Genomic DNA, 56,094 nt, shown 5'->3' on the forward strand with positions numbered 1-56,094 from the left:
TTGATTTTAACGAAAACGCCGGAACCCGACGATGAAGGGGCAGAAGCCAATATCCCATTGGCAAACGACCAATTGGAGCGCTTCTTAAACGGGCTGATTACTTTCAACCGCGGACCGAAACCCGGCGACTCCGGCCCGCCCGAAGTAAGCGGTGAGCACGTTAACAACCTGGTCTTGAAAAAGCTTCGCATCGCGCTGGAATTGACGAGCGAAGACTTGCTCGATTTATGGAAGCTGGCCGGGATCAACGTGTCCAAAGGCGAACTCGGCGCCTTTCTCCGGAAAGAAGGCCATAAAAACTACAAGGAACTGGGCGACCAGCTCATGCGCAATCTCCTCAAAGGCATCACGCTCAATTATCGTCCATAACGAAAAGCCGCAGCACCCGATTTGGGATGCTGCGGCTTTTTTGCTTGGCGCTTATTCGCCGCCGCTCGTATAGCGATTGTCGCCCATCGTGTAGTTGGCACTATCGCCGGGCTTGGCGTCGGGATGGGTCAGCTTGTCATAATAGGCAGAAGCTCTGCGCCGGCGGTCGACGATAAAGCCAAGGCCCACCACAATAGCGATCGGAACCAGAAAATATAACATGCAATTCCTCCTTTTTAGTAGGTGTTCGCAAATGAAACAAGTAAAAATAATTAAATAAGTATGCGAGCAGATATCTTCATTGATGACTCCATCACCAAGCAGCCGCCTCCCGCTTAGGGCATGCCTCCCGCAATGAGTCAAGAAAAACACTTGTCTCATTGCTCCGGCTCGCCCTTGTGCGCGGTTCGGCTAATAGATCTCGTTTATGCTTTTGAGTGATGAAGCATCTTTTTCTCATGTAAATCCGCTGGTGGATGATGCTTATTTAGGCATGAGAGTGAGATAGATTGTTCATTGGTGATTTCATCATGAAGCAGGCGCCTCCCGCTTTGGGCTGGCCTCCCGCAATGAGCCAAGAAGAACACTTGTCTCATTGCTTCGGCTCGCCCGTGAGCGCGGTTCGGCTTTTACATTTTATTGGATTTTTTTAGTGATGAAGCATCTCTTTTTCTTATGTTCATCCGCTGGTGGATGTTGCTTATTTAGATATAGCAATTATAAAGATGTTATAACTTTCACCTTTCATCTTGGAAGGATATATAAAATTATTGACGCAAATTCCAATGGAAGAAAACATGTCTTCCTCACTAAAACTAGAGATGGAGCGGAAAGGGGCCGACGCCTGAGGGACCGCGCGGGCTGGCGAGACAAATGTACCGCGCTCTTTGCGGTACATTGGCTCAACACCCGCCCCTCGGCAAGCGTGCCCCTTGGAGCGTAATCTCCACCACACACATCTCCACAAAATTAAAAGTCTTGATTTAATCCATAAGAAAAAAAGCGCACCACAAAGGGAGCGCTTTTTTTATATCACGTAATGGATGCTTCATAGATTTCTTTGATGGACTTCTCGAGCATCGTGTTGAACTCTTCATCCGACTGGTCAGCGCTCAAACCTTCTGACAGGGCGCGTGAGAAGCTGGCAATCAAGCCTTTGTTTTCAGCAAGCTTCTGGTTCGCCTGCTCGCGCGGATATCCGCCGGACAATGCCACAACCCGTACGACACGAGGGTGGTCGATCAATTCTTTATAGAAATTCGCCAGCGTCGGGATCGTCAATTTCAACATGACGTACTCGTCGTCGCTAAGCTTATCAAGATGGCTGAGGATTTCATCATTCAGCATGGCCTCGATGCGTTCTTTGTCTGCGCTGTTGATGTCGACTTCTGGCTCGATGATCGGCACAAGTCCTGCGGCGATGACTTCTTTCGCCACTTCGAATTGCTGGTCGACGACTTGCTTGATGCCTTCCGCATTCGGTTCTTTGATGACGGAGCGCATCTTCGTGCCGAAGACATTGCGTTCAACCGCACGTTTCAACAGCTCGTTCAAATTCGGGTTCGGCTTCATCAATTGAACGCCGTTCTGTTCGTCTGCCAAGCCTTTATCGATTTTAAGGAAGGGAACGACACCTTTCGCGTCCCATAGATAATTACTTGTGTATTTGCCGTATACTTCGCGGTCCATCGTCTGTTCAAATAGGATGGCGCCTAGCACATAATCCGATGAAAATGATGGGGCCGTCATGACGCGCGTTCTCATTTCGTGGATCAGGTCGTACATTTCATCTTCGTTGGAGTAAGCATCTTCATTAACACCATAAAGTTTTAACGCTTTTGGCGTGCTGCCACCGCTTTGGTCGAGTGCAGCGATAAAGCCCTTGCCGTTTTTCATTACTTCAAATTGTTTTGTGTTCATCGTCTCAGCTCCTTAGATTAAGAAATTTTGACTGCATTAATCCTGTTCCCTGCTAAGTGTACCAATAATCGGGTTTTTCATCAAAAAAAGATTTCAGAATTGTCGTGCATGTTAATCTTCAATAGAAACGCCTGGATTTTTGGTTGTTTCAAAGTCGAAGCGGACGCCTGTCATCTGCTCGGCCACGTCCCATAGTTTTTTGGCAAGTGCTTCGTCAACGGCCGTCGGGTGAGGCGTATCCAGTGCGGGATAGCCTTTTCTTCGGCCTTTGCCGGCAGGGCCGATGTATTCACCGCCTGTGAGATCCGGTTCTGTTGCGGCGTGGACGGTAGCGAGCGCTCCCATGTCCGGCGGCTGGAGAAAGCGGTTGGCGAAATCCCTCAGCAACACCGGTGCATCGTATTTGCCGATCTTGAAGATATTAGTGGCAGAAACGCCGGGATGGCAGGCGACGCTGATCGTCTGGATGTGGTGCTTTTTCAGCCGCCGGTCGAGTTCCATCGCAAACAGCATATTGGCGAGCTTGCTTTGGTTGTAGAATTTTTTCGGACGATAGCCTTTCGAGCCGTCAAGATTATCGAAATCGATCGCGCCGCGGTTATGGGCGAGGCTGCCGATCGTGATGACGCGCGAGCCTGAAGTTTTCGCGAGCAGCGGCAGAAGGTGGGCGGTCAACGCAAAATGGCCGAGGTAATTGCTGCCGAACTGCAATTCAAAGCCGTCTTTCGTTTTTCCGTAAGGCGGCATCATGATCCCTGCATTATTGACCAGTAAATCGAGTGAACGGAAATGCTTTTTGTAGCTGTCCGCAAAATGGCGGACGCTGGCGAGATCGGCCAAGTCGAGCTTCAAAACGGCAACCGTCGCTTCCGGATGGTAATCGAGGATCTCCCGTTTGGCGTTTTCGCCTTTGACCAAATCGCGGACTGCCAGCAGAATCGAGAAGCCCCGGCCGGCAAGCATATTGGCGGCTTCCCATCCGATGCCGCTATTGCCGCCAGTGATAATAGCGATTTTATGATGAACATCTTCCAAAAAATCATCTCCCCTTCATTAAAATAAATGCTGCGTCAAGCTTCTTTTTCTATCTAGTTTACCCCATTTGAAAATTGAAACCGCATTCATTTAAGAAAAACCGAAAATCTTGTGAAAAGATCATCAAATTGTCTAAATTTTTACACAACAAAGCCCGCTGATGTGTTAGAGTAATTCAATAATCAAAATGAAGAGGGTGAATCAGATGGCAAAAAACATCACAGAGCTGGAAAGGGAAGTCGTTGCTAAAGAGGTGACCGTGGCCGATATTATGGTCGCCAATCAGGCGCTGAAGGATGTCATCATCCGGACGCCCTTACAGCGCAACGAGATTCTTTCGGCACGCTATGGCTGCAATGTCTTTTTGAAGCGCGAAGACCAGCAAGTGGTCCGGTCGTTCAAATTGCGCGGCGCCTATAATTTCATCCGCAGCATGACCGAATCCGAACGATCCAAAGGCGTCGTCTGCGCGAGCGCCGGCAACCATGCGCAAGGCGTTGCATATTCCTGCAAGGCGCTCGGCATCGAAGGAAAGATCTTCATGCCGCTTACGACACCGAGCCAGAAAGTCTCTCAAGTGAAACGCTTTGGCGGCGAGTATGTAGAAGTCGTCTTAATCGGCGATAGCTTTGATGATGCCTTTGCGGCAGCGATGGAAGTCTGTTCGGAAGAAGGCAAGACCTTCGTCCATCCATTCAATACGGAAGCTGTGATCGCAGGGCAAGGAACAGTCGCAGTCGAAGTGCTCAATGATATGCAGGAACCGGTCGATTATATGTTCTGCGCAATCGGCGGCGGGGGATTGGCATCTGGTGTCGGAACATATTTGAAAGGTGTTTCTCCTGCAACGAAACTGATCGGCGTCGAACCGGAAGGCGCGGCGAGCATGAAAGCTTCCCTTAAGGAAGGACAAGTGACGCGTCTGGATACGATCGATACCTTTGTCGACGGGGCGGCGGTCAAGCAAGTCGGGGATTTATCGATGGCGATCTGCCAAAAAGTGCTGGATGACATCGTGCCGGTCCCAGAAGGCAAAGTATGTACGACCATCCTTGAGCTGTACAACGAAAATGCCATCGTCGCAGAGCCGGCCGGTGCCTTATCGGTAGCGGCACTCGACTTTTACCGGGAAGAGATCCGCGGGAAAAATGTCGTCTGCGTCGTCAGCGGCGGCAATAACGATATCGAACGCATGCAGGAAATCAAAGAAAAATCTTTAATCTATGAAGGCTTGAAGCATTATTTCATCGTGACCTTCCCGCAGCGTGCGGGTGCTCTCCGGAAGTTCATGGGAGACGTGCTTGGTGAACAGGATGACATCACCCACTTCGAGTACACAAAACGAAATAACCGGGAACACGGACCCGTCTTGGTGGGGATCGAATTGAAAGACCCGGCAGATTACGGGCCGCTCGTTGAACGCATGGCGCAAAATGGGTTCCCGTATAAAGACATCAATAACGATTCATTGCTTTTCAATTTGCTGATCTAATTTGATGGCTGTGCTGCCTGCTGCGTTTTTAAGCGGGCGGCGCAGTTTTTTCATTCCCCAGCAAGTAGCGGCTCATTTGATTTGCATAGACTAAAGGAAAGTATATTTTATCAATAATAAACAGAAAGATGATAATAAAATATTAATTTAAATATTCAGTAATTTAGGGTTTACAAGAAATGTGAAATATTGTAGGCTGATACTATCACGTCATCTTATACAAACTATGAATTCCCATTTCGGTTAGCGCTTTATAAGCAAGTGCATCGAGTGAAGTGGATGGCTGCTTTCGGATGCGGCAGAGAACGGGGATTGCCGGTTCTGTGCAACTGGAAACTTAAACTTTGGTTGAATGTGACAGACTATAGTGCTGTGCACAGCGCCGGAAGAATTCTCCTCTGGATAGAGGAGTCTGTTCCGGTGCTTTTTTTAGTACGGAAAAAAGGGAGAGAACGTTATGGAAGAAAGGGGAGAACTTGTTAAGCCGTTGGGGAACGCTTGGCAAGAATCACAATCATCAGTAAAAAGCAGCACCCGAATCGGCAATGGGACTGCAGGAGGGACGATCCGGTTTCTCGGCTACGATAACGACGGTACAGCCATCAATCAAGTGGATGTTTGGATGAGCCACGAAGAGCTGCCTGTTTTTATCCAGGCGCTTGTCACCCACCCAATGCCGCTGCCGATCGACTACCTGCAGACAGCTGAACCCCATGAAAACGGGTTTTGGGTACGGATCCGTTGCCATGAGTCACCGAAAGTATTCGTTTCAAGGCTGAGTTCAGCGATTGGCTGCCTGGAACAGCCAGCGTAAACAATCCAAACCAAGTGGAAGGCGGTAGTTTCAATGGATAGTCGGAGTGACCTGATTAAACTGGGCGATGAAGACATTTACCTGATCCTGTACTTGTGGAAAGTGAAAGGCTATGAAACTAAAGAGTTGGCCCAGCGCTTTCATATCAGCGCTGAGTCTTTGGAGGATTTGCTGTCGGGCCATGTGAGAAGAGATTGCTACAGGGGATTCAACCGGATTGAAAAATATTTGGTGGAAACTTACTGAGCGGTATACTTTTGATGGGAGTGTTCAATATGGGAAACCACAACGAGATGAAAAAAATCAGCGCTGCTTTTGCAGCCAGCTATGAGCGCTTTATTAAAGGGTATCAACAATATAAAATCGAGCGCACCCGGCAGCATCCTGATGGGGAGGTCGAACGCTATGACAACAGCACACGAGTTAAATAGGCTCAGCGATGAGGCCGTCTACAGCATCTTGTATTTCTATCATATTGAAGAATTTCCCGCGGAACACTTAGGCATGAAATATGGCGTCAGCAGTTTGACGATCGAAGGCATTGCTAAAGGCCGGTACCGCCCGAAATGCCACGAGAATTTCATGATCGTCGAAGGCATTTTGGAACGCCGCTTAGTGAAGCGCGCCGAAAGCCAATAAACCGAAATTGTGTATCGAAAAAGCCGGAAGCCCATTCAAATGGGTTTCCGGCTTTTATGATTGTGCTCATTCAGTTACTTTGTCCGTCAAGTATCCGTAGCCTTGCGTTTCCATCTCTTCGAGCGGCACAAAACGCAGTGCTGCACTGTTCATGCAATAGCGTAAACCGCCTGCATCTTCAGGCCCGTCTTCAAAGACATGCCCCAAATGGCTATCGCCAGCACGGCTCCTGATTTCGGTCTGCATGCCGAACAGGGAAAGATCGTCGTGCTCAGTGACGACTGCCGGGTCGATTGGCTTCGTAAAGCTCGGCCAGCCGGTCTTGGAATCGTATTTATCTTTGGAAGAAAAGAGCGGTTCGCCTGTGACAATGTCGACATAGATGCCAGGCTCGTAAAAGCCATCGTATTCATTATCGAACGCAGTCTCCGTTCCGTCTTCCTGTGTGACGCGGTATTGTTCATCCGTCAGCATCTCACGGATTTCTTCTTCATCCGGTTTCGGATAATCAGCCGGATCGATCAATTGCGGAACTTCCTGGTCTTCTAAGCTTGTGAAATCAACATGGCAATAGCCATCTGGATTTTTCTCCAAGTAGTCTTGATGGTAGTTTTCCGCGAGATAATAATTTGTCATCGGCTCGACTTCGGTAACAATCGGCTTATCGTATTTTTTCTGCTCATCGGCAATGGCTTCATCGATTGCCGCCACAGCGGATGGGTCGTCATAGAAAATTGCGGTCCGGTATTGGTTGCCGCGATCATTGCCTTGCTGGTCGACGAGTGTCGGGTCGATGATCAGGAAATAACGGTCGAGCAGCTCCTCGAGCGAAACGCGTTCCGGGTCATAGCGCAAATGGACAGTTTCGGCATAGCCAGTATCGCCTGTCAGCACTTCTTCGTAAGTCGGGTCTTCAATCGTTCCGCCTGCATAGCCGGACGTCACTTCATAGACGCCGTAGATGCGTGCCATATAGGCTTCAACGCCCCAGAAACAGCCACCGGCAAACCAAATGTCTTCCAGGTTTTCGGTATCGAATTCCAGCTCTTCGTTGGGATTATCGGGAAAGCGTGATTCCGAAGAAGAAGAGGAGGCGGTAGTAGAGTCGGTAACTGCTTCGCTTGAACAGCCCGCTAACAGCAATAATAAGAGCAGGGGTAGAAAATATTGTTTCATCAGTGGTTCCGCCTTTCTAGCGAATCGAATTCATCAATTCGAGTATTTCATCATTGGTCACGTGTCCGGTGCGTTGTTCGGTAATTCTCCCAGCGGAGTTGATCCAGGCAGAGCTAGGATAGGCCTCCATTTCAAATTGCCCGAATACCTCTCCTCCATCATCGAGAAGGACGATGAAATCGCCGTCATGGTCGATGGTCGAGAACCAGGCTTTGAACTCATTGGCATTTCGTTCCGCGTATGTTCCGGGGGAGATGATGGTGAGGATCGTGAAGTCTTTATCGCTTTCGGCCAATTCTTCCAGTTCGTTCAATCCGGAAAGGCAAATCGAGCACCAGGATGCCCAAAAGAATAGATAGACTTTTTCGCCTTCGTAGTCTGTGAGGTGGTGAACTGTGCCGTTGAGGTCAGGCAATGCAAAATCAGGTGCCGCGGGGCCGCGGTTTTCCGATAACGCTTCCGAGCAGGAAGTGAAAGTGAGCAGGAGGGCAGCTAACATAAGCAGCCGGAGTGGTAGTTTCATGGTGATCATCCTTCCAGGTGGGGGCAATGAGCAAGAATTTGGCGTTTTCTTGCTGGAATTGCTATCTATTTGAGTTATTCCCCAAATAGAGGCCTTTGAACCACGGAACTGAAAGGACACGGCATACTTATCGGCAAAGTCGGGTAAACTGACGGTAAGTAAAAGTATAGGAGCGGTTAGATGGATAGAGAAACGAAATTATCAGGCTTTGCTTTCATTGTGCTTCTTGTGGGTCTTGGGCTTTCGGCATTGTTCATCATGCTGTTTGCCGAACTGGCGGATGAAATGCTCGATCAGGAATTGGCTGTGTTCGATGCAGTCATCATTCAATTGCTGGGAACGATCAGCAGCAGCTGGATGGATACGGCGATGTTCGTCATTACTGAACTTGGGTCTGTCTGGTTTTTGGTATTGATGTCGCTTGGCGTCTTATGGGTCTTGGGTGTCAAAATGCGCGACAAATGGGGCGTCTTGTTTTATTTAGTGGCTGTCGGCGGCGGTTCACTGTTAACGGTGCTGTTGAAGCACTTCTTTAGCCGGGAGCGGCCAAGCATCAACGAAACGATCGATGCGGTCGGCTATAGTTTCCCGAGCGGCCATTCGATGGGTTCGCTGATTTTCTACGGATTTCTTATTTATTTGGTTATTCGGACCAGACAGGCACCGTGGTTGCAATGGGCATCGGTTTTCGGGCTCAGTGTGCTGATCGTGCTGATCGGCATCAGCCGGATTTACCTTGGCGCGCATTTTCCAAGTGATGTTATCGCAGGCTATATCGCTGGTACCATCTGGCTTGTGTTGAGCCTGGTGGCGCTCGAGTGGATCCAATGGCAGCAGAGAAGCCCGGTGCCGCCGGTTGCTGCTTTGCGCAAAGTCTTGGCGCCGGTTTACCGGGCCGTTATCGATAAATTATAAACAGGTGGCTGCTGGTTTTGCCGGCGGCTTTTTTACTAGCTGAGTATTATTGATGGAGCTGGTGATTCATTCATGCTAAATTCTCTTATCCCACACAGGAGGGCAGGTGAATAACAGATGAATTTCGGGATCCCAATCAGCTTAATGGCAGTGATTGCCATACTGGCAGCCCTTATTGTCATCTTAGTTTTATTCAGTAGACAGCGCAACCGATAGTGACTGAAAAATCAAACAATTTTGTGGCGTTTTTATGAATATGGGCGTATGATTAGAAAAAAGGAGGTGCCCTTGAGATGACCGACATTGTCGGGCTGTTGCCCATGCTCATTTTCGGCGGGATAGCTGTTGTCATCATCGGGATGGTATTCTCATTCAAAAATTGGACACATTAACGGAAAATGTGGAATCGGTTGACAGAAAATCCTGCACAGGGAAGACGGGTGCGGGATTTTCTCATGCCTGAAAAGGAATTTCTGAGTCCTTGCCGAATGAAAAATAAGAAGAAGGAATTCAAGCGGCAAGGCGGGGATTGAATGGATGAAATGAAAACGGGAGCATTGGCCATCGGCGGTGTGGCGGTTATGATGATCCTCCTTGGGCTTTATATGCTGCAAGGCAAAGGAACCTTTTTAATCGCGGGCTATAACACGATGGCGAAAGAAGAAAAAGCGAAATACGATGGCCCGGCGATGGCTCGTTTTATCGGGAAATTGCTATTCGTGTTGGCATTCACCATGCTGTTTTGGCTTGTCGGGATGTTGCTTGAGAAAAGTTGGATGTTTTATATCGGTGTTGCCCTATTTCTTGGATTTACCGGAGCGGCTTTGATTTATATGAATACAGGCGGGCGATTTTTGAAACCGTTGCCTGCCAGAAGGCATGAAAAAAACAAGTGAAACGAGACAACTTCTCGTTTCACTTGTTTTTTTGGCTGATGGAACGTCCGCTCCGGCCGAGCGCATAATAAATGCCGTGCTGCAGGCTCTGCAAAGTTTCGAATTTTGACAGGTCCTGCATGGTCCGTGTAATGATCATGGCAAGTTCTGGTGAGACGCCGACCAGAATTGTCTCAGTGCCGAGCAGGCGTGCGGCTGCTGCCAATTTGTCGATTAATTGCGCTGTGTGCTCCGAAATGTGGCGGTTCAATCCAGTCAGGTCGAGCAGCAAAAATTCTGCCTTATGTCTTGGCAGTTCATTTAATGTGTTGTTGATCAGGTCTTCTGTCCGGTCTTCGTCGTAGCTTCCGATCATCGGCACGACGATGATTCCTTCAAGAACCGGAATGACAGGGGAAGAAAGTTCACGCACCAGTTTACGGAGCATCTCGGTCTTTTCATCGACCATCTCTTCAAGCTGGCGAATTTGTTGGCCTTCTTGACGCCTTGCCAGTTCTCGAATATTTTGTTGAACATTGACGTCCGATGGATAATATTCCACGATGCTATAAGGCTGTTCATCGTTTTGGTAGCGAATGGTGCGGTACCAGAAATTCTGTCCGAATAATCCCGTCAAGACACCAGCATAATGAGAAGGAACAAAAATTCCTTTGGTGCCTTTGCGGTTCAATTGGTTCATTTTAAATTCCCAATCATCCTGTATATGCATCGTGAACGTGTATTGCTCGATGTCCATCTCGACAATTTCCACCTTGCCCCAGCCGGCCGGGGCATACGTATTGGAAATCCATTCAACAACATTGCTGGCATCGATATTCTTCAGTTCCCGGAAGCCTTCTCCAACAACGATTCCTTGCCTGAACCCTGTGGTCTCAAGTACCAGGTCGGTCGCTTCGGTGCCGCTGATTTCCCGGATGGTATCGAAAAAGGTTTCCATAGCAGAAGTCCAGAAAAAGACGACATCGCCGCCGTCAAATAGCACTTCCCCGGTTTCCAAATCCCATTTCAACTCGGCTGCGCCGACTGTGATTTCTTTTTTCATGGCTGTGTCCTCCACTTCATTCTATACGAGCATTGCCATATGATGGCAGTTGTTTCAGTATTCCCTCAGTACGCAGGAAATATGCATCGAACCAAAAGAGCTTTGCGGTAAAAATAAAAAAAACCTGGAATAGTTAATTCCGGGCTTTTTTATCGTCGTAAAAGGATAATGCAGAGATGCTTTGGTCTTTCATCAAATAGCCATGGCAATGCATGAGCCGTTCGCGCAAACTGTCCGAGACACGGCGTGCATCGTAGGCACATACGGAAACGACTTTACGCCGTGGGACGGAGCGGTCAATCTCTGTTTCATAGTCGATAATTTTCTGGTCGATATCTTCCTGGCTGCCCCATTCGATATGGCCCCATGTCCGGCACTGACGTCCATCCGAAGTAAAGGATCCGACGACACTCTCGAAATATTCCAAAATGGCTTCGGGGTGGAAGTTCCCTTTGCGCCAGTAGAAATCGAAGTTGTTGACATAGTGGATTAAATCCAGCTCTTCGGCAGTCAATAGCTGCTGGAGCTTTTTTTGAATCTGGGGATAAATCCGCGGGTTTTCGACGAACAGGACACGGTCGCCATTACGGACGCCGTCCAGGACATAAGAGACAGCATTTTCTATATAAACATCTGTTTGTTCAGTCAAGTATAAAATATGCGCGTAATCGGTCTGGCGCAAAGTTTCGGTGAAATCGCTCATTTTTTGGTTCATTTTTTTCCCTCCATATAACGGATAATCCAAATAGTGATGAAATTCGTCTTCAGCCATAAAAATAGCTGGAAGTGAAAAAAATGACAGCACTTGTGCACTTCCCATTAGTATATACTATAAGGCGCCTTTACGTCGCTTCTAAGCTGTCAGCCGCTTTGCATGTTTAAACACACTGTGATCACGGGAATGACTGCACACAAGGGAGGCGTATATCCATGGGTATTTTTAATGAACAAGCATTAGCAGAAAAGCATATTTTGGTCACCGGTGCGACTGGCGGCATTGGCTGGGAAACGGCCAAGACAGTGGCGCAGATGGGTGCGAAACTGACGGTCACCGGACGAGATGCAGAGAAATTGAAGCAATTGGAAACAGAATTGAAGGCCATGATGGATGACAGCCGGCTTTATGTCCACGCGGCAGATTTGACGGACTCTCATGACCGAAAACAGCTCGTCGAAACGGCTGAAGCGCGGCTCGGGTTTATTGGCGGCTTAGTCAATTCAGCCGGAGCAGCGGGTGGAAAACAAGTAGAGGAATTGGACCAGGAATTTTTGGAACATCTGATGAACATCAATTACACCTCCACTTTTTTGCTGACGCAATTGGTATACGGCCGCATGATGAAAGATGGCGGAGGCGATATCGTCAATCTCGCTTCACTTTCGGGGCTGCGCGGTACGGCTGGCAATACGGCGTATGCAGCGAGCAAGTTCGCAGTGGTCGGTTGGACGCAATCGATGGCCTTGGAAGCGATTGAGTACGGCATCCGCGTCAATGCGGTATGCCCCGGATATGTCGATACGGAAATGGCAAGGGCCAGCATCCAAAGAAAAGCGGAACACAAAGGGATTTCTATTGAACAGGCGATGGACGAAGCGCGGTCAGGGATTCCTTCAAACCGGCTGTCGACTCCTCAAGAAGTCGCCCAAACGATTGCGTTCCTATTAACGGATGCCGCACCGAACATCGTCGGTGAATCGGTGAAGATTTCCGGCGGCAGCGTCATGAGATGAAAAAGCGTTGGACTCAAGCCTAGAGTCCAACGCTTTTTCATTGTTCGATATAGTCCAGCCCATTGTCTTCGATCACGGTATCCGAAATGCGCAATTGATCGAGCGCCTCACCGATATACGGCTCGCAATCCGCATCGTCAATTTTTTCACCGCTGTCGATTGAGTAGCATTCACCTGATCCAGGGGTAGACGTCAGGTCAGGCGCGAAATACACATCGCCTTTTCGGAACGAGCCGTCGCGGAAAACGACGAGTCTTTCAGTGTCCGACAGCAATGAAGTGCCGAGCATAAATCCTTGGTCGATGCCTGCAAGTTCCAGGATGGTCGGCGCCAAATCGATTTGGCCGCCGACCGTCTCGACCGTTTCACCTTCCGGAAGATTGGGCGGCTTGATCCACAATGGGACTTCCCGGAACAATTCGAATTGTTCTGTTGTTCCATTGGCGTCAAGTTTAGTCGCCATTTCGCGCCCTTCTTCGGTCAATCCACTATCGTGGTCGCCGTAGAAAATGACCAGCGAATCGTCCCACATATCTTGCTGTTTCAATTCATCGACGAGCACTTCGACCGCACCGTCGACATAATGGACAGTATGGTAATAATTCTGTACCAGCTCATCTTCATAACCCGGCAGCGACAACTCTTTTTTATCTTCAGGGATCGTGAAAGGGATGTGGCTGCTCAAGGCGATCATGAACGCGTAATACGGTTCTTCTAATTTTTGGATGTGCTCGACTGAAGTCCGGAAGAAATCTTCATCGTTGATCGCCATGCCGATTTTTTCCGTATCAGGGTAATCCTTTTCGCTGAAGAAGCGGGAAAAGCCGATATGTTCATACACGGTATTGCGGTTCCAAAAGCTCGCTTCATAAGCATGCATAGCCGCTGTATCATAGCCGCCTTTTCGCAAAGCTTCCGGAAGCGGGGCGAACGTGCTGTCAGGGAAGCGTGTATAGACAGAGCCTGTGCGCAGCGGATGGAGCGACGTGTTGATGACGAATTCTGCATCCGATGTGCGCCCTTCGTGGGTCTGATGATGGAAAGAAGGGAAGTACAGCATTTCATCCTCAAGTTGGTTCAAGTAAGGTGTCACTTCTTCGCCGCCAATTTCCTGGCCAATGACAGAGCGCTGAAGCGATTCCAGCTGAACGAGGATAATGTTTGGCTGCTCGCCGCTGTTTTTCGTGCCGATCTCTGCGGCAGCTTCCTGGAGCAGGGCTTTGTCTTGTTGCGATGGTTCGGGCTCACGGAAAACCGAAATGACGCCTTTTCCGAAATCGTAGCCGTGGTAGCCCCAAAATCCAAGCTCATAGTATTCGCGCATATTGCTGGTGGCATCTCCCGTCAGCCAGCGTTCGCCTTTTGCAATGCTCGTGAGAAGCGGGGCGGCAAATATTAGCAGCCCGATTGCAGCAATCACGGCAGCCAGTTTGCCGTTCTTCGTCTGTCTTGGCGCTAGGCTGCGTTTTTTCAAGGCGAAAATGAAGACAAGAAACAATAGGAAGTCAGCAAAAAAGAAAAAGTCCGTCCAGCGGATCAAGCTCAAAAAACCGCCGCCTACGTCATTCATTTGCGTCATCGAGGGAATCAATTGAACGGATAACAGATCCCCGAAATAGCGGTAATACCAGACGTCCGAAATTAGCAGGGTGCTGTGGAGCGCCAAAAGCGACAGTAAAATCCAGCGCCGCTTGCGGGCATCGATCAATAAAGTCCAGCTCGAAAGAATCAATGCGCTCGAGAAGCTGATCAAAAAGAAGCCGAAGCTGAACGGCGTATCGGTGTATAAGCTGAAGAGAAATAATTTAAATGCGGAAAAGGCCAAATAGACCCAGTAATCGATTGTTTTCATCGTCGTGCTCCTTTTCTGGCGGTGAGGGCCTTTCCTATTCACTACCTGTAAACAGGTGTTCGGAAACATCGGCGGGCAAAAAGAAAAAAGGGGCTGCCCCAAGAGCCCTGTTTCATGAGCTCTTGGAACAGCCTCTTCTCCTAAATCCAGCCGCGTGCTTCCATCGCTTGTGCGATGCGTTCAACAGCGACCAAATACGCTGCTTCACGCATCGTGCAGCCTTTTTGTTCTTTCATTTCGTAAACATCATCAAAAGCCTCAGCCATTTCGGTGTGGAGCCGTTCATTCACTTCCTGTTCGGTCCAGCGCAGATGTGTCGTATTTTGCACCCATTCGAAATAGGAAACCGTGACGCCTCCCGCATTGCACAGAATATCCGGAATGACGGTGACGCCGTTCTTTTCCATCGCGGCGTTGCCGTCCGGTGTCGTGGGCCCATTCGCTGCTTCTGCCACGATTTTTGCACGGATGGTCGGGCCGGTGACTGAAGTGATCTGGTTTTCGAGCGCTGCGGGCACCAATATGTCCACATCGGCTGCGAATAAATCGTCGTTGCTGAGCGATTCGTAGCCATTGTATCCCGCAACCGTACCGGTCGTTTGGGCGTAGCCGATCAGCTCTTCGATCGGGAGCCCATCTTTATGATAAATGCCGCCGCCAGCGTCGACGATGCCGAGTACCTTCACGCCGCGCTCGTGCAAGAGTTTGGCGGTGATTGATCCGACATTTCCGAAGCCTTGAACGACTGCGGTCATGCCTTCGAGTTCAAGTCCCAGTTTCTTGGCGGCATCTTCGATGGTGAAGACAACGCCGCGTCCGGTCGCTTCGACGCGTCCTTCTGATCCTCCAAGAATCAAAGGCTTGCCGGTGATCGTGCCGGGCACGTTTTTCCCTTTCAGCCGGGAAAATTCATCAATCATCCATCCCATGATCTGAGGCGTCGTGTTGACATCCGGCGCCGGAATATCTTTTTCAGGCCCCATGATCGGTTCGAGTTCGCGGATAAAGCCGCGGGACAATTCCTCGAGTTCCCGTTCGGACAGCTCTTTTGGATTGACGACGATTCCGCCTTTGCCGCCGCCGTATGGGATTCCGAGAATGGCCGCTTTCATCGACATCCAAATCGATAAGGCTGCGACTTCGTCCTCTGTCACGCCCGGGTGGAACCGGACACCGCCTTTTGTCGGGCCGAGCACGTCCAAATGCTGCGAGCGATAGCCCTCAAATTCGCGGTACGTGCCGTCATCCATGCGTACCGGGATCGACACTTTCAAGATACGCTTCGGTTTTTTGAGGATTTCGTACACCCCTTGCGGCAAGTCGAGTTCCTGCGTCGCCACTTCAAGCATGCGCTGGACGATTTCGAGCGGGTTCGAAAGCTCGACGCCATTTTTCACTTCCTTTACCGGCATTTCCTGCTTCAAATCTTCTGCTACTTGTTCTTGGCGATGTTCCTGCTGTGTCATAATGTTCTCCTCCTTGGCTGATTTCCTTCTATACTCTATGTCTTCCTATTAAGAATGGCGCTTAAACATTAGAAGGGGAGGAGAATCACTTACTGGATATCAGTGCCGTATAAAAACCAAGGCGATGGCAATTCAAATGGATGGCCTTTCGGGAGTTTGGCCGTTTGCTTGCGGGTCAGGTCCATCCAGACAAAAGCGCCTTCCTCAGAACCACGTCGAATGTTTTCGAGCGGTGCATGTAAGGTTTCCCATAATCCTGGCTGCTCAAATAAATCGTCCCAAGGGTAAAGTGTATGCAAGTAATCGAATTTCTTCACATCGTGTTTGGTGATGACGATCCGGTCGCCGTCGGGATTTTCATAGAAGTCCCATTGTGCAAGCGCTTGGCCGGAAAACAAGTCAGGGCTTGCGGGAAATGGGTAATAGCATTCGTAAGGAAAAACCCGCCCCGAACGGATATAAACTGCTTCGAGCCAGCGCATTTTTTCCTTGTCACTGGCGATTTTTTGCCAAGGTGCCGAGCCGTTTTCGAAAGTTTCCACATTTGTTGCGATGGCGGAAAACAATTCAGCTTGTCGGGACAGCCCGATTTTTTCCAGGACGCGCTGTGCCGGGAGATTGAACTCTTGTGTATTGGCGCCGACAAAACGGATGCCCGGATGATCGAGTGCCGCATCCCGGACATGGGCCATCAGCTTGGATGATAGGCTTTGGCCGCGGAAGCGCACATCGCTCCGCATGCGCCCAAGCATGGCATAGCTCCCTGCAAAAATGGTGTAGCCGCCGATACTCGCCAGGCGGCCGTCATGGAACAAACCGAATAAACGGTTCGGCCCTGTGGAAATCCGGTCGAATACCCGGATGACATAATCATCATCGATGCCCGTATCCATGGCCTGCAAAGCCTGTAAGTCATCCTCGGTCAACTGGCGGATCGTTTCGTTCATGTATCGTCACTCCTTAAGTAGTCAATAGTTGCATAATAATTTTAGTGTATTCCGGCCATGACTACAAAGCGGAAACAGTTATCAAACTATAAATATTTTAAGGGGCATGCTCACCGGAACCGGCAAAGCCCATGTGGTGATTTGAAAGTCTGGCAGGGGAAACGAGGGATGGCGGCGAACTAATCGGAATAGTGATTTGTTTTCCGGGATGCTGGATAGCTGGGAAATTCCGGGAGCAACGAGGAGGGAAGGCATTGGAAAACTGGAAAGCTGTGGAATTGGTCAAGGATCTATTGTTTGGCTTGGGGCTTTATGCATTGATTACTGTTGTCGGGCTATTGGTGACGATGGTGACTTCTGGCAGTTCGGACACGCTGTTATTGAACGATGACGTACGAGGCGATATGGCGACAAGCACATTAATGTGGATGGTGGTCCCGGCTTTTCTGTTGTCATTGGGATTGGCAGCGCTGCGGCGCATCCGGATGAAAAATGCGGCGCTTCGCATCAGCATCGTCTGGGCATTGCTGCTATTGTTTTTGTATTTAGTAGCGGCTTTATGGAGCGGAATTTTCACGGTACTCATCGCTTCGGTATCGTTTTATCTATTCTTGGCGGCCGTCTTTTTAGGGCCGATCGTCTATTCGTTTTTGAAAAAATTGCCCGCTTGGAAATAAAAGCACGAGTTTAGTGCTGGAAATGGAAGGGAAAAGAGGACGATACGAAAAGTTCAAGAGGGGGCGAAGAAGTGGCGATCCATCCACAAATCATTTTTAACGGAAACTGCAAAGAAGTGTTGTCATATTATGAAGGCGTCTTTGGGGTATCCGATGTTTCCGTCATCCATTACGGCGACAACCCGGGATCGAAACTCGACGAGGATTTAAAGGAATTGATCTTGGAAGCAGCGATTCCGCTCTATGACAATTACTTGCTGCTGTCGGACGCGATGCCCGGCAAACCGGCGACATTCGGCAGTAATTTCCATGTGTCCATTCGTTCGGAGCAGTTGGGTGAAATGAAAGCCGATTTCAAGAAGCTAGCAGAAAGCGGTAAAGTGATCTTCGAATTCGAGGAAAGCTATTGGAGTGAAGCGTACGGCGTCGTAGAGGACAAATTTGGCGTGCAATGGCAATTCGATTACCGCAAATCTGAAGCGGGAAACACGCAACAAAATCCCGGTGAATAAACGAAACCCCATCGCTTAGGCGATGGGGTTTCTCTAGCTGAAGAGGTCTACCTTTGGAAATGGGATGACAGCATTTCGTATATGATGGCTGCTGTTCGGAACTCCACCCCCGTTGAAACAAGCCCGCCGACAAAACGGTTATAGAGCGTAATGGCAAAATAGAATCCGATGAACAACAGCGCCGACACGATCAACAAAATCACGAATGTTCTTGTCATCTGGAGTTCCTCCATTTCTAATATATGCAACGCTTTCGCGGCAATGGACCGGCAAGTACAGCGGCAGCTAGAAAAATAGCAAGTTCAGCAAAATGGTCAATGCAATCGAGAGGATAATTGAAATCAATAAACTTCCCATACAGGAAATGCGCATAAAAAAGACCGCCTTTCTTTCAGATCGCCATCAGGAAGAGGGTGGTGGATCAATGACAAGCAAATTGGATGAGCTGGTGATGCTTTTAGGTAGTTTACCCGAAAAAAGTGCGGGGCTAACCTTTCAAACCGGGGGAGGAAGAGGTATGCTATTGGCCAAGCAAAACGCGAAAAATGCCATAGCTTTGTCGAATTTTGTCTTAATTTCTTGGTTTCTTTAAAAAAACGGATGCTATTTTTAATGTTTTTTGTTACAATCGTGTTACGAATAGATGTCCGGAGGGTAACATGGCTAATTACAATCAATTTTCAGACAGTAATCCGCATAATGAATCCAATCGAATCGAAGCGGAAAAAAGCAACGAAACCGGTGCTGAACCGCCAAATTTTCGACCTAATAAAAAAGATCCAGAACGCCGCAAACTTTGGCTGAAGGCCGGTGGCGGTATTTTACTGTTGTTCATCCTATGGAATGTGTATTCCTTCGCGAGTTATGTTGCTCCGTGGAGTGATGAACGCTCTACGGAAGATGCCAAACAAGATGAAATCCAGCAATACATTTTCCAGAGCGAGAAGAGCGAAGAAATGCTCAAAGAAGTGAGCAATTCACTTATCCGCTTGTATGACCACAACTCGCTCACGGAATTGCACATCAATGAGATGGAAGAAAAGTTGGAGCAATTGTCCAAAGAACTCGATACGGACGACCCGCGTCTTGAACAATTGGAATCCTACCATTTTGCCCAAATCGAGTTGACGCGTGAAATGACGAAAACTTTGCAGAAAAACCATGTCGAAGAAGTCCATGAGAGACTGGATGAGATCCTGGACCGCCAAAAAGAGAAAGCGGACGACAAAGCCGAAATCTTGATTTCTCTTATGGAACAGGAAGACATTAGATATGAACAGAAGGCAGACGGTTCAATTGCCTACGAATAATCCATACTGGAAAAGCTCCTTCGAAACCCTGCATGGGTCAAGAAGGAGCTTTTTTCGTGCAGGACGCGTGTAGCTCTTTGTCAAATTACTGTGTGAAAGCTTGAAATAATAGATTGAGAAAAAAGCCCTGTAATTCCAAATGCTGAAAACGGGTATAGGGGGGAAACACCTATTTCTCAAGGAGGGATTTCATGGATACCCAACAATACAAAGTGAAGGCTGGTCGTAAAGTGGATTTAGCAGACTGGCCGACACATGAAGATAAAGGAAGCGAATCCGAACAAATCGAACAGCAATTGAAGGAAACGATCGAAGAACTGAAAAAATGGCATGTGCGGCTTCATGCAGAAGAAGAAAAAGGCATCGTGGTGGCTCTTCAGGCTATGGACGCGGCTGGAAAAGATGAAGCCATCACTTACCTGTTCTCGAACTTGACCGCCCAAGGGCTGAAAGTGACGACGATCGGAAAACCGACCGAAGAGGAATTGAAGCACGATTATTTATGGCGCTTGCACAAAGCTTTGCCGGAACGCGGGCAAATCGGTATTTTGAACCGTTCCCATTACGAAGAAGTGATTGCGACGCGTGTCCATAATCTGCTTGAAGAAGAGCCGCTGCCCAATCACTTGATCGACGGTGAAGTTTGGAACCGTCGCTATCGCCAGATCAATGATTTTGAACGTTATATGTTTGAAAACGGTTTTCCGTTTGTGAAGTTCTTCTTTAATATTTCCAAAGAAGAACAAACCACGCGCCTGCTTGAACGCATGAAGAACCCAGAGAAAAATTGGGAGTTTTCCTTCAGTGATGTCGAAGAACGCGAACATTGGGAAGATTACCAGGACATCTTCGGGGACATGCTGACACACACTTCAACAGACCATGCCCCGTGGTATATATTGCCGGCAGACGATGAGATGTATTCCCGGTTGATCATCGCTCGGGTAATGGTGGAAATATTGGAAGGCATCAAACCGGAATTGCCAGAAATCAGCGGCGAGCAAAAACATAAGCTCGAGCATTATATCGATAAGCTTGAACAGGAAGCGAAATGACAAAACCCGAAGCAGCCTTGGCTGCTTCGGGTTTCTTTATTGGCCATGATTTATTGAAACAATAGGTAATCATTTTCGGAAATGAATTCGTAGCTTAAATCGATGAACAAGAAGCATTCGTCCGATAGCGGATAGCTGAATGTGCGGATCATTTCCCCTGTTTCGATATCGGCATAGATGTCCGACAGCCGTCCCTTGTGGCTAGCTTTCATGAGCATCATGTTCTCCAGGAAATATGGGCGGAAAGCCCAATGGGAACCGATTTGCTGCGGTTCGCTTTGCCAGATGCCGGCCGTTTTCCGAAAGTTGGAGGAAACTTGCTCCCCGTCGCCGTTGCAGATATAGATGCGGAAACTTTCCGCTTTGAAATGCGGCAGTACTTCCTGGATGAACAGGTCGGCAAAGTCTGGGCTTTGCCATTTGCCCATCAAGCGCTTGAGTTTTTCTTCGGAACGGGCAGTATAGGCCAAGCGTTCGCCAACCATCGCTTTTTCGCGGTGGACGAATTCCTTTACTTTATCGCCCACGTGGATGGACAAGGAATCCGTCGTCAGCAGGGTCGGGTCCGGATGGGCCAGATAATAGCCCTGGTAATAATGGCCGCCATGTTTCCAAGCGAAATACAATTGATGGTTATCTTCTATATATTCGTATAACAGGCGTGCGCCGATGCGATGGGCGAGCATCGATAACGAATGGATGATGTCCTGGAATGCATCGGGCTGATGGTGGCGGCTGATGCTCATATCGATTTTCAGGATATGCGGCCGCAACTGCCGGATGCGGTCAATATTCGAACTTTTTGCGCCCACATGGTCGACTGCAATCTGGATGCCGTAGGTTTTGAAATACAACAGCAAGTGATTGAGTGTATCAAAGTCATCATTGAAATCGTGTTCGGTAATTTCAAGGACAATGCGTTCGAGCGGAAAGCCGCGTTTGCGGTACTCAAGCAAGGTCTTCAGGAAATCTTCGCCGTCTCCTGCCATCAGCTGGCGGGCGTTGCGGTTGATGAACAACAGGCAGTCGCTGTTCTGAGCCAGCAATTGATCGAGTGCCATTTCGAGCAGCCTTTGGTCCACTTCAGTTTTATACTCGTCCGGAACTTCCGGGTCGTTGAAGAATTCGCCGAGTGATTTGGTTCCGCCCGGTTCTATGTAGCGGCCGAGCAGTTCGTAACCGATGACGTCGTGTTTGACGGCGCTGATGATCGGCTGGAACACCGGCATGATTTTGTCCATATTGTCGATGATGTCTAACGGATCCATAATATCTCTCCTTGCCGTGCACTGTCTTGTTCTATTTTAATCTTAATTTTTCCAGCATTCAATTGCAGCTTTTGAAACACCATTCAAATGACGAATATTCCGTGAATGAAAAGAAACTGTAAATCCAACCAGAAGTACTTGCTTTTCTATAATGGCACCCCCTATAATGTGAGTCGCTGCCTTGCCCCATCGCCTTCAACGGAATGCGGGCATCGCTCATTACCACTAGATGAACGGAGAATACAAAATGGACAAACTTTACCGCCTCGGGGCAATTTTTATTGCTTCCATTGTTATGGCGATCGCTTTCAATATGTTTTTGCTGCCACATGAAATTTTATCAGGAGGCGTTACCGGCATCGCCATGATCTTTGGTTTGCTGACACCGATTAACTCGGGAATTTGGCTGATTTTGCTCAACTTGCCGATTTTGGTCATCGGTTGGATGAAGCTCGGCAAGACTTTTATCGGCAACAGCATTTTTTCGGTAGCTGTGACGTCGATTGCCATGCTCTACATCCCAATTGTCCAAGTGACAGAAGACGCATTGTTGTCATCGGTCTTCGGCGGCGTCATTTCAGGCGCTGCAGTCGGGATCATCATCCGCTTTTACGGTTCGACCGGCGGTTTTGATGTCATCGGCCTGTTGCTGACAATGAAACGCGACATCCCGCTTGGTTTCATGGTATTCACTTTGAACAGCGGCGTCGTGTTCATCTCGGGCTTTATCTTCAACTGGGAGCTTGCGATGTACACGATGGCATCTATTTATATCACGGGCATCGTCGTTGACCGTATCCATACGCGCCATATCAAGCTTAGCTTGATGGTCGTGACGGCAAAAGGCGATGAAGTGAAGAAGAAACTATTGACGAACCTGTACCGCGGCATTACGGTTACGGACGGGGAAGGCGCTTATACCGGCGCCAAGGTGAAAGTGCTGCATAGCGTCATCACCCGTTACGAGCTGGCATTTGTCCGTCCCTTGATCCGGGAAATCGATCCGAATGCCTTCGTCAGCATCACCGAGACGATGGAAGTGGTCGGGAACTTCCGGCGAGATGAAAACTATAAGAAAAATCCGATGTAATGGGAAAAAGCCGTCCAGAAAAAGTGCGAAGACACTTTTCGGGACGGCTTTTCCTTTGCTTGCTGAATTCCTGACATCACTGGCGACTACTGCGCTTCCTTAACAAACACGCGATACACCACTTCATCAAATAAAGCGCGGCCATGTCCTGGATAAATCTCGCGGTAGTGAAAGTTTCGGCGCGTTAAGGCATTCGCCAACAGGAAATGATCGATTTTCCTGAAAGCTTCCCCGGCCGGTTCAAGCTTTTTGGAGCTGCGCAATTGAACCGATAGCCCATCTTCGAACTCCTCAAATGCCACTTCGGGAAGCAGCGGGAACTTTCGCTCTTTGTGGATCAGATTGAACGCACGGTCGATCGTATCGTTATCGATGAAATCCGGCTGGCGGACCATCAACGAGAAAGTTGCCGGCAGCCCGTCCTGGTTTTCTGCATGGTGGAGCGTTTCCGGCGGATAAATGGAGTAATCCGCAAACCCAGGCGGACAATAGCCGTGCCCTGGCATCGCCCGAACCGCTTCCGACAGGGCAGTCAACACGCGAAGGCGTTCGTGAAAATCTTCGGACCCGATGCTTCCACGGCCGTCGATGACGAAATAGAATTGTTTCGGAATGTGTACGGCATGGGCTTCGGGGGCAGGGGCATATAATTTTCGTTCCTCCGTTTTCCAGTCCTGCATCATCAATTCACTCCTCTATTCGCGGAATTCCAGTTCTGTCATCCAAGTGGCAAGATGGGCTTTCGTATTGGCGTTCCATTCGTCGTTGATGTCTTTCAACAATAAAACTTCAAAATCCGTAAATCCATCGTGCTGGACGAAGGTCGGGGTGAAGGCTGGATTCGTGATAGCAATGCTTGAGCCTTCTGCAGTTTCCAGTTTTTCGATATTCACATGGGCAATTCCGCCAATCCGCCGTTCGACGCCTTTTTGCCCAGATAGGAAATTGCCGAGTGAGTAAAAGGCGAAGCTGCGGCGGCCATCTGCAGTGTCAATCCACGCAGGCGGCTGCAGGACGTGAGGGTGATGGCCAAGAATGATGTCTGCGCCATTTTCCGCGGCAAAGCGGGCGAGTTCCGTTTGTTCTTGTGTTGGCATCGGTTCGTATTCATTGCCGAAATGGAGGCTTAATACCGTCACATCGGAATGCTCTCGTGCATACGCCAAATCCTGTTGGATCAACTCCCGGTCGATGCGATTGACTAAATACGGCCGACCGTCGGGTGTTGGAACTCCGTTGGTGCCGTATGTATAGGATAAAAATGATAAAGTGATGCCGTTGCGCTCGATCACCGGGATGTCGGCACGCTGTTGTGCGGACAGATGAGAACCGGTTGACACCATGCCAATATTCCGCCAATGGGTGATGGCGTTCTCGATTGCCTGGACGCCGCGGTCCAAGGTATGATTATTTGCCATGGAGACAACATCGACTCCGGCATTTTTCATGGCATCCCCCAGTTCGAACGGGCTATTGAATGATGGATAGGTAGAGACACCGATTTCGCTGCCGCCGATAATGCTTTCGGAATTGGCGACGGTGATATCGGAGGATTCGAGAAAGGGCTGGATTGGCGCAAACATGGAATCAAAGTCATACGCGCTGCCTGTTCTAGCATCTTCATAAAGAGGCTCGTGGATGAGTACATCACCGATTGCCGACAAGCTCACGCGGTGGTTCCTCGCCAATCGCTCAGGCATCACCGCAAGCGGAGCAGCGCGCGCGGTGAATTCGTGCGCGGCGGAGTCAGCGGCAGATGGCTGTTCACCGCTGATAGCCAAAGTTCCAAGAGTGGCCAGGCATACGATAAACCATTTTGGTAAAGTCGCCATGAGTCAATTCCTTTCGGGCGTCCTGCCTTAACTAGCAGGCGGGGACAGCTGGTATTCGTCAGATTGATTGATTTCAGAATACTATAACCGTGAGGAAATCACTAGGCTTTTTCTGGTTGCGCTATGATAAATAGCCTGTTTTTATCTAAGGGCACACACGAAAACGAGCTGAAGGCGCAAATGATTCACATAATGATAAAGAAATAGATGATGACCATGATGATCATGATCGACAGCATCGTGGAAATCATGCTGATGCGCAGGTTCGAGGAATAGAAGGTTTCTTGGATGATCTGCTGGCGTTTTTCCCGGTAAGTGCGCGTAGCCGTGAAAATGATGACCAGGCCAAAAACACAAGCGAAGATGCCGAGAATGATCGTAAACAAATCGACAAAGGGATTGCGTACGACGCCCATCGTGAAATGCAGGCTCGTCGCAAGGAAGCCGACACCGACGATGGAGATCGCCGTGCGGATCCAAGCGAGATAAGTGCGCTCGTTGGCAAGATGCTGCTGGGTATAAGTTAGTTGGTTTGCTTCTTTCCGATAGGATTGCCGTGACAAGTTGTGGACCTCCTTCCACCGGCTGGCCGGTGCTTTCTTCTAGTTTACCCGAAACGGATGTGTTCTAATTAGAAACTGAGCAAGAAATGGATAACCGAAAACATAATCGGGGTATACATATATCATCACAAGTAAATGGGGAATATCGATGGAATTATTGCTGACTATCCTGATCCTGCTGATCGCGCTCCTCGTCTCCAATGTAGTGAGCCACTATGTGCCGCAAGTGCCGGCAGCGCTTATCCAAGTGGCGCTTGGGACGATCATCGTGCTGGTCTTCGAGGATTTTACATTTGAATTGGAAGCCGAATGGTTTCTGCTGTTGTTTATCGCACCGCTCCTGTTCAACGATGGGCGGCATTTTCCGCGTGAGGAATTATGGCGCATGCGGGGGCCGATTTTCGGCAATGCCGTCATCCTGGTGCTGCTGACGACTTTGATCGGCGGTTATTTTATCCACTGGCTCATTGAAGACATCCCGCTCGCCGCTGCGTTTGCACTCGCAGCCATCCTGTCGCCGACGGACCCTGTCGCCGTAAACGGTATCTCTCAGCGCGTCCGCATCCCGAGCAATGTCCTGAGCCTCGTGCGCGGCGAATCGCTGATCAATGATGCCTCGGGGCTCGTTGCATTCAATTACGCAGTCGCCGCAGTCGTCACCGGAACCTTCTCGCTATACTCCGCTATTTTTAATTTCTCCTATAAATTTTTGGCCGGGGCACTTCTTGGAGCCGTAATCGCTTTGCTGTTTGTCGGCATTCGCTTATTGTTCCGCAAACAAGGAATCAATGACGTCACGTTCCATTCACTTTTGCAAATCATGACGCCGTTCATCATCTTTGTCGTGGCGGAGGAATTATTAGGGGCATCCGGCGTTATCGCCGTGGTCGTTGGGGGAATTGTCCATTCGCTTGTGCAGGAAGATACCGAAGCGCTGGTCGCAGAAGAGCAGATGCTGACGGAAAATATTTGGACGATCATCACCTTCGTGCTGAACGGCATCATCTTCTTGCTGCTCGGGCTCAACATCCCGGGCGCGATGAGCGGCGCGTTGGAAAATCCGAGTATGGATGAAAGTGTCTTGCTGTCGTATGTATTGGCGATTACCGCTATGCTGCTCGGCATCCGTTTTATTTGGGCCTATTTATTCTCCCATTATGAATACCGCTTCGGCAAAATGGAAGACGCTGCAAAGCCGAGCCTCAAGCTGACTTTATTCGTCAGCCTGACGGGCGTCCGCGGAACAGTGACCATGGTCGGGATTTTGTCCTTGCCGATGATCATTGAAGGCGGCTATATTTTCCCGCAGCGTTCATTGCTGCTGTTCCTGGCAGTCGGGACGATCCTCCTGACACTGCTGCTCGCGACCGCTTGCTTGCCATTGCTCAGCAAAGGCAAATTGGCGGGAAGCGATGACGGTGATACAATCGATTTGGAAGAAGCGCGGCGGCGCATTTTGCTGGCATCGATCGCCCGCATCAAATCGGAAATGACCGAAGCGAATGAAACAGCAGCTTATGAATTGATGGATGAATACCGTTTGCGTTTCCAGCAAGTCCAGCCTGAAGGCGAAGAAGCGAAAGAGGCGAACAAGAAATACCAGCGCCGCATGAAGGAAGTGCGGCTGCGGGCTTTGAAAGCCGAGCGCCGTTTTATCGAGAGGCTGAAGAAGACAGAAGGGATGGAACGGGAGGTCTATGCGGCTTTCGAGCATTCGCTGAACCGACGTGAGGAAGCGATCGCCCATAACGCCCGTTCAACTCTATTGTATTTACAAGGCAAGCTGATCCGCGCATGGCGCAGGTTCCGCGGGGAAAACTGGCAGGATGAGGAAATTCGCCTGGTTGAATACCAGGTCGGCCGCGAGGTGCAATTGAAGGCACTTGAAGCCGCCCTGGAGAACTTGGAAGCCTATCATCAAAAAGCTTCCCGCAAAGATATCGTCGAAGCGGTTTTGACCGAGTACCGGAAAATGATCAGCCGTTTGAGAAAGCCCGAAACTTTGTACGATGAACGTTACGAGATGCAAAAAGAAGAATTGCGCATCAACGTCATGGATATGGGGCGTGCCAAAATCTACGAAATGTACGATGCCGCAGAAATCACACGGCAACAGGCGAAAGAATTAAGGAAATACATCAATTACATCGAAAGCGTCACCTTGTACGATCCGACGGAATAAAAGCAGAAGCTCAGGCTTCTGCTTTTTAGTATATTGAATAAGTTCGCAATCCACTATAAGCCAACGAAGAAACTGGCTTTTCGACATTATATAATCAGTGGTTTGCCTGAGTGTTTGGAGAAGCGTTTGCTCGACTCCTGTGGGAGCAGCGAAGCGACGGGTTTGAGAGACCCCGCAGGAACGAAGTGACGAGGAGGCTCGATTCCCGCCCCACGGAAAGCGAGTAATAAGCTTCGGAAAATGCGATTATCAAGTGTTTCTCTACAGCTTAGAAAGCAGAGGCTCAGGCTTCTGCTTTTTCATATGGATTGAAAAATCTGTCACTTCTGTAAATGACATGCTTTCTTCAAAATAAAAAGCGAACAAATTTTTAAAAATCTATTGAATCGTCCGTTATATAGCGTAGACTAGGTTTATAGATTGCGGTTTAATTGAAAAATCGTTGTCAGTTCCGAAGAAAGCGAGGAGAAGAGATGGAGAAAGTAGAATTGAAAACTGTTATTAAGGATTGGCGTTTGCATGCCATTGCATTCATTTTGGTAGCCATCACCGAAGCGATCGGCCAATTCAGCATTGCTGTGGGGCCAGGAGTTATTCTATTATTACCGATGCTATATGCATTCTTTTTGGGTCTTGGCTTATATTTCACGCCGCTCATTTCCGAGAAAAACGCCAAAAATGCAGAACCGCTCATTATTTTAGGGGTGACATTGCTCATTGCCAAAATCGGGGTCACAATCGGGCCGCAAATTGAAGCGATTATCGCAGCGGGTCCGGCACTTTTACTGCAGGAACTTGGCAATTTGGGAACGATTTTCCTGGCACTGCCGCTTGCGGTGCTGCTCGGGTTCCGTCGTGAAAGCATCGGCATGACCCACTCGATTGCACGTGAGCCGAATGTCGGGCTGATCGTTAACAAGTTCGGATTCTCTTCGCCAGAGGGCCGCGGCGTCATGGCGGTCTATATTTTCGGAACAGTGTTTGGAGCCGTTTTTCTCGGCTTAATATCTGGATTGCTTGCGACGGCGACGCCGCTGCATCCTCTGTCGTTCGCCATGGCATCGGGCGTCGGGAGCGGGTCGATGATGGCTGCGGCCAGTGGTTCGCTGATTGGTGCATATCCGGAATTGGAAGAACAGATTGTTGCCTTTGCGGGAGCGAGCAATTTGCTGTCGCTTTCTACTGGCTTGTATTTCAGTATCTTCATCGGCTTGCCGCTGACGGAGAAATTGTACAGCATCATGATGAGACGATCGGAACGAAAAGCTGCAAAAGGAGGCGGGCCGAATGCTTAAGAGTGTCATCGAATGGACGTGGGTATTGGCTATTTTCGGCGTCGCCGCCTTGATCGGCAATTGGTTCGGCATGGACGTCTTGCCATGGGAAGCGATTCCGGGAATGCTAATCTTGATCGCGGTAAGCCTCGTCGGTTTAATGCTGGAGAAAGCATTGCCCTTCAGCATGCCGGCAGTCGGCTATATCGGCATACTTGCCATCATCATTTCCTTGCCGTGGTTTCCGGGTTCGGATTATGTCGTTGCCTGGACCAGCCAAATCGGCATTCTGGCTCTTGCCACCCCGATTCTCGCTTATGCCGGCATCTCGGTCGGATCGAACTGGGCAGATTTTCGCAAACTGGGCTTCCGGAGCTTTTTGGTCGCCATCGCAGTATTCCTCGGAACTTTCATTGGTTCAGCGCTGATCGCTGAAGTGATCTTGCGCTGGCAAGGCATTATCTAAAGAAAAAATCCCCGCAGCGGTATTTGCTGCGGGGATTTTTGATCGAGCGCCAAAAGAAATGGCCCGATGCAGTCAACTGCATCGGGCCTTCAAAAAATTTGGGGGTGAAGGGGAAGCTCACTAAACGCTTCTGTTTATTAGTTACCACATGTCGATCAAGGCTAAACATCTTGCCGCAACTTTTTGAAACTTGTACATTCTATATAGATAGACTTTTTTGAACGATCGCATTTATTCAGATGGAGGGGGAGTAAGATGAAAATTATTGTGGCACCGGATTCTTTTAAAGGCAGCATCTCTGCTGAGCAAGCAGCGCGCGCAATGGCTGAAGGAATACTGGATGCAGCTCCAGGGAGCGAAGTCATCGAATTGCCGTCCGCGGATGGTGGCGAAGGCACCATGGCGAATCTCGTCGCAGCAACAAATGGCCGCATCGTTACACAACAAGTTTCAGGGCCGCTTGGCGAGTTGGTCTCTGCCAGTTATGGTGTGCTCGGAAACGGCAAGACTTGTGTCATTGAACTTGCAGAGGCATCGGGCCTGACCTTGCTTTCAGAAACAGAACGCGACCCGGAGCGTGCGTCGACGGAAGGCACCGGCGAATTGATCCGTTATGCGCTTGACGCGGGGTTCCGGGATTTTATTATTGGGCTTGGTGGCAGCGCGACGAATGACGGCGGCACAGGAATTCTCCGCGCGCTCGGCATGCGATTTCTCGATGCCGCAGGTGAGGCGCTGGCGCCAGGAGCTGGTACCTTGGGTGAACTACATGCGATAGATGAGGGTTCTTTTGACACGCGCATCCGGGATTGCCGATTCGTCATCGCGAGCGATGTCGACAATCCACTGATTGGCCCAAATGGCGCTTCGTATGTATTCGGTCCTCAAAAAGGTGCAACGGGTGAAATGGCAGGGGCGCTGGACGTGAAGTTACGCCATTACGCAGATTTTGTGGAAAAACAGACCGGACTTGCTTTGCATGATTATCCGGGAGCGGGGGCTGCAGGCGGCGCAGGCGGCGCGTTTTTGGCATTCTTTCCAGCTATTATGCAGCGCGGTATCGATGTCGTTCTTGAGGCTTCAGGTTTTTCAGAAAGCGTGGCGTCGAGTGATTTGATTTTCACAGGCGAAGGAAAATCGGACCGCCAGACTTTATCCGGAAAAACAGCTTTTGGCATTGCCCAAATGGCCGCTGCCCACGATAAGCCGGTCATCTTATTGTCAGGCGCGATTGACCCCGAAAGCCGCAAGGACTTGATGCACTTTTTCGAAGAAGTGCATTCAGTATCAGGTGGAGCTGTGACCGAAAAACAATCGATGGACAACGCCTATGTGCATGTGCGCAAACGGGCAGCGGAAATCCTCAACACTTATTTGGACAATCATCCACAATCCGATTAAGCATCCAGACAATTTTTATTTCGCACCAGGTGTAGCCAAAGGCGAAACGGGGTAAAAATCATTAACTGCCCCAAGCATGGATACATGCAGGCGAAATGAAAATAAGGAGGGATTTCCCGTGATGACGCCAATGACCAGAAGCAGGCTTCGGAAAGAAACCAACAGTTTGTATGCAGACATGATGGCTTTTTATAAACGTTTTTCCAAGGTCCACGAACCAGGGCCAACCGATTTACAGCGGATGAAATTGAATCTGGATAGGCTCCATCCAACTTCAACTGGAGAACAGATTGAAGCGATCCGTTTTTTGGAATTCTTTTTGGCGATCCATCTCGGGCAAATCGATTCCGTCCATGAAGCAGAGCGCATCCAATTGCTCGTACGTGCGAAAGAATACACAACCCGGGACACAAGGCAACGGCATGCGCTGAGAAAATGGCGGCGCGAAGTGGAAGAAAGCAGCGAACAAGCTGTTTGAGACAAAAGAGCCGCGAGCGGCTCTTTTTTTATTGCCTGGAATTCCATGCTCCATAGCAAAAGGAAACGCGCTATAATGAATCTGTTATTTAACCTTGAATGGAGGCCGAACGATGGCTAATGGAAGAACAAAAGCAGGCAGTCAAACGCTTGAAAGCTATGTCGAGTCGCCGGAAAAACTGCAGGGCTTGTATAAGCGCACCTTATGGATTGTCATGCTCTCGCAAATTTTCGGTGGAGCTGGCTTGGCTGCGGGGATTACAGTAGGCGCGTTGCTCGCGCGAGATATGCTTGGTACGGAAAGCTATGCGGGGCTTCCGGTCTTTCTCTTTACGCTCGGATCAGCAGGAGCGGCGCTCGTTGTCGGGCGCTTGTCCCAGCGTTTCGGCCGCAGGACAGGCTTGGCTGCCGGGTTTGTTACAGGCGGCATCGGTTCGATCGGTGTCGTATTTGCCGCGATATGGGGCAATGTCTTTCTACTATTCCTGTCGCTTGTCATCTACGGGGCAGGAACGGCGACGAATCTTCAAGCGCGTTATGCAGGAACAGACTTGGCAAGCACGAAGCAGCGTGGAACGGCCATTAGCATCGCTATGGTGGCGACAACGTTCGGTGCATTTGCCGGACCGAATCTTGTTGGCGTCATGGGAAGTTTCGCTGAATCCATCGGGGTTCCGTCACTTGCCGGCCCGTTCATTTTAGCGGGAGCTGCATACATACTGGCAGGCATCGTGTTATTTGCGCTATTGCGGCCAGATCCGCTCATGGTGTCGCGTTTTATCAGCGATCAGCAAAAGCGGGATCAAGCCGCGTCAGGAGAAGAACAAGTAGCGGGCCCAGCGGTCAATAGCCGCGGTGTTTTCCTCGGCGCAACAGTTATGGTCATCACACAAATTGTCATGGTTGCGATCATGACCATGACGCCGGTACATATGGGCCACCACGGCCATAGCCTCAATGCAATCGGCATGGTCATCGGCATCCATGTAGCGGCAATGTATTTGCCCTCGCTTGTGACTGGGGTGCTGGTCGATAAGGCCGGGCGCGTCGCAATGGTCGTCGCAGCGGGAGTGACCTTGCTCGCAGCTGGGCTTGTTGCGGCCTTCGCTCCTGGCGATTCGCTGTTTGTACTGATTCTGGCATTAGCGCTGCTTGGGCTTGGCTGGAACTTCGGGTTGATCAGCGGCACGGCATTGATTGTCGATTCGACGAAACCGAAAGCGCGGGCGAAAACACAAGGGTCGGTCGATGTCCTGATCGCCCTGGCCGGCGCGACTGGAGGCGGCATGTCGGGGATGGTCGTAGCCGGCACGAGCTTTGCGGTGCTGTCGCTTGCTGGCGGAATCCTGTCATTGTTATTGGTGCCTGTCGTCATTTGGTTTTGGCGCAGTCAAGAAACCAGTGTTTCATAAGGAACGGAGGCTTGGATGCCTCCGCTTTTTTTATTCTCATGGAATTTTAATGTTCTCCTCAGCAGTCACTCAGCCTGCGCGGATATGCTAGAACTATCATAAAGCGAGAAAGGGTGTTTGAAGATGAAGAAAATGACAGCAGGAATGGCCGCAGTGATTTTATTGGCAGGATGCGGCACAGCACAAGATACGAGCCAAACGACAACAGCGGATACTGAAAATGCAACGCAGCAACAGACAGATGCAACAAATGGCGATAGCGGAAAAGCGCAAGGTGCGTCCACTGAACAAGCGGACAGCGCGGAGAAGGAAGCAAAAGCTAACCAATCAGCATCTCCAGCAGCAAACGGCGAGATCCGCGAATTCGACTTGGATTTGAAGTTCACGGATGACCGTGAATGGGAATTTGATTACGACCGAAACGAAGCGTCGATCGAGCGCGATTCCGGAGACCGGTTATCTGGCCAGCAAGCCCAAGATGAATTTGCGCAGCTTTTCCAAGCCATCCAGTTTTCAACGGAACGCCCACTGGAGGACATCAAGCGCGAGGTGTTGGAAGCAGTCAATGCCGAGCAAGAGGGCGTGCGGGATTTTGAGATGGATGTAAAATTTGATTCAGGAGAAGAAATGGAAATCAATCACGATGTGAGAAACGGTGAAACTTCTGAAGAACTTAACGAATTTTCGCTTGAACTTAAGTTTGTGGATGGCGGTGAATCGAGTTATGACTTCGAAAGCGATGAGCGGGAAGCGGAGATCGAGCGCCGTGATGGATCGGAAAACGAAGGGGCAGCAGCACTTGAAGAGATGGAACAGTTGCTCAATCAAGTCAACATCGCGACGGACCGTTCCATTGATGACATGAAAGCCGAAGTGCTGCAGGCATTGTCGATCGATGCGGGTGAAGTAGAGGATTTTGAACTTGAAGTGGATTATCGTGGCGGTGAAGAGCTTAAGTTTTCACATGATATGAAATAACCCGTTGTATCCGATTTTGGGAAAAGCCATGTCCTAAGGATGGGTTGAACACTGATTCTATCAAGCCTCAGTTACGGACATAACGAAACCCCTCACCTGCATTGGTGAGGGGTTTCGCTTGATTCCATTTAGTTCAAAAACTGCGTATCGGTCAATTCGCTGAAGTCGGGTTTTTCTTTCAGGAATTTCAAGTCGAATGATGAATCGCCAAAGGCTTGGATTTCTTCGCCATCGATGTCCGTGCTGAAGAACATATTGTCCCAAGCGCCATCGATAACGGATTTTTCAAGTTCCTGGCCAGTGATGTCATCAATGGTGGAGATGACAATTTCCTTGGATTCCTCAGGATTTTCTTCAATATAAGCGGTAGCTTCTTCGTGCGCATCGACAATGGCCTGGACGGTTTCAGGATCAGACTCGATCAATTCGCTGGAAGTGACGAGGACAGATGCTGGAAGTGAAGTGCCGAAGGAAATCTCATCCGGTTCGATGATCACTTTGGCGCCGGTGTTTTGAGCGAGAACAGATGCCCAAGGTTCCGGGGCGACGGCGACATCGATTTTGCCCGTTTCGAACATGGCTTCATATTGTGCCGGCTTGCCGGTTTGGTGGATCATTTCGCCGCCGATGCGGTTGGATGTGATGTCGTTTTCTTTCATATACGTTTCGAACTGGACATCATGTGTGCAGCCGACGCGGGGAGTGATGAATGTGCTGCCGGGGATGTCTTCGATAGATTCGATGCCGCTGCCATCACGTGCCATGACGACGGTTCCGCCGCTCGCGCCGCCAGCGATCATGCGTACATCCGCGCCGTTCGTGTAGTTGTTCATTGCAGGCCCGGGACCAACTAGCCCGCCGTCGATGTCGCCAGTTTTCAGCGCCGTCATGAAGTCAGAGCCATCAGCGAATGTCACGTATTCGACATTCGTGCCTTCTGGCAAATTGTTTTCATAAAACTGCTGGTCTTTGGCGACCATTGCTGTTGCGTGGTCGAGGTTCGGGAAATAGCCGAGTACGATGGTGTCTTCGGAATCGCCTGTGGCAGCGCCAGATGCTCCGCAAGCTGACAGGATCCCCGCAGCCGCGAGTGAAGTTAAAATAAGTCCGGATCTTTTCATAAAATGATTCCTCCTCTAATGGTTTCAGGTTTTAGGATTCAAGTCCCCAGCGTTTCAGGACATTCTTTTCGATGCGTTGGAAAATCAATTGGTCGACGACTGCACCGACGACACCGATGATGATCATGACGCCGATGACCAGCGCCATATTGCCGAAGTCGGAAGCGTAGCGCAATGTATAGCCAAGCCCTGGCCCGGCACTAAGCAGTTCGCCGGCCATCAACGCACGCCAGGCAAATGCCCAGGCGAGGCGGGCGCCGGTTACGAGATAAGGGATGGAAGCCGGGATGATGACTTTCCAGAACAAGTCGATGCCGTTCGACCCCATTGTGCGTGCTGCTTTTATGTAGAGTGGATTGACGTTTTTAATGCCCGTCCGTACGTTGAGTGTCATGACGAATGTGCCGCCTAAAATGACAACGAAGATGATGGCACCTTCGCCGAGGCCGAACCACATCATTGCAAGCGGCAGCCAGATGATGCTCGGTACGCTTTGTAAGGCGAGCACCATCGAGCCGATTGTGTCATCGGCCGTTTTCGAGCGTGCCAGCAAAATGCCGAGCGCTGTGCCGATCAACAAGGAAACAGCGAGCCCGATCAACAGCCGGCGGAAACTCGCGACCAAATCATAGACCAAGGTCAGGTCAGCAAATCCTGCGACCAATGCATCCCATACGCTAAACGGGGAAGGGAGGATTGTTTCATGCCATAATTCGAAATGGGAACCGAGGCCCCAGAATAGGATAAGTCCAGTGAAAAACAAGAGGCGCTTAACTGCGGGCTTCATAGGCAAGCTCCTCGTTTATGACTTTGTCGATTTCGCCTTTTAACAGCCCCATGATGCGTTCTTCGAGTGCGGCGACTTGTTGTTTGTGTTCGTCCCGGGGGCGCGGGATATCGACTTCGATGTCGGCGATAACGGTGCCGGGCCGTGTGCCCATGACCACGATGCGATCCGATAGTTTGATCGATTCCTGTATGCTGTGCGTGACGAAGACGATGGTTTTCTGCGTATCGATCCAGATCTTCTCCAACTGTCCGTGAAGCCGGCTGCGCGTCTGTTCGTCAAGTGCGCCGAACGGTTCATCCATTAAGAGAACAGCCGGGTCCATCGCGAGTGAACGTGCGATTGAAACGCGCTGTTGCATGCCGCCCGACAGCTCGTGCGGGTAATGGCCTGCGTAATTGCTGAGCTGCACCATCTGCAGGAAATGGCGGGCGCGTTCAATCGCCTGCTTTTTATTCATTTCTTTGCGAAGTGGAAAGACGACATTTTCCGTAACGGTCATCCATGGAAACAAAGCGGCTTCCTGAAACACCATGCCGCGGTCTTTCCCGGGCTTTTGTACATTTTTTCCGTCGACGACGATGCCGCCCGACGAAGCGGAAGTCAGGCCGGCGATCATCGATAGTAAAGTCGACTTGCCGCAGCCGGAAGGGCCGAGAATCGAGACGAATTGGCCTTTCGGGATTTCCAGGTTGATATCTTCTAATACCGTATTGGCATTATTGTCTTTATCGGTATAGATCTTGTTGATGTGCTGGATTTCAATAAACAAAATAGTTCACCGGTTATAAAACCTACCTTTCTAATCGGGTATTGTTTAATAAAGTATAGTAGTTTTATAGGGATTGTCAATAATTCTCGGGAAAAAGTTTTTCTCGTAAACTAGGGCATCTTCATTCTCCTTTTGAGCTGTATTTATCCACATAGCTTCCGGATCAATAATAGCTGCGGTGCGGCCCCGATTTTTTAATTGTCGACACTGGACAACTCTTAGTGAAATCGAACAGAAAAAACCCTGCTTTTATTCAAAGCAGGGTTCTTACGACTATTGTATTTTTTTCAATTCTTCCAAGACTTTGGAAGGTTCAACGCGGTCTTTATAATCCGCTTTTGTATATTCGTAGGCAACCGTTCCATCGCCAGTAATAATGTAAGTAGCGGAAACTGGAAGCGTCCAATCAGCATCTCCGTTGTACTGGTCGACATCAAGTTTATTGTCTTTATAAATTTCGATTAGGTATTCCGGCAGCTGGTAGACCAAATTGAATTTGCTGGCGACTTTATTGCCGACATCGCTTAATACTTTATATTCCAAATCATGCTTTTCCAGTACAGACATGGAATGGTCAGGCGTCTGCGGGCTGATAGCCAATAGTTCGGCTCCAGCGCCATGTATTTCCCCGATAATCTGTTGGTAAGCCCGGAGCTCCATATTGCAGTAAGGGCACCAATTGCCGCGGTAAAAAGTCAGGATGACAGGTCCTTGCTTCAATTGATCATAAAGCTCCACGGATTTTCCTGCAGCGTCGGGCAAGGTGAAGTTCGGGGCTTTGGCACCTTTTTTTAAGCCGTTTCCTTCATCGGACGCTTCGAGTTCGGTGATGGCGTCCTGCATTTTTTGCTGGATTTCCTCTGGTTTTGATGCTTTGAATTTTTTGATGTATTCATCGAATTCACGTCTCATTTCGGTTGTCATGCCCATCATCTCCAGTCTATAGACTAATAAAGGTAATTGACTGCCTCACTTTGGAAAGCAGGGAATGGTCTCTTTGATGCGGTTATTCAAATAGGTTCATGCTCAAATAGCGTTCGCCGGTATCCGGGGCGATGCACAATACTTTTTTACCGGATCCGAGCCGTTTGGCGATTTCGATGGCTGCATAAATAGTGGCACCCGCAGAAGGGCCGACAAAGACGCCTTCTTCCCGGGCAGATCGGCGGAACATCTCGATGGCGTCTTCGTCTTCGATCGCCATGATTTCATCGTAGATCGCCGTATTCAATGTATCCGGCACGAATCCTGGGCTGGTGCCGACCAGTTTATGTTTGCCGGGTTTGCCGCCTGACAGCACAGGTGAGCCTTTCGGTTCGACAACTGTTATATGGAGGTTTGGCAAATGTTCTTTCAAGGTTTCACCGGTTCCGGTGATGGTGCCGCCTGTTCCGGCCGAAGCAACGAAGGCGTCGAGCTGCCCGTCCATTTGCTCGAGGATTTCAAGCGCCGTCGTGCCGCGGTGGGCATCGGGGTTGGCCGGATTTTCAAATTGCTGCGGGATGAAGCTGCCGGGAATCGTTTCACGCAATTCAAGCGCTTTGTGGATTGCACCCGGCATTTTGTCATCACTTGGCGTCAACACGACTTCCGAACCGAAAGCTTTCAGCAAATTGATGCGCTCTTGAGTGGCATTATCCGGCAGCACGAGGATGGAGCGGTAGCCTTTTGCTGCAGCGACCATCGCGAGGCCGATGCCGGTATTGCCGCTCGTCGGTTCGATGATTGTCGAGCCCGCCTTCAAGGCGCCAGACTCTTCAGCTTGCTTGATCATATTATAGGCCGCCCGGTCCTTGACGCTTTTGGTCGGGTTGAACATTTCCAGTTTTACATAGACGTCCGCTGCGCCTTCAGGGACAATGCGGTTCAATTTAACGACAGGCGTATCGCCGATCAGTTCCGTAATGGATTCAAATGGTTTCATCAACTAAACAACCTTTCTCTATCGGATATGAAGGATATTATCTACCATTGTAGTACAAAGCGAAAGGCTGTGCCATTCGCTTGTTTCAGGAGCTTATAAACGCCCTTATACATTATATAGAAGAAAGTTTGCCATCCCTTGCTTGGCTAAATAAGTCGAACGGGGTGAAATCTTCGACAAAATGCCAAAGAGTAGCGTACTATTTTGATAACGGGAAATCGTTCGAATCATGCAATGGAAAGTAGGGACAGACGTGAAAAAACAAATAGTGGTAATTGGGCTTGGGCGCTTCGGAAGCAGTGTCTGCAAAGAACTTTACGGGATGGGGCACGACATCATGGCAATCGATTCCAACCCGGAAACGGTCAGCACAATGTCCGATTATGCGAGCCATACGGCAACAGCCGATGCGACGGATGAAGGCAGCCTGAAATCGCTCGGTGTCCGGAACTTCGAATTTGCCATCGTCGCGATCGGCGATGACTTGCAGGCGAGCGTTTTGTGCACGCTCATGCTGAAAGAACTCGGCGTCCCAAAAGTTTGGGTCAAAGCACGCGACCAACAGCACCAAAAGATCCTCGAGCGCATCGGGGCAGACCGTGTCATCCAGCCGGAATACGAAATGGGCGTCCGCACGGCGCATCATATCGATTCTGAAAAAGTGGTCGATTACATCAACCTATCGGAGAACTACAGCATCATCGAGCTTGCGGCCTCAAAAAAAGTAATCGGCAAAACCCTTGGAGAACTGAATATCCGCAAAGATTACGGTTGCATGATTTTGGCAATCAAGCACGGCGAAGATGTCAATATCGCGCCGCTGCTCGAAGACCGAGTGGAAGCAGGCGATATTTTAATTGCGATGGGGCATAAAGACGACCTCAAACGCTTTGAAGACAAAGGGCTGTAAAGAACGACAGCCTAATCGATGGATAAAGGCGGTGGCTCGATGAAAGTACGGATCGATTGGACGTATAAATCACCGAAAAACAAAGTCGTGCAATTTCTCTCAGAAGAGCTTGACGCGAACGAAGCGCTGATGGTGGCGCAGGACTTGGAACGTACAGGTCGCACCAAGCGACTTCAGTTTGCCGACCGGCATAACAGCAATTGGAGCGTCAAGGAACTGAAAAATTACGTCAAGGAAGTGGAAACCGAGCCGCATGACGTCATCGCCTATTACGATGGCGGTTTTGACCGCCATTCAAAACGGGCGGGTCTTGGCTGTGCGGTTTACTTCAAACAAAACGGCAAGGACTATCGTTTGCGAAAAAATGCGCTCATCAACGAAATCGACTCGAATAATGAAGCGGAGTATGCGGCCCTATCGATGGCGGTACAAGAAATCGAATTTCTCGGCGTCCACCATCTTCCTGTCCGCTTGATTGGCGATTCGAGAACATTGGTCAATCAAATGAGCGGCGAATGGGCGGTGCCGGAAGAAACGTTGGCGAGGTGGGCTGACCGCATTGACCAGCGATTGGAGAAAATCGGCATCCATCCCGAATACGAATTCGTCCCGAGAAAAGAAAACGCCGAGGCGGATCGTTTGGCCACACAAGCTTTAGGAGAAATCATGATTGAAAGCCTTATTGATTTAAATGCTGATAATTGAACACATGAACACAAGTTGCCAGGAAGAAGCATTTCTGGCAACTTTTTCAATTCTATGTAAGTTTGTATCACTTTCCATGCCAAATCACTCAAATTTATCAGAATAGTGTGATATTTGTTGAAATTAAAGTTTCTAGGGTGTATAAATGAGGTGTACAAAAGTTATACAAATACTATATGGAAAGAGGTTGGACACATGAAGAAGTTATCTGTCTCTCTTGTCGCAATGCTGGTGCTGTTTTCCCTTCTCGCATCCTTAGTCATGGCGGATGAACACGGTGACATGGCAAAAGTACGGGTGTTGCACGCTTCGCCTGATGCCCCTGCAGTAGATGTATACGTCAATGGTGATTTAACGCTCGAAGAAGTACCATTCAAGACGGATTCAGGTTATTTGGAAGTCCCGGCTGGTACGCATGATGTAGAAGTCTTCGCTGCAGGTACTGAGTATGCAGCAGGTGAAGGCGTCTTGCAGGCTGACTTGGAAGTAGAAGCTGGAAAAGCTTATACAGTAGCTGCTGCCAACCTATTGGAATCCATCGAATTTGTAGTAGCTGAAGATTCCATGGAAGTTACTGAAGGCCAAGCGAAAATCCGCGTCGGCCATTTGTCCCCGGATGCTCCAGCAGTTGATGTTGGGATCATCGGTGGAGATGCATTGTTCAGCGGAGCAGAGTTCCCAGGAATCACGGATTACTCAGAAGTAGCTCCTGACACATATGACTTGGAAATCCGTTTGCCGGATGGCACACAAGTATTGCCGCTCGAAGGAACTGAACTAGCTGCAGATACTGTCTACTCTGTCTTTGCAGTCAATACAGTCGATTCCCTTGAAGTGATCGCCCTTGTCGATTACGAAGCAGCTGCTTCACCGGATGAAATGCCGACAACTGGACTTGGCACACCAGAACAGTCCCAGTCCATGTGGTTGTTGATCGGTGGCGCATTGTTCTTAGTAGCAGCTAGTGGGCTTGTGTGGAGAAAACGATTTCAATAAATTCGCATTGCTCCTCGCTGTCGTATTTCTTGCAGGATGTACGTCTGCCCCGCAAGATGAAGTGAGTATCCGCAGTGCGGAAGTCGGCTTTTCCGTCAAGGCGGAACCGGCGAGATCAGAACAACCGAAAGAAGTAGAGAAGGCGAAAGCCGCTGAGAAAGAAAAACCGGCGGCCAAGCCGAAGTCGAAGCAGGCAGCAAACCCGATTAATGAAGTGAACCAGCCAGGCATCGCGCCAGAGACGTTGTCAATCCCGTCCATTGGGCTGAAAGCGGATGTCACGCATCTCGGCGTGACCGACTCGGGGGAAATGGCGGTGCCGGATAACGGCGAAGAACTAAGCTGGTTTTCGCCGGGCTACCAACCCGGCCAAAGAGGGCGCGCGGTCATCGCTGGACATGTCGATGATTTGGACGGCCCGGCCGTGTTTTGGGACTTGACGGAACTCGAGCCGGGAGATGAAATTGTTGTAGCCGGCGACGATCGCGAGCTGCGGTTCAAGGTCCATACGATGGAGTCGGTGCCGCTCGATCTGGCGGATGTCGATTCGGTGTTCGGTTATCATTCATCCCCGGAGCTGGTGTTGATTACTTGCTCTGGAACTTATGATTATGACCGGGGCACGAGGGAAGAGCGCTTGATTGTCTACGCTTCGCTTGTACAAGAATAGAAAGCGTCTCCTTGGAGGCGCTTTTTTTTATGGCTTGGTTTTAGATTTGTTCCCGTGGCTTATGCCCACGGAGCTGTGAGGCCGTCACATTTTCGCAACAATACTCGAAGCAGCATCCCACTTGGAGACTACTTCCGGATAGCTGCATGATATAATTGGATGGAACTTTTTTTGTGGTTACATCAGATTATATAAGGAGTCGTCTATCGCCCTATGAAGGAATCATTAAAGCAAATCGTGGAAAGTGCGCGGTTCAATACATTCATCACTGTTTTAATTTTAATCAATGCCTTGCTGGTCGGTTTGGAGACCTATCCGTCGATTGCGGAAAACTACGGTTCATGGCTGTTGATACTGGATATCATCATTTTGGCATTTTTCACGTTGGAAATCCTCGCGAAACTCTTTGTTTACCGGGCGAAATTCTTTGGCAATGCATGGAATAATTTTGATTTCATCATCGTTGTGGGTAGCCTCATCCTCTACAACTCGCCATTTATCAGCGTATTGCGGATTTTCCGCGTGCTGCGGGTATTGCGGACGGTGTCGACCATTCCATCGCTGCGCCGCGTCGTGACGGCTTTGTTCATGGCCATTCCGACCATCACGAGCGTCATCTTGCTGATGTCGATCATTTTTTACGTTTATGCGGTCATCGGGACGTTCTTTTATGCGGACATTGAACCGGAATATTTCGGCGATCTTGGCCTTTCGCTCATTTCGCTGTTCCAGATTTTCACCTTGGAATCCTGGGCGAGCGGGATTTTCCGCCCGGTCTTTGCTGCGGAGCCCTGGTCTTGGCTGTATTTCATTTCCTTCATCATCGTCTCGACGTTCCTGATGATCAACTTGATCGTTGGGGAAATTGTCAATAACGCACAGAAGATCTCGGATGAAATCGACAAAGAGACGGCTGAACTCGAGGGCATCAAAGAAGACACTTCAGAAATTGAAGATTTGAGAAAAGAAGTCGGCGAACTGAAAAGCATGATCCAAACACTCGTCGACCGGAAATAACAGTAAGCATAAGAAGCTGCCCAAAATTGGGCAGCTTCTTTTTAGCTTGTTGAGGGAGCTAAGAAATCGTATTTTCCGAAGCTTATCGCTCGCTTTCCGTGGGCTCGCGCTCAAGCCTCCTCAGTCGCTGCGCTCCCTGCGGGGTCTCGATCGTCTCGCTTTACCACCGGAGTCGAGCGAACGCTTCTCCAAACACTTAGATAAATCATTGAATTTTAAATATTGAAAAGTAGTTCGCCGTTTTAATTCATAATGGATTAATAGACTTCTTTTTGTACGGATCATACTTTCGGCAATTGGTTGACGAGTGTGATGAATTCGCGGGAGACATAGGGCACGTAGCGGTTTTTGGCCATGATGATGCCGAGTCGCCACGGGAAAGTCTGGGTCAGCGAGACGGTTTTGAACGGTCCGTCCTGGACGCGGTCGCAGATCAATTTCGGCATCAAGGTGACGCCGAGATTTTTCTCGACCATGCCGACGATGAAATCCCATTGCGAGCTTTCGTAGGCAATTTTCGGTTCGAATCCTTCGCTGCGGCAGAATTCAACGGTCCGCCCGTTAAGTGTGAATTCCTTGCTGAGAAGCAGGAACGGATCGTTTCTGAAATCGATCAAATTACGCGTGTGCTGGTTTGCGAGTGGATGGTCTTCGTGGACGAGCAGTTTGATTTCCTGGTCGACAAAGGGAACGACATCAAAACGCTCGGCATCGACAGGGAGCATGACGAACCCAAGATCCACTTCACCATCGGCCACTTTCTCTTCTACTTTTTTGGCACCATCTTCAACCAGGATGACGGTTACATCTGGATAACGGGATTGGAACGCTGCAATGATGGTCGGAAAGAACAAAGTGCTGATGACCGGCGGCAAGCCAATCTTGATCTTGCCTTTGTTCAAGTTCATGACGTCATACAGCGAAGAGGACAAGTCATCGAGGCTGTTAACGATTTTCTGCGCCTGCACGAAGACCACTTCGCCGGCATCGGTCAAACGCACTTTCCTGGACGAGCGGTCGAATAACGATACGTCCATTTCCTGTTCCAGGTTTTTGACCATTTTGCTAAGCGTTGGCTGTGTTACGTGGAGGGCTTGCGCCGCTTTTGTGAAACTTTGATGCTTGGCCACTTCGATGAAATAGCTGAGCTGTCGGATATCCATGTGAATGCTCCTTATCTATAACTAATGTCTATGGAAGCTATTATTATTATTCATTTTACCTATCGATTTCTTCGTTGTATAGTATTAAAAGGTTTCAGGACTAAATATTTAGACAATTCATCTATGCTTTTCGGGGAGAAAAGTAAGCGTTTCCAATTTGTTCGAAAAACCGTAACACATTCAAAAGGGGGATTTATCATGTTAAGTATGATTGGAATGGTTGGAGGACTTATTCTATTGATCGTGTTGACGATGAGGGGCGTCAACTTGTTGATCGCTGGCCCATTGTCGGCATTATTCGTCGCAGTGCTCAGCGGCTTGCCGCTGTTTCCGCAATTGGTAGGGGAAGGGGAAGCTAATTTATTGTCGAACTATATGGGCGGCTTCTCCGGATTCATCACCTCATGGTTCCCGATGTTCTTGCTCGGAGCCATCTTTGGTAAGGTCATGGAAGATACAGGCGCGGCAGACAGCGTCTCCAAATGGCTGGTCGGAAAGTTCGGCTTGTCAAAAGCGGTGTTGGCGATTGTTATCGCCTGTGCCGTCTTGACTTACGGCGGCGTCAGCTTGTTCGTTGTGGCGTTCTCGGTTTACCCGATGGCACTCAGCTTGTTCAAGCAAGCGGACTTGCCTCGCCGCTTTATCCCGGCAGCGCTTGCGCTTGGGTCTGTCACATTCACGATGACTTCTGCGGGATCACCGGAAATCCAAAACTGGATCCCGATTGAGTACTTGAACACCAGCCCATATGCCGGTTGGGAAGTCAGCATCATCGTTGCGGTCTTCATGGCGGTATTCGGCTATTGGTGGTTGAAACGCATGATCAATAAAGCGGTGAACAAAGGCGAACGTTTCGAAGCAAGGGAATCGGATCCGCAATTGGCGGACAGAGCGTTGCCTCACCCGGTTACAGGCTTGATTCCGTTGCTGGTCGTATTGGCCGGGTCATTCATTTTCCACGATTCACTTGGAACTTCTGCCTTGATTTTGGCATTGCTTGGCGGTGTCATCACGACATACTTATTGAATATGAAATACTTCACGAACCTTGGCAAAGCATTGACAGACGGGACGATCGGCGCATTGATCGCCATCGGCAACACGGCAGCAGTCGTGGGATTCGGCGGCGTTGCAAAAGCAGTGCCTGCTTTCCAGGTGGCAGTAGATGCCATGACAAGCATTCCGGGAAGCCCGTTAATCGGCGGTGCTGTAGCGGTCAGTGTCATCGCCGGACTTACAGGGTCCGCTTCCGGTGGGCAAGTCATCGCATTGCCATTGATTGCGCCACATTATATCGATATGGGCGTCAACACGGAAGCGCTTCACCGGACCATTGCAATTTCTTCCGGTGCGCTCGATTCATTGCCGCATAACGGTTACGTCGTTACAACGATTCAAGGGATTTGCGGAGAGACTCATAAAGCCGCTTACGGTGCAGTAGGGGCTGTAACGGTAATCGTGCCGTTGATTGGGTTGACGATTGCGATTATCCTGTTCAGCCTCGGATTAGGAATTTAATTTTTCATTTGGAGGGACTCCATCATGGTAGATAAGAAAGTGGTATTGATCACCGGCGCCGCGAGCGGCATCGGCTATGAGATCAGCGTGGATTTTGCCAAAGAAGGCGCAAAGATCGTGCTGACCGATATCAATGAAGAAGCGGTGCAACAAGCTGCCGATGAATTGACAGGGCAAGGCTTTGATTGCATCGGCATCAAATGTGATGTCACCAGCGAAGCTGAAATCAAGGCAGCGATCGACAAAACGGTGGAAACATTCGGTTCCTTGGATGTGCTGATCAATAATGCGGGGATGCAGCATGTCTCGCCGATCGAAGAATTCCCGACCGAGAAATACGAATTGTTGATTAAGATCATGTTGGTTGCACCATTCGTCGCGACCAAGCATGCTTTCCCGATCATGAAGAAACAAGGCTTCGGGCGCATCATCAATATGGCGTCGATCAATGGCCTCGTCGGCTTCGCCGGAAAAGCGGCTTATAATAGCGCCAAGCACGGCGTCATCGGCTTGACGAAAGTCGCAGCGTTAGAAGGCGCAGAGCATGGCATCACGGTCAATGCGATGTGCCCGGGTTACGTCGACACGCCGCTCGTGCGCAATCAGCTGGCCGATTTGGCGAAGACGCGCAATGTCTCGCTGGAAAAAGTGTTAGAAGAAGTCATTTACCCATTGGTTCCGCAGAAACGCTTGTTGTCGGTGCAGGAAATCTCCGATTACACGATGTTCCTCGCGAGCGATAAAGCCCGCGGCATCACCGGACAGGCAGCGGTCCTTGACGGCGGCTATACAGCACAATAAAAGCACGGCGCATTTTTGCGCCGTGCTTTCTTGATTTTAATATGGTCTATCAATGAAGCTCAATCGTCGAGAAAGTTTTCAGCGATGCCGAGAAACAGGCGGGGCTGTTCGACGTTCGGCGCATGGCCCGAACGCTTGAATTCCATAAAGCTGGCATGCGGGATGAGCCGAGCTGTCTCGTGCCCTTTGTCAGGCGGATTCAATTCATCGTAGCGGCCGCTGATGACCAAGGTTTCTGCTGAAATCTTCGCAAGTTCCGGCCGCAAATCAAAGCGCTCCAAGGCGTTTGAGGCGATGCCTTGCTGCTCCAAGGTCAACTGGGGGCTATTTTGGGCTGTTTTCTCCTGCCATTTCTTCACGGCCGATAAACGGTAGAACATATAGGCTTGTGCTTTATCGAGCTTGTCGTGGATGGATAAGCCATTGAACTCGTCAGCATGGCGATCGAATAATTCAGCCATGGATGATTGCTCGCCGTGGGATTTGGTGGCGACCAACAATAATTTGCGCACGCGTTCCGGACGTCGCGCCGCTAATCCTTGTGCGATATAACTGCCCATGGATACACCGATGACATCAACTGACTCCAACCCCAGATGGTCCAATAATGCGGCAGCGTCTTCGATATGGTCATCGAGTGTATAGGCGCCCGGTTTCGCCGAGTGGCCGTGCCCTCTCGAATCCAGCGCGATAATGCGGCGCTTCGTGCGGAAAAAGCCGATCTCGCGGTAAAACATGGCGGAGCTGCTGGTCAATCCATGAAACAGGAGAAGCGGCTGGCCGCTTCCAATATCTTCGTAATATAGGCTAATATCGTTTTGGGTGAATATAGGCATTAGTTTCTTCCTCTCATCTCTATCTACTATTTTACTATACCTCAATAACACAAGCGCAAACGGAAAGCCGTCTGCGCTTGTTAGGTTTTATCCAATTTATGCTTGCGGCTTTGCCATTTATCGATAAAGCTGAAAATGGCAGCGAGCAACAAGAACATGCTGAGTGTCGTGTACCAGGGAAATTCCGAAATGGCTCTGCCGAAAGCGGTATACAGGATGGCCGGTGCGATCAAACCGAGTGCGGAGTAATACATATATTCCCTGCGGGTGTTGGTCATTTCCATTAAATAAAACGACAGCAGGTGAAAATGCACAAAGGGCATGACGCGCAGAATCATCACTTGGGAAACGGTCAAGTTGCGGTCAGGAAACCATTTGTCTTTCAAGGCGGCGAGTTTGGAGCGGAAGCGAGGAAATTTATTGATCATCATATATGAAATATAGCTCATCAGTGTCAATCCGATAAAAGATAGGATAGCCCCTTGGAAAAAACCGAAGAGAAATCCGCCTGCGATGCACACGGCGATCACCGGCAAAAACAACAGCGGCCGGACCAAATGAAGTAAAATGAACAAAAGCGGCGCCCAAAGTCCCGCATGGCCGATAAAGTTTTCTATTGCTTGCTCGAACTCAGCCAAATCCACTGTTCTCCCCGCCTTTCAGCTTCTATTACTAATAAGGAAGAATAAGCGAAAAGGTCCGGAAAAGCAAGGATTTGTTTGATCCCCCCCAACTTAGGGGTATGAAAAATTATCTACATAAAAACATTTTTATCGATCATCCAGATCAACCATCACCAAGAAAAGGGAGAGGATTTTATGAAAAGTAGCTTGAAAATAGCCAGTGCCTTCATCGGAATTGTTGTCGGCGCTGGCTTTGCGTCCGGACAGGAGATTTTGCAATATTTTACCAGTTTTGGTTATTGGGGTGTAGGCGGCGTCTTGGTCGCCACTGCCCTATTCGGCTATATCGGGATGATCCTGACTCGTCTCGGAAGCCGCATGCAAACCACTTCGCATGAAGATGTCGTCTACCGCATAAGCGGTAAATGGCTTGGCAAAGTGATCGACTATACATTGATTTTGACCTTATTCGGTATTTTAGTCGTCATGATCGCTGGGGCTGGATCGATTTTTTCCCAACAATTCGACCTGGCGCCGGCATTTGGGCGCAGTATCATGATTGTATTGGTCATCGTAACCATCATGATGAACGTCAAAAAAGTCATCACTATCATTTCCAGCATTACGCCGTTTTTGATTTTGATGGTAGTGGGCATCGCCATTTACAGTGTCATCACGATGGACAGCAGTTTCAGCGCACTCGACCCGGTAGCTAAAGAACAGCTATCCGCTACACCGAACTGGCTATTGTCGGCAATCAACTACGTGTCGCTCGCCATCGCGCTAGGAGCCTCGATGTCGCTTGTCATGGGAGGCGCAGAACCAAATGAGAAAGTAGCAGCCCGCGGCGGGTTGATCGGCGGACTTGGCTTCGGCGTCTTGATCCTGCTCAGCTATGTGGCGATATTCGCCAAAGTGGATGTCGTTGGTGGAGCGGACTTGCCGATGCTCGCCATCGGGGATGACATTTCACCGATCCTCGGCATCATCATGGCGATTGTCATCTTCGCAATGATTTACAATACAGCCGTCAGCATGCTATTGTCGTTCTCTGCACGATTCACGGAAATCGGCACGAAGAAATTCCGGATCTTTGTTATCATTGCCGGATTGATCGCTTTTGCACTCAGCTTCGTCGGATTTACGGCTTTGGTCAATTATCTGTACCCAGCGGTCGGCTATCTCGGCTTGCTGTTGATCGGAGCCTTGATCTTGGCGGATATCCGCAAAGTCGGCAAAAACGACAAAGCCAAGCGCGACAAAGAAGCAACAAACTAAGAAAAGGCCTTCTGCCAAGCAGAAGGTCTTTTTGTTATAGTGGAGAAAGAAACCAGACATGCATAGAGGAGGAATGGGATGAAGATTTTAATTGTCGGGGCAGGCGCGATGGCGTGTCTGACTGGGGGTAAATTGAAAGCAAGCGGGGAAGACGTGCGCTTATACAATCGCTTGAATAGCCACGTGGAAACCATCAATGAGCAAGGTTTGCGCATCGTCGAAAAAGATAACTCGGTTACGCAAATCGATCTGGAAATCGTACAGCAGTTGAAAGCCGATGAACAGGTGGACATTCTTCTCATCCTTTTGAAAGCCCAGGCCAACGAAGTGGTGCTCGGTAAACTGCGCGGCAAACTGGCTGAGGAGACGGTAATCGTCACGATGCAAAATGGCATCGGCAACGCTGAGACAATCCAGCAATGGTTTCCAATGAACACAGTCGTCTCCGGAACACTCGGCCATGGGGCGAGCGTTGAACACGATGGCACGATTTTGCATAGGGGCTGGGGCACAAACTATCTGGGAGATGTCGACGAAGAAACAGCCAGCAAGAAACTCACAGCTTTTGCTGAAAAGCTGAGCATAGCAGGAATGAAAACGGAAGTGTCAGAGGACGTCAACGCGGTCATCTGGAATAAATTATTCGTCAATGCCGCCTTCAACTCCGTGACCGCCCTGACCCGGTTGCGAAACGGCGACATCCTCAATACACAGGAAGGGGAGGACTTGCTGCGTGCAGTCACGAAAGAAGCCGTGCTCGTCGCCCGTGCGGAAGGGGTGGATGCGGACGCAGAAGCGGTCGCGGAGGAATGCCTGAGAATGGGGCGCCAAGATATCGGCGCCAATAAATCATCGATGCTCATGGATATCTTAAGAAAACGCCAGACAGAAATCGAAGTCATCAATGGCGGCATCGTGAAGCTGGGGAAAAAACATGGAATCGAAACGCCCGTCAATGCCAGCCTAGCCGGGTTAATCCGTATCATCGAACAGAATTACAAGCTGCGCGTCGACGAACCGAGCGTACAAAAATAAGCCAGTTGCCGGGATTCCGGCAACTGGCTGTTCCTGTTAAGGCAAGTATTTCTTGATGATGGGTTGCATCCGGAAGCCGAACAGGCCGGCAAAGACAGCGAGCAGCACGTCTTTTGGAAGAGGCACCGCCATCCAAGCCCATGCCATGCCGTAAGTAAAGCCTTCCGGCGCGGCAAACCATAATTTATAAGCGGCATACATCCAATTGGTGCCGAACACGTAATTAATCGCTGTCGCTACAAGAGCTGCGAAGATAAACCCTTTTTTGGAAGGCATTTTTTCTGCAATCCAACCTGCTGCAAAAGCGGTAAAGATATAAGATAGGATAAAGCCGAATGTCGGCGAGATCAATGTGTCCATGCCACCTGAAAACTTGGCGAAGACTGGGACGCCGGCAAGGCCGATCGCGGCATAGACGATCATCGCAGCAGCGCCGAGACGCTTGCCAAGCAGAATGCCGGCGAGAACCGCGAAGAACGTCTGCAAGGTAATCGGCACGCCCCCGACGATCAGGAAAGATGAGATGTTGGCACCGATCGCCATAAGCGCTGCAAACATGGCGATATGTACGAGTGTTAAAGTACGTGAATGATTGCTGGATCTGGTTACTGAAGTTGTCATGAAAAGACCTCCACTTACTATGTACTAAAACTGAGTATAGAGAATGGGATATTTTAAGTCAACTTATTTTTATAAAAGGTTTACTTAAAAAGTTCTGTGTTTCTTTTCCAATTTTCCGTATGATGAAAAGAAATGAATACATCTTCAGGAAAGCAGGCGAATATATGACGGAGTGGTGGAAGAAAGCGGTTGTATATCAAATTTACCCGAGAAGTTTCATGGATTCCAATGGCGATGGAATCGGCGATATCCCAGGGATCATCAGCAAGCTGGATTATCTGGCAGAACTTGGGGTCGATGTGTTATGGCTATCGCCTGTCTACGATTCCCCGAACAATGACAATGGCTACGACATCCGTGATTACCAAAAGATCATGCAGGAGTTTGGGACGATGGACGATTTCGACAGGATGCTTGTCGGAGTTCATGAGCGCGGGATGCGCCTTGTCATGGATTTGGTCGTCAATCATACATCTGACGAGCATAAATGGTTTAGGGAGCGCCCTGACTATTATATCTGGAAAGACCAGCCGAACAATTGGCGCTCTTTTTTCAGCGGATCGGCGTGGCAATTCGATGAAGAGAGAGAGCAATACTATCTGCACCTGTTTTCCAAGAAACAGCCGGACTTGAATTGGGAAAATGAAGAACTGCGAAATGAAGTGTATAAGATGATGCGCTGGTGGCTGGATAAAGGCGTCGATGGCTTTCGCATGGACGTCATCAATATGATTTCCAAAGACCAGGATTTCCCGGATGGCATCGATGGCGACGGCACACCCCACTTCTTCAACGGGCCGCGCGTCCATGAATTCTTGCAGGAGATGAACGAAAAAGTGCTGTCCGATTACGACATCGTAACGGTCGGGGAAATGCCAGGGGCTGCAACAGAAGACGCGAAATTATATACGGGCGCGGATCGCCGCGAACTCAATATGATTTTTACTTTTGAACACATGAACTTGGACCAGGGGCCAAGCGGAAAATGGGAACTCCAGCCGCTGCGCCTCATGGACTTGAAAGAAAACCTGGAGAAATGGCAAGTGGAGCTTTTTGAAAAAGGCTGGAACAGCTTGTATTGGAACAATCACGACCAGCCGCGCATCGTCTCGCGTTTCGGGAATGACGTCCAGTACCGTAAACAATCGGCGAAAATGCTCGCCACTTGCCTTCATTTCTTGCAAGGGACGCCGTATATTTACCAAGGGGAAGAGCTTGGCATGACCAATGTGGCGTTTTCATCGATCGATGAGTACCGGGATATCGAGACTTTGAATATGTATAAGGAAAAACATGCACAAGGCATTCCACACGAAGAGCTCATGAAGTCGATCCACGCAAAAGGCCGTGACAATGCCAGAACGCCGATGCAGTGGGACGCCTCTCTAAACGCCGGCTTTACTGATGGAGAGCCGTGGATCTCGGTTAACCCAAATTATCTGGAGATCAATGCAGAAAAACGTCACGAAGCGGATTCGGTATTCGGCCATTACCAAAAATTGATCGCGCTCAGAAAAGACTTGGCAGTCATCACAGAAGGCGATTTCAACTTATTGCACCGTGAGGATGAAGAGATTTTCGCCTACTCACGCAATACGCTGGATGAGCAATTGACAGTTTACTGCAATTTTTCCGAAACGCCGCGTGAACTGCCGTTGCCAACGGGCCAAATGCTGATCGGTAATTATCCTCTGCAGGAAAATCAGGGCGTCGTGCTGCTCAGGCCATATGAAGCTCTATGCTTTTATGAGGGCAATCAAAAATAGATGAATGAGTTTAGGGAAGGATGGGGAAAATGAGTAAAGTAATTGGTGTAGACATTGGGGGAACGAAAATCCGTATGGGGGTTATTGATGCAGAGGGGCGGATACTCGCAGAGCGTCAAGTGAAAACGGAGTTTCCATTGTATCCACATTTGGAGCGTCACGTGCTGTTGTTTTTAGAGGAGCATCCTGATGTGTCCGCAATCGGCATCGGAACGCACGGCTTTGTCGACCCGCAAGCAGGGAGCATCGTGTTCGCAGGGGATATGCTGCCGGGCTGGACAGGGACAGAGGTCAAAGCACCGCTCGAACAAGCGACAGGGCGTTACGTCGAAGTAGAGAACGATGCCAATTGCGCAGCGCTCGCTGAAGCGAAATTCGGCGCCGCAACAGGGCTTGGGCGTGTCGTCTGCATCACGCTTGGTACGGGGCTTGGCGGCGGCATCATCTGGGACGGAAAGCTGTTGAGCGGCGGCCCGCACGGCGGGGCTGCAGAACTGGGGCATATGATCTTGTATCCGAACGGTTCACGCTGCGCTTGCGGCCGGCTTGGCTGTGCAGAGCAATACCTATCGGGTACGGCCCTTGTACGCCGTATCAAGGAAGCGGGTCTTTCGGTGACGCCGCCGGAATTATTCGAACTGGCTGAAACGGATGCCCAAGCGCAAAAACTGGTTGCTGACTTCACCGAAGACTTGGCGATCTACATCAGCAGCTTACAGGCGATCTTCGATATGGACATGCTTATTATCGGCGGTGGTGTATCGGAATCGGCCTCGGCCTGGATCGATGAATTGAAACGTCAATTGGCGAAGGTGCTATTGAATCCATTACCGGTGGAAGTGGCGCAATTCGAAAATGATGCCGGCATGCTTGGTGCAGCGCTGCTCGTTCTGGACCGATAAACGCCTGCCTGCACTGAAAAGGCTCCCATGCCCTGCAAAAAATGTTCAAGATGAAAAGCTTTTGCAGGGCGAATGGGCCACGCGATTATAATGGCAAATACCTGCTTAAAAAAACAATTGAAATATTTTAAAAATAGATTGTGCAAACGTTTTCATTGTGATAATCTGTTATTAATTATTAGTTGGAAGCGCTTACCAAAGAGTTTCCATTTTTTTCTGCTCTATTGTGCAATCGTTTGCACAACAACTCAAAGGGGGAGTTCAAGTGAAGGAATTAAAGTTCAGCAAGGGGTTATTGGCATCTGTTTTACTGTCAGCAGGGGCACTTGCAGCATGCAGTTCAGGGGATGAAGGATCAACGGCAGAAGGCGGCGGGGAGCAAGTAACAGTCGATATCTTCCAGTTTAAAGTGGAGTTTAAAGACCAGTTCGAAGATGTCGTCGCGCAATACGAAGAAGAAAATCCTGACGTCAATATCGAAATCACGACAGTCGGCGGCGGTGAAGATTACGGCGCTGCGCTTCGTTCCCGTTTCGCTTCAGGCAATGAGCCGGCTATCTTCAATATCGGCGGGCCACAGGACGTAGCGGACTGGAAAGACAATTTGACAGACCTATCTGATACAGGAGCAGCGGATGCAGCTCTAGAAGGAACGCTTGATGGGGTAACGGTCGAGTCGGAAGTGCTCGGTTTGCCGTATAACCAGGAAGGCTACGGATTTATCTACAATACACGCTTGTTCGAGGAAGCGGGAATCGATGCCGCCTCTATCACAGATTACGCAAGTTTAGAAGAAGCGGTGAAGACGCTTGATTCGAAAAAAGACGAACTCGGCCTTGAATCTGTCTTTGCATTGCCAGGAAAAGAAACATGGGTCACTGGTCTTCATTTGTCGAACACTTTCCTTGCACCTGAGTTCGATAATAACGTTTTGACAGCATACGATGCAGACACAGTGGAATTCGAATACGGCGAAGGATTCAAGAAAATCCTCGATTTGCAAAACGAATATTCAAAGCAGCCGACTGTGAGCCTCGACTACTCACAGCAAGTAGAAGAACTATTCTCTCTTGAACGTGTGGCGATCATCCAACAAGGAAACTGGGTGTATGGTTCGATTGCAGGAATTGACCAGGAACTCGCGGATTCAGGCGTCGGCATGATGCCGATTCCGGTTGAAGGCTTAGAAGACGGCGGCTTGCCGGTCGGCGTGCCGATGTATTGGGGCGTCAACTCGAACCAAGATGAAGAAGTCGTGACGGCAGCAAAAGATTTCCTTGATTGGCTCTACACATCCGATACTGGAAAAACAGCTGTTTTGGAAGACTTTAAATTCATTCCGGCATATGAAGGCTATGACACATCCAAAATCACCGATCCGATGTCCAAAGCGATCTATGATGCTTCTGAAGCCGGCGAAACAATCGGCTGGGTCTTCATGGGCTATCCGACTGGATGGGGCGAAGATGAACTCGGCGCTAGCATCCAGAAATACTTAAGCGATGAAGCAAGCTGGGACGAAGTGGTCGATTCAGCGAAAGCGGCATGGGAAACGAGCCGTGGTGAGTAATTTGTCCATCAAACCAGAGCAGCCATTGTGCTGCTTTGTTTTGTTTCGGGGCTAAACTAGAAAGAGAGGCTAAATTATGCGTACACGGGATCTTTCCTATTGGTTATTTTTAGCGCCTGTATTATTGGCGTTGGCACTAGTCGTTGTTGTGCCGATGCTGCTGGGGCTTTTCTATTCATTCACGGCGTGGAACGGCATCCAAACCGGCGAATTCGTCGGCTTCCAGAATTACCTGAACTTATTTAAGGATGAGCGTTTCCTTGATTCGCTGTGGTTCACGACGAAATTTTCGGTCGTCTCTGTTATTTTGATCAATTTTATCGGACTATCGCTCGCTTTGATCGTCACCTCGAAAATCAAAACAAGCAGCTTGCTGCGCACGACCTTTTTTATGCCGAACTTGATCGGCGGATTGATCCTCGGGTTTATCTGGCAGTTCATTTTCCTGAAAGTGTTTGCGAGTGTCGGCGAAGCGGTTGGCATGGAGAGCCTGCAGGCATGGCTGTCGACAACCGAAACCGGGTTTTGGGGCTTGGTCATTTTGATGAGCTGGCAAATGGCCGGCTATATCATGGTCATCTATATCGCTTATTTGGAAGGCTTGCCGAAAGAATTGATCGAGGCCGCTGAAATCGACGGGGCATCGACTCCCCAGCGTTTTCGCTACATCATCTTTCCGCTCGTTGCACCAGCCTTCACTGTCAGCATGTTCTTGACTTTGTCGAATACATTCAAGCTGTACGACCAGAACTTGTCGCTGACAGCCGGCGGCCCGTACAATTCGACGGAAATGGTCGCCATGGAGATTTTCAAGACAGCGTTCGTGCAAAATGCATTCGCCTACGCGCAGGCAAAAGCGATTATTTTCTTCATTATTGTCGCTGTCATATCACTTGTCCAAGTGTATATCAATAAACGACGGGAGGTCGAAATGTAATGCGCAACCGTTGGAATATAAAAGTTGAAGTGCTTGGCATCGCATTGGCGATTCTATGGCTTTTGCCTTTTTACTTAATGTTCGTCAATTCATTCAAGTCGAAAAAGGAGATTTTCCTCGACACGACGAGCCCTCCGGAAGCCTGGAGCTTCGATAACTATATTACGGCATTCCAGGAACTCGATTTTCTTACAACCTTGTTCAATTCCTTATTGATCACCGTTGTCAGTGTCGTCTTGATCGTCTTATTCTCGGCGATGGCTGCTTATGCGTTGTCGCGAGCGAAAAGCAAGATGTCCACGTTCCTGTTTTTCCTGTTCGTCTCGGCAATGCTCATCCCGTTTCAATCGGTGATGATCCCGCTCGTCACGGTATTCGGCCAATTCGATATGCTGAACCGAGGCGGATTGATTTTTATGTATATCGGTTTCGGTGCGAGCCTGTCGATTTTCCTGTATCATGGGGCTTTGAATAATGTCCCAAAATCGCTCGATGAAGCGGCGAAAATTGATGGGGCAAACCGGTGGCAAGTGTTTTGGCATATCATTTTCCCGATTCTCAAGCCGATCACTGTCACGGTCGCCATACTCAATATCATCTGGATTTGGAACGATTACCTATTACCATCGCTTGTCATCAATACGACCGGCAGTGAAACGATTCCGTTGAAGATGTTCTTCTTCTTCGGCGAATATACGAAGCAATGGCATTTGGCGCTTGCAGGACTTACGCTGGCAATCATTCCGGTGATTATCTTCTATTTCTTTGCGCAGCGCTCGATCATCAAAGGCGTCTCGGATGGCGCTGTAAAATAAGGGGGCAATCGCA

The 56,094-nt window shown here is 49.5% G+C and carries 60 protein-coding genes (1 of these 60 cut by a window edge); 36 read left to right on the forward strand and 24 right to left on the reverse strand.

Annotated features, from left to right (window positions below; all coding sequences use genetic code 11):
* On the forward strand, window positions 1-369 hold the 3' portion of the coding sequence (locus tag AUC31_RS02705) for a YehS family protein (protein WP_058381489.1). Its footprint begins 114 nt before the window's first position; 369 of the gene's 483 nt are visible here — the last part of the coding sequence; its start codon lies off the left edge, out of view; its stop codon occupies window positions 367-369.
* Window positions 370-420: 51 nt separating this feature from the next.
* On the opposite strand, the gene AUC31_RS17645 is transcribed toward AUC31_RS02705, so the two are convergent.
* From AUC31_RS17645 to AUC31_RS02715, 3 genes are all read right to left on the reverse strand, one after another.
* Window positions 421-591, reverse strand: a complete 171-nt coding sequence (locus tag AUC31_RS17645) for a hypothetical protein (RefSeq protein WP_157073450.1) — start codon at window positions 589-591, stop codon at window positions 421-423.
* Between the two features lie 810 nt (window positions 592-1,401).
* Window positions 1,402-2,289 carry a fructose bisphosphate aldolase gene (locus AUC31_RS02710; RefSeq protein WP_058381488.1) on the reverse strand — a complete coding sequence of 296 codons (888 nt, stop codon included), beginning with the start codon at window positions 2,287-2,289 and terminating at the stop codon, window positions 1,402-1,404.
* Window positions 2,290-2,400: 111 nt separating this feature from the next.
* The gene (locus AUC31_RS02715; RefSeq protein WP_058381487.1) at window positions 2,401-3,324 is read right to left on the reverse strand and encodes an oxidoreductase; all 924 of its coding nucleotides are present in this window, start codon (window positions 3,322-3,324) and stop codon (window positions 2,401-2,403) included.
* A gap of 205 nt (window positions 3,325-3,529) precedes the next feature.
* Between AUC31_RS02715 and ilvA the strand changes: the two genes are divergently transcribed.
* From ilvA to AUC31_RS02735, 5 genes are all read left to right on the forward strand, one after another.
* The gene (gene ilvA, locus AUC31_RS02720) at window positions 3,530-4,816 is read left to right on the forward strand and encodes a threonine ammonia-lyase IlvA (RefSeq protein WP_058381486.1); all 1,287 of its coding nucleotides are present in this window, start codon (window positions 3,530-3,532) and stop codon (window positions 4,814-4,816) included.
* 457 nt (window positions 4,817-5,273) lie between these two features.
* Window positions 5,274-5,630, forward strand: coding sequence for a hypothetical protein (locus AUC31_RS02725; protein ID WP_058381485.1), 357 nt, complete (start codon window positions 5,274-5,276; stop codon window positions 5,628-5,630).
* 33 nt (window positions 5,631-5,663) lie between these two features.
* Complete coding sequence (locus tag AUC31_RS02730; RefSeq protein ID WP_058381484.1) at window positions 5,664-5,876, forward strand: hypothetical protein; 213 nt, start codon at window positions 5,664-5,666, stop codon at window positions 5,874-5,876.
* Between the two features lie 29 nt (window positions 5,877-5,905).
* Window positions 5,906-6,061 carry a hypothetical protein gene (locus tag AUC31_RS17650; protein ID WP_157073451.1) on the forward strand — a complete coding sequence of 52 codons (156 nt, stop codon included), beginning with the start codon at window positions 5,906-5,908 and terminating at the stop codon, window positions 6,059-6,061.
* Window positions 6,036-6,269, forward strand: a complete 234-nt coding sequence (locus tag AUC31_RS02735) for a hypothetical protein (protein ID WP_058381483.1) — start codon at window positions 6,036-6,038, stop codon at window positions 6,267-6,269. The genes AUC31_RS17650 and AUC31_RS02735 overlap by 26 nt, the downstream gene beginning before the upstream one ends.
* Before the next feature lie 66 nt (window positions 6,270-6,335).
* On the opposite strand, the gene msrB is transcribed toward AUC31_RS02735, so the two are convergent.
* Entirely contained in the window at window positions 6,336-7,445 is a 1,110-nt protein-coding gene (gene msrB, locus AUC31_RS02740) for a peptide-methionine (R)-S-oxide reductase MsrB (protein WP_058381482.1), read from the reverse strand.
* A gap of 16 nt (window positions 7,446-7,461) precedes the next feature.
* The gene (locus AUC31_RS02745) at window positions 7,462-7,968 is read right to left on the reverse strand and encodes a TlpA family protein disulfide reductase (protein WP_058381481.1); all 507 of its coding nucleotides are present in this window, start codon (window positions 7,966-7,968) and stop codon (window positions 7,462-7,464) included.
* 180 nt (window positions 7,969-8,148) lie between these two features.
* Here AUC31_RS02745 and AUC31_RS02750 point away from each other — a divergent pair, with 180 nt between their 5' ends.
* Entirely contained in the window at window positions 8,149-8,883 is a 735-nt protein-coding gene (locus AUC31_RS02750; RefSeq protein ID WP_058381480.1) for a phosphatase PAP2 family protein, read from the forward strand.
* Window positions 8,884-9,416: 533 nt separating this feature from the next.
* Window positions 9,417-9,779 carry a DUF3784 domain-containing protein gene (locus AUC31_RS02755; RefSeq protein WP_058381479.1) on the forward strand — a complete coding sequence of 121 codons (363 nt, stop codon included), beginning with the start codon at window positions 9,417-9,419 and terminating at the stop codon, window positions 9,777-9,779.
* 19 nt (window positions 9,780-9,798) lie between these two features.
* Here the strand turns inward: AUC31_RS02755 and AUC31_RS02760 are convergent, their stop codons facing one another.
* Both AUC31_RS02760 and AUC31_RS02765 read right to left on the reverse strand, forming a co-directional pair.
* Complete coding sequence (locus tag AUC31_RS02760; protein WP_058381478.1) at window positions 9,799-10,821, reverse strand: STAS domain-containing protein; 1,023 nt, start codon at window positions 10,819-10,821, stop codon at window positions 9,799-9,801.
* 133 nt (window positions 10,822-10,954) lie between these two features.
* On the reverse strand, window positions 10,955-11,536 hold the full coding sequence (locus AUC31_RS02765) for an MEDS domain-containing protein (RefSeq protein ID WP_167549925.1): 582 nt from the start codon (window positions 11,534-11,536) through the stop codon (window positions 10,955-10,957).
* A gap of 215 nt (window positions 11,537-11,751) precedes the next feature.
* Here AUC31_RS02765 and AUC31_RS02770 point away from each other — a divergent pair, with 215 nt between their 5' ends.
* Window positions 11,752-12,552 (forward strand): SDR family NAD(P)-dependent oxidoreductase, encoded by an 801-nt coding sequence (locus AUC31_RS02770; RefSeq protein ID WP_058381476.1) that lies wholly within the window; start codon window positions 11,752-11,754, stop codon window positions 12,550-12,552.
* 37 nt (window positions 12,553-12,589) lie between these two features.
* Here the strand turns inward: AUC31_RS02770 and AUC31_RS02775 are convergent, their stop codons facing one another.
* From AUC31_RS02775 to AUC31_RS02785, 3 genes are all read right to left on the reverse strand, one after another.
* Window positions 12,590-14,404, reverse strand: a complete 1,815-nt coding sequence (locus AUC31_RS02775) for an LTA synthase family protein (protein WP_058381475.1) — start codon at window positions 14,402-14,404, stop codon at window positions 12,590-12,592.
* Window positions 14,405-14,544: 140 nt separating this feature from the next.
* A complete protein-coding gene (locus AUC31_RS02780) occupies window positions 14,545-15,870 on the reverse strand; it encodes a Glu/Leu/Phe/Val family dehydrogenase (protein ID WP_335339127.1) in 1,326 nt (441 codons plus the stop codon).
* Between the two features lie 89 nt (window positions 15,871-15,959).
* Window positions 15,960-16,817 carry a GNAT family N-acetyltransferase gene (locus tag AUC31_RS02785; RefSeq protein WP_058381474.1) on the reverse strand — a complete coding sequence of 286 codons (858 nt, stop codon included), beginning with the start codon at window positions 16,815-16,817 and terminating at the stop codon, window positions 15,960-15,962.
* 254 nt (window positions 16,818-17,071) lie between these two features.
* Between AUC31_RS02785 and AUC31_RS02790 the strand changes: the two genes are divergently transcribed.
* Together AUC31_RS02790 and AUC31_RS02795 are read left to right on the forward strand one after the other, a co-directional pair.
* Window positions 17,072-17,494, forward strand: coding sequence for a hypothetical protein (locus AUC31_RS02790; protein ID WP_058381473.1), 423 nt, complete (start codon window positions 17,072-17,074; stop codon window positions 17,492-17,494).
* Between the two features lie 71 nt (window positions 17,495-17,565).
* Window positions 17,566-18,006, forward strand: coding sequence for a VOC family protein (locus AUC31_RS02795; protein ID WP_058381472.1), 441 nt, complete (start codon window positions 17,566-17,568; stop codon window positions 18,004-18,006).
* 47 nt (window positions 18,007-18,053) lie between these two features.
* On the opposite strand, the gene AUC31_RS17655 is transcribed toward AUC31_RS02795, so the two are convergent.
* Entirely contained in the window at window positions 18,054-18,224 is a 171-nt protein-coding gene (locus tag AUC31_RS17655; protein WP_157073452.1) for a hypothetical protein, read from the reverse strand.
* Between the two features lie 92 nt (window positions 18,225-18,316).
* Here AUC31_RS17655 and AUC31_RS02800 point away from each other — a divergent pair, with 92 nt between their 5' ends.
* The 3 genes from AUC31_RS02800 to AUC31_RS02810 all read left to right on the forward strand — a co-directional run bounded on the left by AUC31_RS02800 (window position 18,317) and on the right by AUC31_RS02810 (window position 20,371).
* Complete coding sequence (locus tag AUC31_RS02800) at window positions 18,317-18,598, forward strand: hypothetical protein (RefSeq protein ID WP_058381471.1); 282 nt, start codon at window positions 18,317-18,319, stop codon at window positions 18,596-18,598.
* 67 nt (window positions 18,599-18,665) lie between these two features.
* Window positions 18,666-19,316, forward strand: a complete 651-nt coding sequence (locus AUC31_RS02805) for a hypothetical protein (RefSeq protein WP_058381470.1) — start codon at window positions 18,666-18,668, stop codon at window positions 19,314-19,316.
* A gap of 191 nt (window positions 19,317-19,507) precedes the next feature.
* Entirely contained in the window at window positions 19,508-20,371 is an 864-nt protein-coding gene (locus tag AUC31_RS02810; RefSeq protein ID WP_058381469.1) for a PPK2 family polyphosphate kinase, read from the forward strand.
* 50 nt (window positions 20,372-20,421) lie between these two features.
* On the opposite strand, the gene AUC31_RS02815 is transcribed toward AUC31_RS02810, so the two are convergent.
* Window positions 20,422-21,639: an EAL domain-containing protein gene (locus tag AUC31_RS02815; protein WP_058381468.1), complete on the reverse strand. Its 1,218-nt coding sequence runs from the start codon at window positions 21,637-21,639 to the stop codon at window positions 20,422-20,424.
* A gap of 247 nt (window positions 21,640-21,886) precedes the next feature.
* Between AUC31_RS02815 and AUC31_RS02820 the strand changes: the two genes are divergently transcribed.
* Entirely contained in the window at window positions 21,887-22,729 is an 843-nt protein-coding gene (locus AUC31_RS02820; protein ID WP_058381467.1) for a YitT family protein, read from the forward strand.
* Window positions 22,730-22,815: 86 nt separating this feature from the next.
* Here the strand turns inward: AUC31_RS02820 and AUC31_RS02825 are convergent, their stop codons facing one another.
* From AUC31_RS02825 to AUC31_RS02835, 3 genes are all read right to left on the reverse strand, one after another.
* Window positions 22,816-23,412 (reverse strand): hypothetical protein, encoded by a 597-nt coding sequence (locus AUC31_RS02825; RefSeq protein WP_058381466.1) that lies wholly within the window; start codon window positions 23,410-23,412, stop codon window positions 22,816-22,818.
* A gap of 12 nt (window positions 23,413-23,424) precedes the next feature.
* Window positions 23,425-24,561 carry a CapA family protein gene (locus AUC31_RS02830; RefSeq protein ID WP_058381465.1) on the reverse strand — a complete coding sequence of 379 codons (1,137 nt, stop codon included), beginning with the start codon at window positions 24,559-24,561 and terminating at the stop codon, window positions 23,425-23,427.
* Between the two features lie 185 nt (window positions 24,562-24,746).
* Entirely contained in the window at window positions 24,747-25,124 is a 378-nt protein-coding gene (locus AUC31_RS02835) for a YidH family protein (protein ID WP_058381464.1), read from the reverse strand.
* A 148-nt stretch (window positions 25,125-25,272) separates the two neighbouring features.
* Here AUC31_RS02835 and AUC31_RS02840 point away from each other — a divergent pair, with 148 nt between their 5' ends.
* The 7 genes from AUC31_RS02840 (at window position 25,273) to AUC31_RS02870 (ending at window position 33,314) form a co-directional block, all read left to right on the forward strand.
* Entirely contained in the window at window positions 25,273-27,306 is a 2,034-nt protein-coding gene (locus AUC31_RS02840; protein WP_058381463.1) for a Na+/H+ antiporter, read from the forward strand.
* 473 nt (window positions 27,307-27,779) lie between these two features.
* The gene (locus AUC31_RS02845) at window positions 27,780-28,601 is read left to right on the forward strand and encodes a DUF3100 domain-containing protein (RefSeq protein WP_058381462.1); all 822 of its coding nucleotides are present in this window, start codon (window positions 27,780-27,782) and stop codon (window positions 28,599-28,601) included.
* The gene (locus AUC31_RS02850; protein ID WP_058381461.1) at window positions 28,594-29,046 is read left to right on the forward strand and encodes a hypothetical protein; all 453 of its coding nucleotides are present in this window, start codon (window positions 28,594-28,596) and stop codon (window positions 29,044-29,046) included. Before AUC31_RS02845 ends, AUC31_RS02850 begins: the two co-directional genes overlap by 8 nt.
* Window positions 29,047-29,301: 255 nt before the next feature.
* The gene (locus AUC31_RS02855) at window positions 29,302-30,447 is read left to right on the forward strand and encodes a glycerate kinase (RefSeq protein WP_058381460.1); all 1,146 of its coding nucleotides are present in this window, start codon (window positions 29,302-29,304) and stop codon (window positions 30,445-30,447) included.
* Window positions 30,448-30,565: 118 nt separating this feature from the next.
* Window positions 30,566-30,925, forward strand: a complete 360-nt coding sequence (locus AUC31_RS02860; protein WP_058381459.1) for a hypothetical protein — start codon at window positions 30,566-30,568, stop codon at window positions 30,923-30,925.
* Window positions 30,926-31,037: 112 nt separating this feature from the next.
* Window positions 31,038-32,336, forward strand: a complete 1,299-nt coding sequence (locus AUC31_RS02865) for an MFS transporter (protein ID WP_058381458.1) — start codon at window positions 31,038-31,040, stop codon at window positions 32,334-32,336.
* 123 nt (window positions 32,337-32,459) lie between these two features.
* Window positions 32,460-33,314, forward strand: coding sequence for a YusW family protein (locus AUC31_RS02870; protein WP_058381457.1), 855 nt, complete (start codon window positions 32,460-32,462; stop codon window positions 33,312-33,314).
* A gap of 128 nt (window positions 33,315-33,442) precedes the next feature.
* On the opposite strand, the gene AUC31_RS02875 is transcribed toward AUC31_RS02870, so the two are convergent.
* The 5 genes from AUC31_RS02875 to cysK form a co-directional block, all read right to left on the reverse strand.
* Window positions 33,443-34,435: an ABC transporter substrate-binding protein gene (locus tag AUC31_RS02875; RefSeq protein WP_058381456.1), complete on the reverse strand. Its 993-nt coding sequence runs from the start codon at window positions 34,433-34,435 to the stop codon at window positions 33,443-33,445.
* Window positions 34,436-34,466: 31 nt separating this feature from the next.
* Entirely contained in the window at window positions 34,467-35,222 is a 756-nt protein-coding gene (locus AUC31_RS02880) for an ABC transporter permease (protein WP_058381455.1), read from the reverse strand.
* Entirely contained in the window at window positions 35,206-35,994 is a 789-nt protein-coding gene (locus AUC31_RS02885; protein ID WP_058381454.1) for an ABC transporter ATP-binding protein, read from the reverse strand. The genes AUC31_RS02880 and AUC31_RS02885 overlap by 17 nt, the downstream gene beginning before the upstream one ends.
* A gap of 273 nt (window positions 35,995-36,267) precedes the next feature.
* Window positions 36,268-36,918: a peroxiredoxin-like family protein gene (locus AUC31_RS02890; RefSeq protein ID WP_058381453.1), complete on the reverse strand. Its 651-nt coding sequence runs from the start codon at window positions 36,916-36,918 to the stop codon at window positions 36,268-36,270.
* Between the two features lie 82 nt (window positions 36,919-37,000).
* Window positions 37,001-37,918 (reverse strand): cysteine synthase A, encoded by a 918-nt coding sequence (cysK, locus tag AUC31_RS02895; protein WP_058381452.1) that lies wholly within the window; start codon window positions 37,916-37,918, stop codon window positions 37,001-37,003.
* A gap of 253 nt (window positions 37,919-38,171) precedes the next feature.
* Between cysK and AUC31_RS02900 the strand changes: the two genes are divergently transcribed.
* The 5 genes from AUC31_RS02900 to AUC31_RS02920 all read left to right on the forward strand — a co-directional run bounded on the left by AUC31_RS02900 (window position 38,172) and on the right by AUC31_RS02920 (window position 42,216).
* Window positions 38,172-38,828: a potassium channel family protein gene (locus AUC31_RS02900; RefSeq protein WP_058383682.1), complete on the forward strand. Its 657-nt coding sequence runs from the start codon at window positions 38,172-38,174 to the stop codon at window positions 38,826-38,828.
* A gap of 39 nt (window positions 38,829-38,867) precedes the next feature.
* Window positions 38,868-39,533, forward strand: a complete 666-nt coding sequence (locus AUC31_RS02905; protein ID WP_058381451.1) for a reverse transcriptase-like protein — start codon at window positions 38,868-38,870, stop codon at window positions 39,531-39,533.
* A gap of 195 nt (window positions 39,534-39,728) precedes the next feature.
* Window positions 39,729-40,529, forward strand: a complete 801-nt coding sequence (locus tag AUC31_RS02910) for a DUF4397 domain-containing protein (RefSeq protein WP_058381450.1) — start codon at window positions 39,729-39,731, stop codon at window positions 40,527-40,529.
* Window positions 40,498-41,199 carry a class F sortase gene (locus AUC31_RS02915; protein WP_237150697.1) on the forward strand — a complete coding sequence of 234 codons (702 nt, stop codon included), beginning with the start codon at window positions 40,498-40,500 and terminating at the stop codon, window positions 41,197-41,199. Before AUC31_RS02910 ends, AUC31_RS02915 begins: the two co-directional genes overlap by 32 nt.
* Before the next feature lie 213 nt (window positions 41,200-41,412).
* A complete protein-coding gene (locus AUC31_RS02920; protein WP_058381448.1) occupies window positions 41,413-42,216 on the forward strand; it encodes an ion transporter in 804 nt (267 codons plus the stop codon).
* Window positions 42,217-42,497: 281 nt separating this feature from the next.
* On the opposite strand, the gene AUC31_RS02925 is transcribed toward AUC31_RS02920, so the two are convergent.
* Window positions 42,498-43,379 carry a LysR family transcriptional regulator gene (locus tag AUC31_RS02925; protein WP_058381447.1) on the reverse strand — a complete coding sequence of 294 codons (882 nt, stop codon included), beginning with the start codon at window positions 43,377-43,379 and terminating at the stop codon, window positions 42,498-42,500.
* A gap of 198 nt (window positions 43,380-43,577) precedes the next feature.
* Here AUC31_RS02925 and AUC31_RS02930 point away from each other — a divergent pair, with 198 nt between their 5' ends.
* Both AUC31_RS02930 and AUC31_RS02935 read left to right on the forward strand, forming a co-directional pair.
* Window positions 43,578-44,897, forward strand: a complete 1,320-nt coding sequence (locus tag AUC31_RS02930; protein WP_058381446.1) for a GntP family permease — start codon at window positions 43,578-43,580, stop codon at window positions 44,895-44,897.
* Window positions 44,898-44,921: 24 nt separating this feature from the next.
* Entirely contained in the window at window positions 44,922-45,698 is a 777-nt protein-coding gene (locus AUC31_RS02935; protein ID WP_058381445.1) for a 3-hydroxybutyrate dehydrogenase, read from the forward strand.
* 59 nt (window positions 45,699-45,757) lie between these two features.
* Here the strand turns inward: AUC31_RS02935 and AUC31_RS02940 are convergent, their stop codons facing one another.
* Both AUC31_RS02940 and AUC31_RS02945 read right to left on the reverse strand, forming a co-directional pair.
* Window positions 45,758-46,534 (reverse strand): alpha/beta fold hydrolase, encoded by a 777-nt coding sequence (locus AUC31_RS02940; protein ID WP_058381444.1) that lies wholly within the window; start codon window positions 46,532-46,534, stop codon window positions 45,758-45,760.
* Window positions 46,535-46,614: 80 nt separating this feature from the next.
* Complete coding sequence (locus tag AUC31_RS02945; protein ID WP_335339128.1) at window positions 46,615-47,178, reverse strand: TVP38/TMEM64 family protein; 564 nt, start codon at window positions 47,176-47,178, stop codon at window positions 46,615-46,617.
* 174 nt (window positions 47,179-47,352) lie between these two features.
* Between AUC31_RS02945 and AUC31_RS02950 the strand changes: the two genes are divergently transcribed.
* Window positions 47,353-48,435 carry a YkvI family membrane protein gene (locus tag AUC31_RS02950; RefSeq protein ID WP_058381443.1) on the forward strand — a complete coding sequence of 361 codons (1,083 nt, stop codon included), beginning with the start codon at window positions 47,353-47,355 and terminating at the stop codon, window positions 48,433-48,435.
* Window positions 48,436-48,513: 78 nt separating this feature from the next.
* Window positions 48,514-49,470 (forward strand): ketopantoate reductase family protein, encoded by a 957-nt coding sequence (locus AUC31_RS02955; protein WP_058381442.1) that lies wholly within the window; start codon window positions 48,514-48,516, stop codon window positions 49,468-49,470.
* Between the two features lie 36 nt (window positions 49,471-49,506).
* On the opposite strand, the gene AUC31_RS02960 is transcribed toward AUC31_RS02955, so the two are convergent.
* Window positions 49,507-50,091 (reverse strand): biotin transporter BioY, encoded by a 585-nt coding sequence (locus tag AUC31_RS02960; RefSeq protein ID WP_058381441.1) that lies wholly within the window; start codon window positions 50,089-50,091, stop codon window positions 49,507-49,509.
* Window positions 50,092-50,255: 164 nt separating this feature from the next.
* Here AUC31_RS02960 and AUC31_RS02965 point away from each other — a divergent pair, with 164 nt between their 5' ends.
* The 5 genes from AUC31_RS02965 to AUC31_RS02985 all read left to right on the forward strand — a co-directional run bounded on the left by AUC31_RS02965 (window position 50,256) and on the right by AUC31_RS02985 (window position 56,081).
* Entirely contained in the window at window positions 50,256-51,857 is a 1,602-nt protein-coding gene (locus AUC31_RS02965; RefSeq protein ID WP_058381440.1) for a glycoside hydrolase family 13 protein, read from the forward strand.
* Between the two features lie 29 nt (window positions 51,858-51,886).
* Window positions 51,887-52,759, forward strand: coding sequence for an ROK family protein (locus AUC31_RS02970; RefSeq protein ID WP_058381439.1), 873 nt, complete (start codon window positions 51,887-51,889; stop codon window positions 52,757-52,759).
* A gap of 265 nt (window positions 52,760-53,024) precedes the next feature.
* Window positions 53,025-54,329, forward strand: coding sequence for an ABC transporter substrate-binding protein (locus AUC31_RS02975; protein ID WP_058381438.1), 1,305 nt, complete (start codon window positions 53,025-53,027; stop codon window positions 54,327-54,329).
* Window positions 54,330-54,405: 76 nt separating this feature from the next.
* A complete protein-coding gene (locus AUC31_RS02980) occupies window positions 54,406-55,266 on the forward strand; it encodes a carbohydrate ABC transporter permease (RefSeq protein ID WP_058381437.1) in 861 nt (286 codons plus the stop codon).
* The gene (locus AUC31_RS02985; RefSeq protein WP_058381436.1) at window positions 55,266-56,081 is read left to right on the forward strand and encodes a carbohydrate ABC transporter permease; all 816 of its coding nucleotides are present in this window, start codon (window positions 55,266-55,268) and stop codon (window positions 56,079-56,081) included. Before AUC31_RS02980 ends, AUC31_RS02985 begins: the two co-directional genes overlap by 1 nt.
* The last annotated feature ends 13 nt before the right edge of the window (window positions 56,082-56,094 follow it).

This window comes from Planococcus rifietoensis (assembly GCF_001465795.2).
GTDB lineage: Bacteria > Bacillota > Bacilli > Bacillales_A > Planococcaceae > Planococcus > Planococcus rifietoensis.

Excerpts from the sequence above, each read along its gene's own strand:
- AUC31_RS17645 (WP_157073450.1), bottom strand. The coding sequence starts at position 591 with ATGTTATATTTTCTGGTTCCGATCGCTATTGTGGTGGGCCTTGGCTTT.
- AUC31_RS02710 (WP_058381488.1), bottom strand. The coding sequence starts at position 2,289 with ATGAACACAAAACAATTTGAAGTAATGAAAAACGGCAAGGGCTTTATC.
- ilvA (WP_058381486.1), top strand. The coding sequence starts at position 3,530 with ATGGCAAAAAACATCACAGAGCTGGAAAGGGAAGTCGTTGCTAAAGAG.
- AUC31_RS02725 (WP_058381485.1), top strand. The coding sequence starts at position 5,274 with ATGGAAGAAAGGGGAGAACTTGTTAAGCCGTTGGGGAACGCTTGGCAA.
- AUC31_RS02730 (WP_058381484.1), top strand. The coding sequence starts at position 5,664 with ATGGATAGTCGGAGTGACCTGATTAAACTGGGCGATGAAGACATTTAC.
- AUC31_RS17650 (WP_157073451.1), top strand. The coding sequence starts at position 5,906 with ATGGGAAACCACAACGAGATGAAAAAAATCAGCGCTGCTTTTGCAGCC.
- AUC31_RS02735 (WP_058381483.1), top strand. The coding sequence starts at position 6,036 with ATGACAACAGCACACGAGTTAAATAGGCTCAGCGATGAGGCCGTCTAC.
- msrB (WP_058381482.1), bottom strand. The coding sequence starts at position 7,445 with ATGAAACAATATTTTCTACCCCTGCTCTTATTATTGCTGTTAGCGGGC.
- AUC31_RS02745 (WP_058381481.1), bottom strand. The coding sequence starts at position 7,968 with ATGAAACTACCACTCCGGCTGCTTATGTTAGCTGCCCTCCTGCTCACT.
- AUC31_RS02750 (WP_058381480.1), top strand. The coding sequence starts at position 8,149 with ATGGATAGAGAAACGAAATTATCAGGCTTTGCTTTCATTGTGCTTCTT.
- AUC31_RS02755 (WP_058381479.1), top strand. The coding sequence starts at position 9,417 with ATGGATGAAATGAAAACGGGAGCATTGGCCATCGGCGGTGTGGCGGTT.
- AUC31_RS02760 (WP_058381478.1), bottom strand. The coding sequence starts at position 10,821 with ATGAAAAAAGAAATCACAGTCGGCGCAGCCGAGTTGAAATGGGATTTG.
- AUC31_RS02765 (WP_167549925.1), bottom strand. The coding sequence starts at position 11,536 with ATGAACCAAAAAATGAGCGATTTCACCGAAACTTTGCGCCAGACCGAT.
- AUC31_RS02770 (WP_058381476.1), top strand. The coding sequence starts at position 11,752 with ATGGGTATTTTTAATGAACAAGCATTAGCAGAAAAGCATATTTTGGTC.
- AUC31_RS02775 (WP_058381475.1), bottom strand. The coding sequence starts at position 14,404 with ATGAAAACAATCGATTACTGGGTCTATTTGGCCTTTTCCGCATTTAAA.
- AUC31_RS02780 (WP_335339127.1), bottom strand. The coding sequence starts at position 15,870 with ATGACACAGCAGGAACATCGCCAAGAACAAGTAGCAGAAGATTTGAAG.
- AUC31_RS02785 (WP_058381474.1), bottom strand. The coding sequence starts at position 16,817 with ATGAACGAAACGATCCGCCAGTTGACCGAGGATGACTTACAGGCTTTG.
- AUC31_RS17655 (WP_157073452.1), bottom strand. The coding sequence starts at position 18,224 with ATGACAAGAACATTCGTGATTTTGTTGATCGTGTCGGCGCTGTTGTTC.
- AUC31_RS02800 (WP_058381471.1), top strand. The coding sequence starts at position 18,317 with ATGGTCAATGCAATCGAGAGGATAATTGAAATCAATAAACTTCCCATA.
- AUC31_RS02805 (WP_058381470.1), top strand. The coding sequence starts at position 18,666 with ATGGCTAATTACAATCAATTTTCAGACAGTAATCCGCATAATGAATCC.
- AUC31_RS02810 (WP_058381469.1), top strand. The coding sequence starts at position 19,508 with ATGGATACCCAACAATACAAAGTGAAGGCTGGTCGTAAAGTGGATTTA.
- AUC31_RS02815 (WP_058381468.1), bottom strand. The coding sequence starts at position 21,639 with ATGGATCCGTTAGACATCATCGACAATATGGACAAAATCATGCCGGTG.
- AUC31_RS02820 (WP_058381467.1), top strand. The coding sequence starts at position 21,887 with ATGGACAAACTTTACCGCCTCGGGGCAATTTTTATTGCTTCCATTGTT.
- AUC31_RS02825 (WP_058381466.1), bottom strand. The coding sequence starts at position 23,412 with ATGATGCAGGACTGGAAAACGGAGGAACGAAAATTATATGCCCCTGCC.
- AUC31_RS02830 (WP_058381465.1), bottom strand. The coding sequence starts at position 24,561 with ATGGCGACTTTACCAAAATGGTTTATCGTATGCCTGGCCACTCTTGGA.
- AUC31_RS02840 (WP_058381463.1), top strand. The coding sequence starts at position 25,273 with ATGGAATTATTGCTGACTATCCTGATCCTGCTGATCGCGCTCCTCGTC.
- AUC31_RS02845 (WP_058381462.1), top strand. The coding sequence starts at position 27,780 with ATGGAGAAAGTAGAATTGAAAACTGTTATTAAGGATTGGCGTTTGCAT.
- AUC31_RS02850 (WP_058381461.1), top strand. The coding sequence starts at position 28,594 with ATGCTTAAGAGTGTCATCGAATGGACGTGGGTATTGGCTATTTTCGGC.
- AUC31_RS02855 (WP_058381460.1), top strand. The coding sequence starts at position 29,302 with ATGAAAATTATTGTGGCACCGGATTCTTTTAAAGGCAGCATCTCTGCT.
- AUC31_RS02865 (WP_058381458.1), top strand. The coding sequence starts at position 31,038 with ATGGCTAATGGAAGAACAAAAGCAGGCAGTCAAACGCTTGAAAGCTAT.
- AUC31_RS02870 (WP_058381457.1), top strand. The coding sequence starts at position 32,460 with ATGAAGAAAATGACAGCAGGAATGGCCGCAGTGATTTTATTGGCAGGA.
- AUC31_RS02875 (WP_058381456.1), bottom strand. The coding sequence starts at position 34,435 with ATGAAAAGATCCGGACTTATTTTAACTTCACTCGCGGCTGCGGGGATC.
- AUC31_RS02880 (WP_058381455.1), bottom strand. The coding sequence starts at position 35,222 with ATGAAGCCCGCAGTTAAGCGCCTCTTGTTTTTCACTGGACTTATCCTA.
- AUC31_RS02890 (WP_058381453.1), bottom strand. The coding sequence starts at position 36,918 with ATGACAACCGAAATGAGACGTGAATTCGATGAATACATCAAAAAATTC.
- cysK (WP_058381452.1), bottom strand. The coding sequence starts at position 37,918 with ATGAAACCATTTGAATCCATTACGGAACTGATCGGCGATACGCCTGTC.
- AUC31_RS02905 (WP_058381451.1), top strand. The coding sequence starts at position 38,868 with ATGAAAGTACGGATCGATTGGACGTATAAATCACCGAAAAACAAAGTC.
- AUC31_RS02910 (WP_058381450.1), top strand. The coding sequence starts at position 39,729 with ATGAAGAAGTTATCTGTCTCTCTTGTCGCAATGCTGGTGCTGTTTTCC.
- AUC31_RS02920 (WP_058381448.1), top strand. The coding sequence starts at position 41,413 with ATGAAGGAATCATTAAAGCAAATCGTGGAAAGTGCGCGGTTCAATACA.
- AUC31_RS02925 (WP_058381447.1), bottom strand. The coding sequence starts at position 43,379 with ATGGATATCCGACAGCTCAGCTATTTCATCGAAGTGGCCAAGCATCAA.
- AUC31_RS02930 (WP_058381446.1), top strand. The coding sequence starts at position 43,578 with ATGTTAAGTATGATTGGAATGGTTGGAGGACTTATTCTATTGATCGTG.
- AUC31_RS02935 (WP_058381445.1), top strand. The coding sequence starts at position 44,922 with ATGGTAGATAAGAAAGTGGTATTGATCACCGGCGCCGCGAGCGGCATC.
- AUC31_RS02940 (WP_058381444.1), bottom strand. The coding sequence starts at position 46,534 with ATGCCTATATTCACCCAAAACGATATTAGCCTATATTACGAAGATATT.
- AUC31_RS02950 (WP_058381443.1), top strand. The coding sequence starts at position 47,353 with ATGAAAAGTAGCTTGAAAATAGCCAGTGCCTTCATCGGAATTGTTGTC.
- AUC31_RS02955 (WP_058381442.1), top strand. The coding sequence starts at position 48,514 with ATGAAGATTTTAATTGTCGGGGCAGGCGCGATGGCGTGTCTGACTGGG.
- AUC31_RS02960 (WP_058381441.1), bottom strand. The coding sequence starts at position 50,091 with ATGACAACTTCAGTAACCAGATCCAGCAATCATTCACGTACTTTAACA.
- AUC31_RS02965 (WP_058381440.1), top strand. The coding sequence starts at position 50,256 with ATGACGGAGTGGTGGAAGAAAGCGGTTGTATATCAAATTTACCCGAGA.
- AUC31_RS02970 (WP_058381439.1), top strand. The coding sequence starts at position 51,887 with ATGAGTAAAGTAATTGGTGTAGACATTGGGGGAACGAAAATCCGTATG.
- AUC31_RS02980 (WP_058381437.1), top strand. The coding sequence starts at position 54,406 with ATGCGTACACGGGATCTTTCCTATTGGTTATTTTTAGCGCCTGTATTA.
- AUC31_RS02985 (WP_058381436.1), top strand. The coding sequence starts at position 55,266 with ATGCGCAACCGTTGGAATATAAAAGTTGAAGTGCTTGGCATCGCATTG.